The sequence below is a fragment of the Variovorax guangxiensis genome (genome assembly GCF_003952165.1).
Taxonomy (GTDB): Bacteria; Pseudomonadota; Gammaproteobacteria; order Burkholderiales; family Burkholderiaceae_C; genus Variovorax; species Variovorax guangxiensis.
Genome location: NZ_RXFT01000010.1, coordinates 56,241 through 112,042, shown reverse-complemented (window position 1 = coordinate 112,042; position 55,802 = coordinate 56,241). Strand labels below are relative to the sequence as shown.

The 55,802-nt window shown below is 67.3% G+C and carries 53 protein-coding genes and 1 tRNA gene (2 of these 54 cut by a window edge); 27 read left to right on the top strand and 27 right to left on the bottom strand.

Going from position 1 to position 55,802, the window contains the following annotated elements; all coding sequences use genetic code 11:
• The 3 genes from clpX to tig all read right to left on the bottom strand — a co-directional run.
• Positions 1-392, bottom strand: partial view of an ATP-dependent Clp protease ATP-binding subunit ClpX gene (gene clpX / locus EJP67_RS22400; RefSeq protein ID WP_126023916.1) — the 5' portion only. 874 nt of this gene lie to the left of the window's left edge; 392 of the gene's 1,266 nt are visible here — the first part of the coding sequence; it begins with the start codon at positions 390-392; its stop codon lies off the left edge, out of view.
• Positions 393-499: 107 nt separating this feature from the next.
• Complete coding sequence (gene clpP / locus EJP67_RS22395) at positions 500-1,108, bottom strand: ATP-dependent Clp endopeptidase proteolytic subunit ClpP (protein WP_126023915.1); 609 nt, start codon at positions 1,106-1,108, stop codon at positions 500-502.
• A 115-nt stretch (positions 1,109-1,223) separates the two neighbouring features.
• Positions 1,224-2,540 carry a trigger factor gene (gene tig, locus EJP67_RS22390; RefSeq protein WP_126023914.1) on the bottom strand — a complete coding sequence of 439 codons (1,317 nt, stop codon included), beginning with the start codon at positions 2,538-2,540 and terminating at the stop codon, positions 1,224-1,226.
• Between the two features lie 266 nt (positions 2,541-2,806).
• Between tig and EJP67_RS22385 the strand changes: the two genes are divergently transcribed.
• Positions 2,807-3,775 (top strand): tetratricopeptide repeat protein, encoded by a 969-nt coding sequence (locus EJP67_RS22385; RefSeq protein WP_126023913.1) that lies wholly within the window; start codon positions 2,807-2,809, stop codon positions 3,773-3,775.
• Between the two features lie 71 nt (positions 3,776-3,846).
• Here the strand turns inward: EJP67_RS22385 and EJP67_RS22380 are convergent.
• The 4 genes from EJP67_RS22380 to EJP67_RS22365 form a co-directional block, all read right to left on the bottom strand.
• Positions 3,847-3,933, bottom strand: a tRNA-Leu gene (locus EJP67_RS22380).
• 104 nt (positions 3,934-4,037) lie between these two features.
• Positions 4,038-7,196 (bottom strand): efflux RND transporter permease subunit, encoded by a 3,159-nt coding sequence (locus EJP67_RS22375; protein WP_126023912.1) that lies wholly within the window; start codon positions 7,194-7,196, stop codon positions 4,038-4,040.
• Entirely contained in the window at positions 7,193-8,392 is a 1,200-nt protein-coding gene (locus EJP67_RS22370) for an efflux RND transporter periplasmic adaptor subunit (RefSeq protein ID WP_126023911.1), read from the bottom strand. The genes EJP67_RS22375 and EJP67_RS22370 overlap by 4 nt, the downstream gene beginning before the upstream one ends.
• 116 nt (positions 8,393-8,508) lie before the next feature.
• Positions 8,509-10,353, bottom strand: coding sequence for a potassium transporter Kup (locus EJP67_RS22365; RefSeq protein WP_126024059.1), 1,845 nt, complete (start codon positions 10,351-10,353; stop codon positions 8,509-8,511).
• Between the two features lie 151 nt (positions 10,354-10,504).
• Here EJP67_RS22365 and hpnC point away from each other — a divergent pair, with 151 nt between their 5' ends.
• From hpnC to EJP67_RS22345, 4 genes are read left to right on the top strand one after another with little or no spacing between them, the layout of a single operon-like run.
• Positions 10,505-11,419 carry a squalene synthase HpnC gene (hpnC, locus tag EJP67_RS22360; protein ID WP_126023910.1) on the top strand — a complete coding sequence of 305 codons (915 nt, stop codon included), beginning with the start codon at positions 10,505-10,507 and terminating at the stop codon, positions 11,417-11,419.
• On the top strand, positions 11,416-12,255 hold the full coding sequence (hpnD, locus tag EJP67_RS22355; protein WP_126023909.1) for a presqualene diphosphate synthase HpnD: 840 nt from the start codon (positions 11,416-11,418) through the stop codon (positions 12,253-12,255). The genes hpnC and hpnD overlap by 4 nt, the downstream gene beginning before the upstream one ends.
• A 2-nt stretch (positions 12,256-12,257) precedes the next feature.
• Positions 12,258-13,520 (top strand): hydroxysqualene dehydroxylase HpnE, encoded by a 1,263-nt coding sequence (gene hpnE / locus EJP67_RS22350; protein WP_126023908.1) that lies wholly within the window; start codon positions 12,258-12,260, stop codon positions 13,518-13,520.
• A 9-nt stretch (positions 13,521-13,529) separates the two neighbouring features.
• A complete protein-coding gene (locus EJP67_RS22345) occupies positions 13,530-13,838 on the top strand; it encodes a hypothetical protein (RefSeq protein WP_126023907.1) in 309 nt (102 codons plus the stop codon).
• A gap of 12 nt (positions 13,839-13,850) precedes the next feature.
• Here EJP67_RS22345 and EJP67_RS22340 read toward each other — a convergent pair whose 3' ends face one another.
• Positions 13,851-14,492: a LysE family translocator gene (locus EJP67_RS22340; protein WP_126023906.1), complete on the bottom strand. Its 642-nt coding sequence runs from the start codon at positions 14,490-14,492 to the stop codon at positions 13,851-13,853.
• A 130-nt stretch (positions 14,493-14,622) separates the two neighbouring features.
• On the opposite strand from EJP67_RS22340, the gene EJP67_RS22335 reads away from it, so the two are divergent.
• Positions 14,623-14,928, top strand: a complete 306-nt coding sequence (locus EJP67_RS22335) for an NIPSNAP family protein (RefSeq protein WP_126023905.1) — start codon at positions 14,623-14,625, stop codon at positions 14,926-14,928.
• Between the two features lie 4 nt (positions 14,929-14,932).
• On the opposite strand, the gene EJP67_RS22330 is transcribed toward EJP67_RS22335, so the two are convergent.
• Positions 14,933-15,664, bottom strand: coding sequence for an HAD family hydrolase (locus tag EJP67_RS22330; RefSeq protein WP_126023904.1), 732 nt, complete (start codon positions 15,662-15,664; stop codon positions 14,933-14,935).
• Between the two features lie 15 nt (positions 15,665-15,679).
• Here EJP67_RS22330 and hemH point away from each other — a divergent pair, with 15 nt between their 5' ends.
• Positions 15,680-16,714: a ferrochelatase gene (gene hemH / locus EJP67_RS22325; RefSeq protein ID WP_126023903.1), complete on the top strand. Its 1,035-nt coding sequence runs from the start codon at positions 15,680-15,682 to the stop codon at positions 16,712-16,714.
• The gene (locus tag EJP67_RS22320; RefSeq protein WP_126023902.1) at positions 16,711-17,841 is read left to right on the top strand and encodes a hypothetical protein; all 1,131 of its coding nucleotides are present in this window, start codon (positions 16,711-16,713) and stop codon (positions 17,839-17,841) included. Before hemH ends, EJP67_RS22320 begins: the two co-directional genes overlap by 4 nt.
• A 7-nt stretch (positions 17,842-17,848) precedes the next feature.
• Here the strand turns inward: EJP67_RS22320 and EJP67_RS22315 are convergent, their stop codons facing one another.
• The 13 genes from EJP67_RS22315 to EJP67_RS22255 form a co-directional block, all read right to left on the bottom strand.
• Positions 17,849-18,412 (bottom strand): thioredoxin family protein, encoded by a 564-nt coding sequence (locus EJP67_RS22315; RefSeq protein ID WP_126024058.1) that lies wholly within the window; start codon positions 18,410-18,412, stop codon positions 17,849-17,851.
• 133 nt (positions 18,413-18,545) lie between these two features.
• A complete protein-coding gene (locus tag EJP67_RS22310; protein ID WP_126023901.1) occupies positions 18,546-19,052 on the bottom strand; it encodes a DUF1993 domain-containing protein in 507 nt (168 codons plus the stop codon).
• Between the two features lie 65 nt (positions 19,053-19,117).
• Positions 19,118-20,008 (bottom strand): alpha/beta fold hydrolase, encoded by an 891-nt coding sequence (locus tag EJP67_RS22305; protein WP_126023900.1) that lies wholly within the window; start codon positions 20,006-20,008, stop codon positions 19,118-19,120.
• Positions 20,005-21,072: a branched-chain amino acid ABC transporter permease gene (locus EJP67_RS22300; RefSeq protein ID WP_126023899.1), complete on the bottom strand. Its 1,068-nt coding sequence runs from the start codon at positions 21,070-21,072 to the stop codon at positions 20,005-20,007. Before EJP67_RS22300 ends, EJP67_RS22305 begins: the two co-directional genes overlap by 4 nt.
• A gap of 19 nt (positions 21,073-21,091) precedes the next feature.
• Positions 21,092-22,075, bottom strand: coding sequence for a branched-chain amino acid ABC transporter permease (locus EJP67_RS22295; protein WP_126023898.1), 984 nt, complete (start codon positions 22,073-22,075; stop codon positions 21,092-21,094).
• 154 nt (positions 22,076-22,229) lie between these two features.
• Positions 22,230-22,958, bottom strand: a complete 729-nt coding sequence (locus EJP67_RS22290; protein WP_126023897.1) for an ABC transporter ATP-binding protein — start codon at positions 22,956-22,958, stop codon at positions 22,230-22,232.
• The gene (locus EJP67_RS22285; protein WP_126023896.1) at positions 22,955-23,719 is read right to left on the bottom strand and encodes an ABC transporter ATP-binding protein; all 765 of its coding nucleotides are present in this window, start codon (positions 23,717-23,719) and stop codon (positions 22,955-22,957) included. Before EJP67_RS22285 ends, EJP67_RS22290 begins: the two co-directional genes overlap by 4 nt.
• 48 nt (positions 23,720-23,767) lie before the next feature.
• Complete coding sequence (locus EJP67_RS22280) at positions 23,768-25,219, bottom strand: extracellular catalytic domain type 2 short-chain-length polyhydroxyalkanoate depolymerase (RefSeq protein WP_126023895.1); 1,452 nt, start codon at positions 25,217-25,219, stop codon at positions 23,768-23,770.
• A gap of 194 nt (positions 25,220-25,413) precedes the next feature.
• Entirely contained in the window at positions 25,414-26,604 is a 1,191-nt protein-coding gene (locus EJP67_RS22275) for a substrate-binding domain-containing protein (RefSeq protein ID WP_126023894.1), read from the bottom strand.
• A 132-nt stretch (positions 26,605-26,736) separates the two neighbouring features.
• Positions 26,737-27,024, bottom strand: coding sequence for a hypothetical protein (locus EJP67_RS22270; RefSeq protein WP_126023893.1), 288 nt, complete (start codon positions 27,022-27,024; stop codon positions 26,737-26,739).
• Positions 27,021-27,356 (bottom strand): hypothetical protein, encoded by a 336-nt coding sequence (locus EJP67_RS22265; protein WP_126023892.1) that lies wholly within the window; start codon positions 27,354-27,356, stop codon positions 27,021-27,023. Before EJP67_RS22265 ends, EJP67_RS22270 begins: the two co-directional genes overlap by 4 nt.
• A 48-nt stretch (positions 27,357-27,404) precedes the next feature.
• Positions 27,405-27,920, bottom strand: coding sequence for a hypothetical protein (locus EJP67_RS33980; RefSeq protein ID WP_240650745.1), 516 nt, complete (start codon positions 27,918-27,920; stop codon positions 27,405-27,407).
• The gene (locus EJP67_RS22255; protein ID WP_126023891.1) at positions 27,917-29,455 is read right to left on the bottom strand and encodes a sigma-54 interaction domain-containing protein; all 1,539 of its coding nucleotides are present in this window, start codon (positions 29,453-29,455) and stop codon (positions 27,917-27,919) included. The genes EJP67_RS33980 and EJP67_RS22255 overlap by 4 nt, the downstream gene beginning before the upstream one ends.
• A 135-nt stretch (positions 29,456-29,590) precedes the next feature.
• Between EJP67_RS22255 and EJP67_RS22250 the strand changes: the two genes are divergently transcribed.
• Genes EJP67_RS22250 through EJP67_RS22235 form a run of 4 tightly spaced genes read left to right on the top strand, consistent with a single transcriptional unit; the run spans position 29,591 to position 36,148 of the window.
• Positions 29,591-30,289, top strand: a complete 699-nt coding sequence (locus tag EJP67_RS22250) for a TetR/AcrR family transcriptional regulator (RefSeq protein WP_240650744.1) — start codon at positions 29,591-29,593, stop codon at positions 30,287-30,289.
• Positions 30,286-31,806: an efflux transporter outer membrane subunit gene (locus EJP67_RS22245; RefSeq protein ID WP_126023889.1), complete on the top strand. Its 1,521-nt coding sequence runs from the start codon at positions 30,286-30,288 to the stop codon at positions 31,804-31,806. The genes EJP67_RS22250 and EJP67_RS22245 overlap by 4 nt, the downstream gene beginning before the upstream one ends.
• Entirely contained in the window at positions 31,803-33,011 is a 1,209-nt protein-coding gene (locus EJP67_RS22240; RefSeq protein ID WP_126023888.1) for an efflux RND transporter periplasmic adaptor subunit, read from the top strand. Before EJP67_RS22245 ends, EJP67_RS22240 begins: the two co-directional genes overlap by 4 nt.
• Before the next feature lie 20 nt (positions 33,012-33,031).
• Positions 33,032-36,148: an efflux RND transporter permease subunit gene (locus EJP67_RS22235; RefSeq protein WP_126023887.1), complete on the top strand. Its 3,117-nt coding sequence runs from the start codon at positions 33,032-33,034 to the stop codon at positions 36,146-36,148.
• 85 nt (positions 36,149-36,233) lie between these two features.
• On the opposite strand, the gene EJP67_RS22230 is transcribed toward EJP67_RS22235, so the two are convergent.
• The 3 genes from EJP67_RS22230 to EJP67_RS22220 form a co-directional block, all read right to left on the bottom strand.
• The gene (locus EJP67_RS22230; protein ID WP_126023886.1) at positions 36,234-37,757 is read right to left on the bottom strand and encodes a tripartite tricarboxylate transporter permease; all 1,524 of its coding nucleotides are present in this window, start codon (positions 37,755-37,757) and stop codon (positions 36,234-36,236) included.
• A 1-nt stretch (position 37,758) separates the two neighbouring features.
• Complete coding sequence (locus EJP67_RS22225) at positions 37,759-38,295, bottom strand: tripartite tricarboxylate transporter TctB family protein (RefSeq protein WP_126023885.1); 537 nt, start codon at positions 38,293-38,295, stop codon at positions 37,759-37,761.
• A 106-nt stretch (positions 38,296-38,401) separates the two neighbouring features.
• A complete protein-coding gene (locus EJP67_RS22220) occupies positions 38,402-39,361 on the bottom strand; it encodes a Bug family tripartite tricarboxylate transporter substrate binding protein (RefSeq protein WP_126023884.1) in 960 nt (319 codons plus the stop codon).
• Between the two features lie 136 nt (positions 39,362-39,497).
• Between EJP67_RS22220 and EJP67_RS22215 the strand changes: the two genes are divergently transcribed.
• Genes EJP67_RS22215 through EJP67_RS22200 form a run of 4 tightly spaced genes read left to right on the top strand, consistent with a single transcriptional unit; the run spans position 39,498 to position 42,936 of the window.
• Complete coding sequence (locus tag EJP67_RS22215; protein ID WP_126023883.1) at positions 39,498-40,181, top strand: response regulator transcription factor; 684 nt, start codon at positions 39,498-39,500, stop codon at positions 40,179-40,181.
• Complete coding sequence (locus EJP67_RS22210; protein ID WP_126023882.1) at positions 40,178-41,620, top strand: sensor histidine kinase; 1,443 nt, start codon at positions 40,178-40,180, stop codon at positions 41,618-41,620. The genes EJP67_RS22215 and EJP67_RS22210 overlap by 4 nt, the downstream gene beginning before the upstream one ends.
• A 19-nt stretch (positions 41,621-41,639) precedes the next feature.
• Positions 41,640-42,077 carry an RNA-binding S4 domain-containing protein gene (locus tag EJP67_RS22205; protein ID WP_126023881.1) on the top strand — a complete coding sequence of 146 codons (438 nt, stop codon included), beginning with the start codon at positions 41,640-41,642 and terminating at the stop codon, positions 42,075-42,077.
• Positions 42,078-42,129: 52 nt separating this feature from the next.
• The gene (locus tag EJP67_RS22200) at positions 42,130-42,936 is read left to right on the top strand and encodes a PPK2 family polyphosphate kinase (protein WP_126023880.1); all 807 of its coding nucleotides are present in this window, start codon (positions 42,130-42,132) and stop codon (positions 42,934-42,936) included.
• Between the two features lie 53 nt (positions 42,937-42,989).
• Here EJP67_RS22200 and EJP67_RS22195 read toward each other — a convergent pair whose 3' ends face one another.
• Entirely contained in the window at positions 42,990-43,658 is a 669-nt protein-coding gene (locus tag EJP67_RS22195) for a hypothetical protein (RefSeq protein WP_126023879.1), read from the bottom strand.
• A 141-nt stretch (positions 43,659-43,799) separates the two neighbouring features.
• On the opposite strand from EJP67_RS22195, the gene EJP67_RS22190 reads away from it, so the two are divergent.
• Together EJP67_RS22190 and EJP67_RS22185 are read left to right on the top strand one after the other, a co-directional pair.
• Positions 43,800-44,144: a c-type cytochrome gene (locus EJP67_RS22190; RefSeq protein WP_126023878.1), complete on the top strand. Its 345-nt coding sequence runs from the start codon at positions 43,800-43,802 to the stop codon at positions 44,142-44,144.
• Positions 44,145-44,246: 102 nt separating this feature from the next.
• Positions 44,247-46,190, top strand: a complete 1,944-nt coding sequence (locus EJP67_RS22185; protein ID WP_126023877.1) for a sensor histidine kinase — start codon at positions 44,247-44,249, stop codon at positions 46,188-46,190.
• Here EJP67_RS22185 and EJP67_RS22180 read toward each other — a convergent pair.
• A complete protein-coding gene (locus EJP67_RS22180; protein WP_240650743.1) occupies positions 46,178-47,902 on the bottom strand; it encodes an acyl-CoA dehydrogenase family protein in 1,725 nt (574 codons plus the stop codon). The genes EJP67_RS22185 and EJP67_RS22180 overlap by 13 nt on opposite strands.
• 282 nt (positions 47,903-48,184) lie before the next feature.
• Between EJP67_RS22180 and EJP67_RS22175 the strand changes: the two genes are divergently transcribed.
• The 9 genes from EJP67_RS22175 to argE all read left to right on the top strand — a co-directional run.
• The gene (locus EJP67_RS22175; protein ID WP_126023875.1) at positions 48,185-49,024 is read left to right on the top strand and encodes an AraC family transcriptional regulator; all 840 of its coding nucleotides are present in this window, start codon (positions 48,185-48,187) and stop codon (positions 49,022-49,024) included.
• A 271-nt stretch (positions 49,025-49,295) separates the two neighbouring features.
• A complete protein-coding gene (locus tag EJP67_RS22170; RefSeq protein ID WP_126023874.1) occupies positions 49,296-50,288 on the top strand; it encodes a class I SAM-dependent methyltransferase in 993 nt (330 codons plus the stop codon).
• Positions 50,289-50,355: 67 nt separating this feature from the next.
• Positions 50,356-51,171, top strand: coding sequence for a hypothetical protein (locus tag EJP67_RS22165; protein WP_126023873.1), 816 nt, complete (start codon positions 50,356-50,358; stop codon positions 51,169-51,171).
• A 35-nt stretch (positions 51,172-51,206) separates the two neighbouring features.
• Positions 51,207-51,512 carry a DUF1330 domain-containing protein gene (locus EJP67_RS22160; RefSeq protein ID WP_126023872.1) on the top strand — a complete coding sequence of 102 codons (306 nt, stop codon included), beginning with the start codon at positions 51,207-51,209 and terminating at the stop codon, positions 51,510-51,512.
• Positions 51,513-51,609: 97 nt separating this feature from the next.
• The gene (locus EJP67_RS22155; protein WP_126023871.1) at positions 51,610-52,530 is read left to right on the top strand and encodes a DMT family transporter; all 921 of its coding nucleotides are present in this window, start codon (positions 51,610-51,612) and stop codon (positions 52,528-52,530) included.
• 51 nt (positions 52,531-52,581) lie between these two features.
• Complete coding sequence (locus EJP67_RS22150) at positions 52,582-53,307, top strand: alanyl-tRNA editing protein (protein ID WP_126023870.1); 726 nt, start codon at positions 52,582-52,584, stop codon at positions 53,305-53,307.
• 30 nt (positions 53,308-53,337) lie between these two features.
• Entirely contained in the window at positions 53,338-53,955 is a 618-nt protein-coding gene (locus EJP67_RS22145) for a Rieske 2Fe-2S domain-containing protein (RefSeq protein ID WP_126023869.1), read from the top strand.
• A 277-nt stretch (positions 53,956-54,232) separates the two neighbouring features.
• Positions 54,233-55,339 carry a Leu/Phe/Val dehydrogenase gene (locus EJP67_RS22140; RefSeq protein ID WP_126023868.1) on the top strand — a complete coding sequence of 369 codons (1,107 nt, stop codon included), beginning with the start codon at positions 54,233-54,235 and terminating at the stop codon, positions 55,337-55,339.
• Positions 55,336-55,802, top strand: partial view of an acetylornithine deacetylase gene (gene argE / locus EJP67_RS22135; protein ID WP_126023867.1) — the 5' end (the start) only. The gene runs 676 nt beyond the window's last position; only the first 467 of its 1,143 coding nucleotides appear in the window; the start codon lies at positions 55,336-55,338; its stop codon lies beyond the right edge, outside the window. Before EJP67_RS22140 ends, argE begins: the two co-directional genes overlap by 4 nt.

Here is a 55,802-nt window from a genome sequence, read left to right as displayed (position 1 = left end):
AGCAGCGTCTTGCCCGAACCCGTGGGGCCGATCAGCAGGATGTTGCTCTTGCTGAGCTCCACGTCGTCGCCCTTGGCCTTTTCCTTGTGGCGCAGGCGCTTGTAGTGGTTGTAGACGGCCACCGACAGCATGCGCTTGGCCGGCTCCTGGCCGATCACGTAGTTGTCGAGGTTGGCCTTGATCTCCAGCGGCGTCGGCAGGTCGCTGCGCGCCTCGCGCGCTTCCTCACCCGCCGGGAGTTCGTCGCGGATGATCTCGTTGCAAAGGTCGATGCACTCGTCGCAGATGAAGACCGAAGGGCCCGCGATCAGCTTCTTGACCTCGTGCTGGCTCTTGCCGCAGAACGAGCAATAAAGCGTTTTTTCGCTGGAGGAGCCTTTTTTATCGGCCATGGACATTTGCCTCGTTACAGGGTAGGGACAATGATAACTAAACAAAAACGGCGTTTCCCGTGTGGAAAACGCCGTTTCTTGCCATTTGGCGCCCTCGGCGCCGGCGTTCAACCGCGCTTGGCGACGACCTGGTCCACCAGGCCGTAGTCCTTGGCCTCGTCGGCCGTCAGGAAATAGTCTCGTTCGGTGTCGGCCTTGACCTTTTCCAGCGGCTGGCCGGTGCGTTCGGCCAGGATGCGGTTCATCTGGTCCTTGGTGCGCAGGATGTCGCGCGCGTGGATCTCGATGTCGGTCGCCTGGCCGCGTGCGCCGCCGAGCACCTGGTGGATCATGATCTTCGAATTGGGCAGCGAGAAGCGCTTGCCCTTTTCACCCGCCGCCAGCAGGAAGGCGCCCATGCTGGCCGCGAAGCCCAGGCACATGGTCGACACGTCGGGCTTGATGAACTGCATGGTGTCGTAGATCGCCATGCCGGCGCTCACGCTGCCGCCCGGGGAGTTGATGTAGAAGGAAATGTCCTTGTCCGGGTTCTCGCTCTCGAGGAACAGCAGCTGGGCCACCACGAGGTTGGCGGTCTGGTCGTTGACCTCGCCCACCAGGAAAATGATGCGCTCCTTGAGAAGGCGCGAGTAGATGTCGTAAGACCGCTCGCCGCGGCCCGACTGCTCGATGACCATCGGGATCATGCCGAGGGCCTGGGTTTCCTGTGCGCTCATGAATTTGCTCTCCGAGAAATGGGATCGTTCGCTGTGTCTGAACTGTACGCCTGAGTGAAATGGGGCTCGTGCCGCAAAGCACAAGCCCCATCGGCGTAGCGGGCGGCTTGGGAGATCAGCCTTGCTGCTGAGCCATCAGTTCGTCGAACGAGACCGACTTTTCGTTGACCTTGGCCTTGCCCAGCACGAAATCGGTCACGTTGTTCTCGATGACCACGGCTTCGACCTCGGCCAGGCGGTTGTTGTCGCTGAAGTACCAGCGCACCACGTCAGCCGGCTTTTCGTAGCTGGCGGCCAGCTCGTCGATGTGGGCCTTGATCTGCTCGGGCTTGGCCTGCAGGTTGTTGGCACGCACCAGTTCGGCCACCACAAGGCCCAGGCGCACGCGGCGCTCGGCTTGCGGACGGAACACTTCGTCGGGGATCGGAGCCTTGTCGGCGTCCTTGATGCCGCGCTGCTTCAGCTCGGCGCGGGCGCCTTCGACCATGCGGCTGACTTCCGACTGCACGCTGGCGTTGGGCAGGTCGAGCTCGGCGTTGGCCACCAGGGCGTCCATCACGGCGTTCTTGTTGCGCGCCAGCAGGCGGAACTTCACTTCGCGCTCGAGGTTGCGCTTGATGTCGGCGCGCAGGCCTTCGACGGTGGCTTCGGCGATGCCGAGCGACTTGGCCAGTTGCTCGTTGACTTCGGGCAGGTGCGAGGCTTCGATCTTCTTCACGGTGACCAGGAAGTCGGCCTGCTTGCCGGCCACGTCCTTGCCGTGGTAGTCGGCCGGGAACGACAGCGGGAAGGTGCGGCTGTCGCCCGACTTCATGCCGCGCACGGCGTCTTCGAATTCCTTGAGCATCTGGCCTTCGCCGACGACGAACTGGAAGTCTTCGGCCTTGCCGCCCTGGAAGGGCTCGCCGTCGATCTTGCCTTCGAAGTCGACCGTCACGCGGTCACCGTCCTGGGCCACGGCGTCTTGCGCGCGCTGGGCGAAGGTACGGCGCTGCTTGCGCAGGATGTCCAGGGTCTTGTCGATGGCGTCTTCGCCGACTTCGGCCGACAGCTTCTCGACTTCGGCGCCCGACAGGTCGTTGATCTTGACGTCGGGGAACACTTCGAAGACGGCGTCGAAGGCCAGCTGGCCTTCGGGCGACTCTTCCTTTTCGGTGATGCGGGGCTGGCCGGCGACGCGCAGCTTGGCTTCGTTCGCGGCTTGCGAGAAGGCCTCGCCGACCTTGTCGTTCATGACTTCATAGTGCACCGAGTAGCCATAGCGCTGGGCCACGACGTTCATCGGCACCTTGCCGGGACGGAAACCGTCCATCTTGACGGTGCGCGCAAGCTTCTTGAGGCGCGAATCGACTTCGGACTGGATGGTGCCGACCGGCAGGGTCAGCGTGATCTTGCGTTCGAGCTTCTCGAGAGTTTCAACGGTCACGGTCATGATGTCTTCCTGGTAAGGGGGCTGGTGCGCGGGGCCTGCATCGTTCTTTGTCAATACAGATCAAGGACTTACACGCGCTCGCGGGATTTATGCGGAGGCACGTGCGTGCCGCCTGCAAAACTGGGCAACCCGCGATTCTAATCTGGCGGGAAAGCGGGTTTTCACGGGGTCGGAGTGCCGCGCGGCGGCGGTCAGGTTTGGCCAATATTCGGCTCGTAGAGTGACCATCGTCATCCTCCCCTACAGGAACGCACAGGAAAACTCTCATGCTCCAGCGAATGTTCGCCGCCCTCGCCTTTACCCTTGCCATGGCGCTCGGCCTGCCCTCGCTCGCGCAGGCCGGGACCGACGCGACCGCGCCCAAGGATCCCACCATCCAGCAGATCTACGAAGCGGCCAACGGCGGGCGCATGTCCGATGCCGACGCCATGATCGCGAAGGTGCTGAAGGATCATCCCGACAGCGCCAAGGCCCATTTCGTCCACGCCGAACTGCTTGCGGCCGAAGGCAGGCTCGACGGTGCAAGGAGCGAACTGGCGAAGGCGAAGGCGCTGTCACCCGGCCTCGACTTCGCCAAGCCGGAAGCCGTCGAACGACTCACGAACAAGCTCGACCGCCCCGCCCCACAGACGAGAAACACGTCTTCGCGCCTCGACGAGCCCGCCCCGGCGCCGCTGCGAACCGAAAGCAGGACGATTTCCGTGCCGTGGATGCCCATCGCTCTCCTGGGGTTGCTGGTCGTCGGCTATCTCGCTTTCCGCAAACGGGTCGCGCCGCCGGCTGCGCCGGCCCAGCCCTCGTACGGTCCCGCCCCGGGCCCGCAAGGCATGCCGGCGGGCTACGGAAGCTACGGCTCGGGCCCCGGCTGGACGCCCGCGCCGCCGCCCGCGGCTAGCCCCGGCATGGGTCTGGGCTCCGCCCTTGCCACCGGTGCCGCGGTGGGCGTCGGCGCGGTCGTGGCCCAGGAAGCGGTGCGTCACTGGATGCACGACCGCAGCGACAACAGCATGTTCGACAGGGACAGCGGCACGACGACACGCATGGCCGACAGCGGCAACACCGAGATGGGCCGCAGCCTCTGGCCCTCGTCGTCCACGCCCTCGACCTCGCAGGAGCGCGATCGCTTCGTCGATAACGATTTCGGCATCAAGGACACGAGCTCCTGGGACGACGCAAGCAGCAGCGGCGGCGGCAGCTTCGACAGCGATAGCGGCAGCAGCGACAACGACTGGTGAAAAGAAAAAGCCCCGTTCCTTTCGAAACGGGGCTTCATCACTGCTCGATAGATCAGGCTACATAGCAGGGCTGGTGCGCGGGGCCGGACTCGAACCGGCACGTTCTTGCGAACGTCAGGACCTAAACCTGGTGCGTCTACCAATTTCGCCACCCGCGCGATGCCAATCTTTTTTCAGGTGAATGCAAAAGCGGACGGGCTTTTCGCACCACGGATTCCCGTGGGCCAAAGACCATCCGCTTGAAATCGGTCAGCCAGCGATTTTAAACGCTAATCGGGGCCACTTCCGGCTCGCGCTTCACACGGAATGCGGCGGCATACATCGCCGGCAGCGCGAGCAGGGTCAATACCGTTGCCACGATCAGCCCGCCCATGATCGCGACGGCCATCGGCCCCCAGAACACGCTGCGCGACAGCGGGATCATCGCCAGCACCGCCGCGGCCGCGGTCAGCACGATGGGCCGCAGGCGGCGTACCGCCGACTCCACGATCGCGTCCCACGCCGGCACACCCGCCGCGCGGTCGAGCTCGATCTGGTCGATCAGGATCACCGCGTTGCGCTGGATCATGCCCATCAGCGCGATCACGCCCAGCAGCGCGACGAAGCCGAAGGGCCGGTTCAGCACCAGCAGCGCACCCGCCACGCCGGCGATGCCCATCGGGCCGGTAATGAAGACCAGCAGCGAGCGGCTGAAGCTGTGCAACTGCAGCATCAGCAGCGTGAACACCAGGAACAGCATGATCGGCACGCCCGCCACGATGGAGGCCGAGCCCTTGCTGCTTTCCTCCACCGCCCCGGCCACCTCGATGCGGTAGGCGCCCTGCCCGGCCGCGACCCATCCGGCTTCCAGCTCGCGCAGCTTCGGAAGCAGCTGATCGGTCACGGTCGCGCCCTGCAGGCCCTCGACCACGTCGCCCTGCACGGTGATGGCGTAGTCGCGGTTCTCGCGCCACATCACGCCCGGCTCCCAGGTGAACACCGGTTTGGCGATCTGGGTGAGCGGGATCGAGCGGCCCGAGGCCGTCGGGATGTAGGCGTTGCCGATGTCCGAGATGGCCTGGCGCTCGTCGGGCGCCTGGCGCAGCACGATGTCGATCAGCAGGTCGTTCTCGCGGTACTGGCCCACGGTGGTGCCGCTGAACATGGTCTTGGAAGCCTGCGCGATGGCCTGGCTGGTCACGCCGAGCGCGCGCGCCTTGGCCTGGTCGATCTCGAGGCGGATCACTTTCACCGATTCGTTCCAGTTGTCGTTCACGCCGCGCATGTTGGCGTTGTCGCGCAGCACGGCCTTCACCTCGTCCGCATGGCCGCGCAGCAGCGCCGGGTCGGGGCCGATCACGCGGAACTGCACCGGGTACGGCACCGGCGGCCCGTTGGGCAGCAGCTTGACGCGGCCGCGCACCTCGGGGAATTCCTGCGCCAGCACCTGCGGCAGCTTGATGCGCAGGGTCTCGCGCACCTTCAGGTCCTTGGCCAGCACGATCAGCTGCGAGACATTGGTCTGCGGAAACACCTGGTCCAGCGGCAGGTAGAAGCGCGGCACGCCGGAGCCGATCCAGGTGCTGACGGTGCTCACGCCGGCCTCCTGCATCACACGCTTCTCGACGCGCCTGGCCACTTCCTCGTTCGCGGCGAACGAGGTGCCCTCGGGGAACCAGAGGTCGACCAGGATTTCCGGCCGGCTCGAATCCGGGAAGAACTGCTGCTGCACCTTGCCCATGCCGACGATGCCCAGCGCGAAGATCAGCACCGTGGCGCCGATGGTCATCCAGCGGTGCTGCACGCACCAGTTCACCGAGCGGCGGAAGGCGTTGTAGAACGGCGTGTCGAAGAGCTCGTGCGGCGGCGCGTTCGCGTCGTGCGGCTTCACCTTGAGCAGCAGCGTGCCGAGATAGGGCACGAAGTACACCGAGACGATCCACGACAGCACCAGCGCGATCACCGTCACCGCGAAGATGGCGAAGGTGTACTCGCCCGTCACCGACTTGGCGATGCCGATCGGCAGGAAGCCCGCCGCGGTGATGAGCGTGCCCGTGAGCATCGGCTTGGCCGTCACGTCGTAGGCGAAGGTGGCGGCGCGGACCTTGTCGTAGCCCTCCTCCATCTTCCGCACCATCATCTCGACCGCGATGATGGCGTCGTCCACCAGCAGGCCCAGCGCGATGATGAGCGAGCCCAGCGATATCTTGTGCAGCCCGATGCCGAAGTAGTTCATCGCCAGGAAGGTCACGGCCAGCACCAGCGGAATGGTGATGGCCACCACCAGGCCCGGGCGCATGTCGATGTACCAGCCGAAGCGCCCGCCCTTGTGCAGTCCGAGCGAAATGATGCTCACGGCCAGCACGATGGCCACGGCCTCGATCAGCACGCCCACGAACTCGTTCACCGAGCTCGCCACCGCCACCGGCTGGTCCTGCACCTGCGCCAGCTTCACGCCGGCCGGCAGCCGCTGCCCGATGGTCACGGCGGTCGCCTTCAGCGCCTTGCCCAGCGCGATGATGTCGCCGCCCTTGGCCATCGACACGCCCAGGCCGATCACTTCCTTGCCCTGGTGATGCATCTTGACCGAGGGCGGATCAACATAGCCGCGGTGGATGTCGGCGATGTCGCCGAGCTTGAGCTGGTTGCCCGAGCTGCCGCGGATGGGCATCTCGCGCAGCTGGTCGACGCTGGTGAACTGGCCGGCCACGCGCACCTGCACCACGTCGAGCGGCGACTGGATCGTGCCCGCGCTCTCGATGGCGTTCTGCGAGCCGAGCTGCGAGAGCACCGCGTTGAAATCGAGCCCCAGCTGCGCCAGGCGCTTCTGCGATATCTCGATGTAGACCTTCTCGTCCTGCACGCCGAACTGGTCGACCTTGGCCACGTCCTTCACGCGCAGCAGCTGCTGGCGCACGTCGTCGGCCAGCGTCTTGAGCTCGGCATAGCTGAAGCCGTCGCTCTCCAGCGCGTAGATCACGCCGTAGACGTCGCCGAAGTCGTCATTGAAGAACGGCCCCTGCACGCCGGCGGGCAGCGTGGCACGCATGTCGCCGATCTTCTTGCGCACCGTGTACCAGACGTTGGCCACCTCGGTGGACTTCGACGAGTCCTTGATGTTGAAGATGATCTGAGACTCGCCGGGCTTCGAGTAGCTGCGGATCTTGTCGGCGTAGGGCGCCTCCTGCAGCGTGCGCTCGAGCTTGTCGGTGACCTGCTCGGCCACCTGCTGGGCGGTGGCGCCGGGCCAGTAGGTGCGCACCACCATCGCGCGGAAGGTGAAGGGCGGGTCCTCGTCCTGACCGAGCTGGAAGTACGCGAACGCGCCCAGCACCATCAGCACCACCATCAGGTAGCGCGTGAGGGGCGCGTGGTCCAGCGCCCATTTGGAGAGATTGAAGCCGGAGGGCTTGTCGTTGGGGTTCGCCGCGCCGCCGCTCATTTGGCGGCACCCGCTGCGATCTCCTTGTTCGTCGCCGCGACAGCCGTGACGGGCTGCGCTGACTCCTTGGCGCCTGCGTTGGCGGCGGCCGCGGCCGCCTCGCGAGACTGGTAGATGGTGACCTTCTGCCCCGGCGACAGCACATGCACGCCGGCGGCCACGACCATCATGCCGGGCGAGATGCCGCCGGCGATCACGGCTTCATTGCCGTCGGCGGTAGCCACCTGCACGGGCTGCGAGCGCACCGTCATCGTCGACTTGTCGAGCACCCACACCGACGTGCCCTTGCCTTCCTGGCGCAGCGCGCTGGTCGGCAGCTTCATCACCGTGGCGCCCGCGTGCGCCAGCGCCTGGGGACGCGCATAGACCGTGGCGCCCAGAGGGGGCGCGGTAGCGGCGTCGATGGAAACCTTGACCGAGTAGGTGCGCGTGACTGCATCGGCGCTGGCCGCCACCTCTCGCACCTGGCCCTGCAGTTCATTGCCGCCGGACCAGCCACGCACCGTGACGGGCGAGCCGGTCTTGATTAGCGTGGCGCGGTCTTCAGGCACCGCGAACACCACGTCGCGCGCGCCGTCCTGGGCGATGCGCACGACCGGTGTGCCGGCCTGCACGACCTGGCCGGGCTCGGCCTCGATGGCGGTGACGATGCCGGCCACGTCGGCCACCAGCGTCGTGTAGTTGGCCTGGTTGCCCTGCGAGGCCAGTTGCGCCTGCGCCTGCTCGAGCTGGGCCTGCGCGGCCTTCCAGGTGGTTTCGCGGCGCTCCAGCTCGGCGCCGCTGATGAAGTTCTGCGACCGCAGTTCGGTGTAGCGCTTGAGGTCTGCAGCCGCGAGGTCACGATTGGTCAGCGCCGCGGCCTGCTGGGCCCGTGCGGCTTCGGCGGCAAGGCGGTAGTCCTGCGGATCGAGTTGGGCCAGAACCTGCCCGGCCTGCACATGCTGGCCGAGCTCGGCCTGGCGCTTCGTGATCTTGCCCCCCACGCGGAAGCCCAGGCGCGATTCGACGCGAGCTCGCACCTCGGCCGAGAACTCGGGCTGGGCATCGAATTCGCTAGTCCCCACGGTCACGAATTTGACCGCCCGCACCGGGTCTTCGGCCGCGGGCTTTGGAGAGCAGCCGGCCAGCAGCACGGCGGGAAGCAGCAGCCAGGCGGCGCTGCGCACACGGAACGGAGAGACGGTGGAGGCGGTCATGAGACACCCTGGTAGGACGAACCGGGTCATTACTGACCCACTGGTTAGTAATCTAGGGTAAACGTGAACCAGTGTCAATGACCCGTTGGTCACTAGGGCGGCCGGCCGCCGAAAAACTAGGTGCGCTGGCCCATCTCCACGAGACGGTTGTCGGGCAGTTCAAAGTAGTCGGATGCCCGGCCTGCGTTGCGCTGCAGCCAGCCGAAGAGCGCCCGCCGGATCGGGTTCATGCCCGGCAGGTTCTCCTCGCCCACCGAGGCGCGCGAGACGAAGTACGAGGTCTTCATCGAATCGATCGCCAGCGTCTTCTGGTAGGCCAGGATGCGGATGAATTCCGGCACGTCGGGCCGCTCCATGAAGCCGTGGCGCGCCGTGACCATCCAGATGCCCTCCATCAGTTGCTCGGCCTCGATGCGGATGCGCGCGTCGACGCGCGGCGTGTCGCAGGCCAGCACGCGCAGCACGATCACCTGCTCGTGCAGCACCTGGTTGTGCTTGAGGTTGTGCAGCAGCGCATGCGGCACCGCCGTGGCATCGGGGTTCAGGAACACGGCCGTTCCGCTCACCCGGTGCGGCATGTGCTGCGCCAGCGACTCGACGAAGGGCCGCAGCGGCAGGCTCTCGGCCGCGGCAGCCTCCAGCCCCAGCCGGCGCCCCTTCGACCACGTGGTGAAGAGCACCATCACCACGGCCGCCACCGCCAGCGTGAGCCAGCCGCCCTCGGCCACCTTCAGGCTGTTGGCGATCACGAAGGTCAGGTCGACCACCGCGAAGGCCGTCACGCCGATCACCACCGCCACCTTGTTCCAGCGCCACAGGCCCCAGGCCACGATGCCGGCCAGAAGCGTCGTCGTCACCATCGTGATCGACACCGCGATGCCGTATGCCGCCGACAGCGCCCCCGAACTGCGAAAGCCCAGCACCAGCAGCAGCACGCCCACCATCAGCAGCCAGTTGACCGCCGGCACGTAGATCTGCCCGATGGCCGCGCCCGAAGTCTGGATCACCCGCATGCGCGGCAGATAACCCATGCGCATCGCGTGCGCCGTGAGCGAGAAAGCACCCGAAATCACCGCCTGCGAGGCGATCACCGTCGCCATCGCGGCCAGCACCACCATCGGCAGCACGCCCCACGAGGGAAAGAGCCGGAAGAACGGGTTGTCGATGGCCGCCGGGTTCGCCAGCACCAGCGCGCCCTGCCCGAAGTAGTTCAGCACCAGCCCCGGCAGCGCGATGAAGAGCCACGCCAGCCGGATCGGCTTCGCGCCGAAGTGCCCCATGTCGGCATACAGCGCCTCGCCGCCCGTGAAAGCCAGGAACACCGCGCCGAGCACCGCCAGCGACTGCGCCCGGTGCTCGATCAGGAAGCCGAAGGCGCGCCGCGGATCGAGCGCCGCCAGCACCTGCGGCTGCTGCAGCACCTGCCATGCGCCCGCCGCCGCCAGCACGATGAACCACAGCAGCATGACCGGCCCGAAGATCTTGCCCACCGTGCCGGTGCCCTTCTTCTGCACCATGAAAAGCGCGATCAGGATCGCCACCGTGATCGGCAGCACCGCTCGCTGGAGCACCGGCGCCTGCACCTCCAGCCCCTCGACCGCCGACAGCACCGAGATGGCCGGCGTGATCAGGCTGTCGCCGTAGAACATGGCAGCCCCCACCAGGCCCAGCAGCCCGATGACGTTCCACACCCACGGCTTAGTCTTCGGCCCCGCGACGGCGCTGCGCGCGAGCGCCTGCAGAGCGAGGATGCCGCCTTCGCCGTCGTGGTCTGCGCGCAGCACGAACACCACGTACTTCAGCGTGACCACGAACATCAGCCCCCAGAAGATCAGCGAGAGCAGCCCCAGCACCGAATCGGGCGTGAACGGCACGCCGTGCTCGGGGTTCATTGTTTCCTTGAAGGCGTACAGCGGCGAGGTGCCGATGTCGCCGAACACGACGCCCAGCGCCGCCACCATGAGCGCCGGGCCCGTCGGGTGCGCCGCCTCCCCGTACGCAGAAACCTGGGAACCGGAAGCCGGAGCGGATGCTTTCATGAAGCGAGGAGTTCGTAGTGGCGACGCTGCGAGCATAGTGCGGGGGCATTGCGCCGTCGCGGACAATCGTGGCGTGTCCGCCACTCCCCAACATGCCGCGCCGCCTGCGCACTACGAGAACTTCCCCGTAGCCTCGTGGCTGTGCCCGCCGCATCTGCGCCCGCCGATCGCGGCGATCTACCACTTCGCGCGCACCGCCGACGACATCGCCGACGAAGGCAGCGCCTCGCCCGCCGAGCGCCTGGTCGACCTGCGCGCCTATCGCGCAGAACTCGCCTCGGCCGCCCGCGGCGAAGTGCTGCCCGGATCGCGCTGGCCCCAGGTCTTCGGTCCGCTGGCCCACAGCGTCGCCCGCCACGGCCTGCCCGAAGACCTGCTCGCCGACCTGCTGAGCGCCTTCATGCAGGACATCGAGAAAACCCGCGACCGCGGCACCTACGCCGACCGCGCCGAACTGCTCGACTACTGCCGCCGCTCCGCCAACCCCGTCGGGCGCCTGCTGCTGCATCTCTACGGCGTGCACGACGCCGAGGCCCTGGCGCAGAGCGACGCGATCTGCAGCGCGCTGCAACTCATCAACTTCTGGCAGGACCCGAGTGTCGACCTTCCGCGCGGCCGCTTCTACTTTCCGCTGACCGACTGCGACCGGCGCGGCCTCTCGCCCGAGCACTTCAAGGTCTTCGCGCCGCTTTCGCACGCGGAGCCTCCGCAGGAAGCTATCAATCTGATAGCAGTCGTGTCTTATTGGGCGCGCGAACTCATGAACGAGGGCGCGCCGCTCGTGCACCGCCTGCCCGGCCGCGCCGGCTGGGAGCTGCGCCTCGTGGTGCAGGGCGGCCTGCGCATCCTCGACAAGATCCAGGACCTGGGCTTCGACACCTTCACGCAGCGCCCCGCCATCGGCAAGCTCGACGCGCCGGTGCTGCTCTGGAAGGCCGTGCGGATGCGGAGACAATCACGCCCCATGAAAGCAGCGCCTCCCCGATGACCCCCGAGCAATACGTGCAAGACAAGGCCGCCGCCTCGGGCAGCAGTTTCTATTACGCCTTCCTGTTCCTTCCCAAGCCGCGCCGCGCCGCGATCACCGCCTTCTATGCCTTCTGCCGGGAAGTCGACGACGTGGTCGACGAGGTCAGCGACCCCGGCGTGGCCGCCACCAAGCTCGCTTGGTGGCGCACCGAGGTCTCGCAGTCCTTCGCGGGCACGCCGCGCCATCCGGTGATGCAGGCTCTGATGCCGCATGCCGCGGCCTACGGCATCGAGGCACGCCAGCTCAACGAGGTGATCGACGGCTGCCAGATGGACCTCGAACAGACGCGCTACCTCGACTTCCAGGGCCTCTCGCGCTATTGCCACCTCGTGGCCGGCGTGGTCGGCGAGGTCGCTGCCCGCATCTTCGGCCAGACCGACGCCCAGACCACTGCCTACGCCCACAAGCTGGGCCTGGCGCTGCAGCTCACCAACATCCTGCGCGACGTGGGCGAGGACGCCCTGCGCGGCCGCATCTACCTGCCGGTCAACGAACTGCAGAAGTTCGACGTGAAGGCGCACGAGATCCTGAACCGCGTGCACTCCGAGCGTTTCGTCGAACTCATGAAGTTCCAGGCCGCCCGCGCCCACGCCGCCTACGACGAAGCGCTCGCCCTGCTCCCCCTGGCTGACCGCCGCTCGCAGAAGCCCGGCCTGATGATGGCCAGCATCTACCGCACCCTGCTGCGGGAGATCGAACGCGACAATTTCCAGGTGCTGAACCAGCGCGTGAGCCTGACGCCGGTGCGCAAGTTCTGGCTGGCGTGGAAGGTTCAGGCCCTCGGACGAATCTGAGCTTGACCAGGAAGAAGACCGCCGTCATCGGCGCCGGCTGGGCCGGCCTCGCCTGCGCGGTGGAGGCCACGCGGCTCGGCCATGCCGTCACGCTGTTCGAGGCGGCGCACATGCCGGGCGGCCGGGCGCGGCGGGTCGACAACATGCACGGGCTGGCGCTGGACAACGGCCAGCACATCCTGATCGGTGCGTACACCGCCACGCTGCAGCTGATGCGCGACGTCGGCGTCGATGTCGAAGGCGCGCTGCTGCGGCTGCCTCTTTCGCTGCGCTTTGCCGATGGCGGCGGGCTGAAGCTGCCTCGGCTGCCTGCGCCGCTCGACCTGCTGGCGGGCATCTTCATGGCGCGGGGCTGGACGTGGCGCGACAAGTCGTCGTTGCTGCGCACCGCCATCGGCTGGAGGCTTTCGGGCTTTCGCTGTGCCGGCGGCACGACGGTTGCCGATCTGTGCGCCGGGCTCACTCCGCGCGTGATGCAGGAGCTGATCGAACCGCTGTGCGTTTCGGCGCTCAACACGCCCGTTGCGCAGTCGAGCGGTGAAGTCTTCCTGCGCGTGCTGAAGGACGCGCTCTTCAGCGGAAGCGGCGGCGCCGACCTGTTGCTGCCGCGCGCCGACCTGGGCGCGCTGCTGCCCGATGCCGCGATCCGCTGGCTGACACGGCAAGGCGCCACGGTGCGCATCGGCACGCGCGTGCGTGCCATTGCATCCGAAGCCGGGCAGTGGCAGGTCGACGGAGAAGCCTTCGATCAGGTCGTGCTGGCCTGCGCGCCATGGGACGCCGCGCGGCTGGTCCGCGCCTCGGGCCTGCCTGCGGACCGCTGGTGTGAAACCACCGAGGCGCTGCGCTTCGAGGCCATCGCGACAGTCTACGTGCGTGGCGCCAGGCCGCTGGCCGAGCCGATGCTCGCGCTTCGCAGCGATCCGGCCACGGCACCGGCCCAGTTCGCCTTCGACAGGAGCCGGCTCGGCGGCATGCAGGGCGTGCTTGCGATGGTCGTGAGCGCGAACGAGGCGTCGCGCGAGGTGCTGGAAGAACAGGTCATCGCGCAGGCCGCCGCCCAGCTGGGCCAATCGGACCTGCAGCCGGTGCAGACCGTGGTCGAGAAACGCGCCACCTTCGCCTGCACGCCCGGCCTCGTGCGGCCGCACTCGGTCATCGCACCGGGCCTGCAAGCCTGCGGCGACTACATCGAAGGCCCCTACCCCGCCACGCTCGAAGGCGCGGTGCTCAGCGGGCTCGCCGCCGCCAGATCATTGAACTGAATCGACGCCATGACGACCGGACTGCGCTATCTCGACTTCGACTACAGCGAAGACACCGAAGGCCACGGCACCTTCGACGCCATGGCCTCGACCTCGCCCGACAAGACGCCCGAAGTACGGGCCGAAGTCGCCCGCGTACTGGCCTGGGCCGAGGCCGCCTTTCCGGATGCACGCGGCGCCCTCGACGAAGGCGGCCTGTGGGACTACGACCTGCAGGAATCGAGCGAGGACGACCCGCGCTACGACACTATTACCCTGTCGATCAGCGGCACCGCCGACTTCTGCACGGCGCTGCGCGAGCGCTTCGGGCTCGACTGAGAAAAGGCGAGATCAGGCCGCCTTGTTGCGCAGCCGAAGCAGGCTCAGCCCCAGCAGCACGAAGGCCCCGCCCGACACCTTGTTGAAGATGCGCGTGCGACGCGGATCGGAGAGCTGCCTGCGCAACAGGCGCGCCAGCAGCACATAGAACGAGTGGGCGACCACCGAGGCAGCGGCGAAGGTGCCGGTCAGCACCGCGAACTGCGTGAGGATGGGCGCGTCCTGCGTCAGGAACTGCGGGAACAGAGCCGAGAAGAAAAGGATGCCCTTGGGATTGGTCAGCGCGACCGTCATCCCGTGGCCGAAGAGGCGCCAGCTCGAACGCGGAGCGCCGGCGGACGGACCGCCCTGCACGTCGGCGAACACGCTGCCCTGGCTGCGCCATTGCTTGATGCCCAGGTAGATCAGGTAGGCCGCACCGGCCAGCTTCAGCACCATGAAGGCATGGGCCGAGGTGGAGAGCACCACGCCCAACCCCGCCATCGCGGCGGCCGACACCATGAAAAGCCCGGCGGCGTTGCCCAGCGAACTGATCATTGCCCGTCGCGGGCCGACGCTCATCGAGTTCGAGACCGCGAGCAGCACGGCCGGCCCGGGTGTGAAGACGACGAGCAGCGTGACGCCGCAAAACAGAAGCCAGTTGGAGAGATGCACTTCGGGGTTCCTGTTCGGCGCAAGGCCGCGGAGGTTTGGGACAACAGCCCGGAAACTATAGTCAGCCCCGCGCGCGGCTGCAGACGCCGCGCCAATACCCCTCTACCCCCATCCCGAAAGACGGACTCCCATGGTCACCTGCTACCTGCGCTACATCGTCGACGCCTACAAGCTCAAGGAATTCGAGCACTACGGCAAGCTCTGGATCCCGCTGGTCGAGAAGTTCGGCGGCAAGCACCACGGCTACTTCCTGCCCTCGGAGGGCACGAACAACGTGGCGCTCGCGATGTTCACCTTCCCGAGCCTGGCCGCCTATGAGAAGTACCGCGCCGACTCGATGCAGGACCCGGAATGCCAGGCCGCATTCAAGTACGCGGAGGAAACCCGCTGCATCGTGAGCTACGAGCGCAGCTTCTTCAGACCAGTCTTCGCCTGACGCCTCAGCCGCCCAGTGCCATGCACAACGCGTGCAGGTTGGGCACGATCAGCTGCGGCCGCGCACCGTGCACCCAGGGCCGCTCGTCGCGCACCAGCCAGGCGGCCTGCATGCCGGCGTTGAGCGCGCCGACCACGTCCAGCTCGGCATCGTCGCCCACGTGCAGCACGTCCCTGGGCAGCAGGCCGACCGACGCGGCCGCGGCGCGGAAGATCGGCGCGTGCGGCTTGCCGCTGCCGAAGGCGCGCGCGTTGAAGGCGGTGCGGAACCAGCGGCCCACGCCGGTCTTCTGGATGTCGGCGTTGCCGTTGGAGATGGCCACCAGCGGATAGCGCTCGCTGAGCCACTTCAGCGCCGGAAGCGCGTCGTCGTAGAGCGTCACGCGCTGGCGCTCGGCAAAGAAGGCGTCGAAGGCCGGGTCGGCCAGCGCCGGGTCTTCGCCCGCGCGGGTGAGCGCGGTGCGTATCGACTCGCGGCGCAGCGCGCTCAGGTCATGCGCGAGATCCGAACGCTCCTTGGCGGTGGCTTCGCGCAGCTCGCGCAGGATGCCCGGCGTCATCAGCAGGCTGGCCGTCTTGGGCGCCTCGCGCAGCAGCCACGCATGCAGCACGGCCTCGGCGCGTTCGATGGTCGGCCAGATCGGCCAGAGGGTGTCGTCGAGGTCCAGCGAGATCGCCGAAATACGCTTGAGATCGAGAGGCGCGGCGCCCGCGGGCGCCGGGGAAGCGGAAGTCATGCCCGAGAATATCGCATGCCTTCGACTCACGAGAACGCTCCCCCGAGTACCCCGCGCACCGCAGTGCTCTGGTGCAACCTCGGCTCACCTGATGCCCCCACAGCAGCAGCCGTGCGCCCCTACCTCGCCGATTTCCTGGGCGACCCCCGCGTGGTCGAGATCCCGAAGCTGCTCTGGGCGCCGATCCTGCACGGCATCATCCTTCGCACGCGCCCGGCCAAGTCGGCCGCCAAGTACGCGAGCATCTGGATGCGCGAAGGCTCGCCGCTGAAAGTGTGGACGCAGAAGCAGGCCACGCTGCTGGCCGGCTGGCTAGGCGAGCGCGGCCACCACGTGGGGGTGCGCGACGCGATGCGCTACGCCAGCCCCTCCATCGCCTCCCGGCTCGACGCGCTGCAGGCCGAAGGCGCCACCCGCGTGCTGGTGCTGCAGGCCTACCCCCAGTATTCGGGCACCACCACCGCGAGCGTGATCGACGCGGTGAACGCGTGGAGCCGCAAGCAGCGCCGCGTGCCCGAGTTCCGCTTCGTCAACGACTACCACGACGACCCGGCCTACATCGAGGCGCTCGCGCAGAGCATCGAGAAGCACTGGAAAACCGAAGGCCGCGGCGAGGTGCTGCTGATGAGCTTCCACGGCATTCCCGCGCGCAACATCGCGCTGGGCGATCCGTACCAGGCGCAGTGCACCGAAACCGCGCGCCTGCTCGCAACGCGGCTGGGCCTTTCGAGTGCCCAGTACCGCGTGACCTTCCAGTCGCGCTTCGGCAAGGCCAAATGGCTGGAACCCTACACCGAGCCCACGCTGCGCGAACTCGGCGCCTCCGGCGTGAAGCGCGTCGACGTGGTCTGCCCGGGCTTCCCGGCCGACTGCCTCGAGACGCTCGAAGAAATCGCCATGGAAGGCCGCGAAGCCTTCCTGCACGCGGGCGGCGAAGCCTTCAGCTACATCCCCTGCCTGAACGACAGCCCGGCATGGATCACCGCGCTCGCGGGCATCGCCGAGCGCAACCTGGCGGGCTGGCCTACGCAAGGAGCGCACGCCAAGTGAGAGGGCATCCGAACGGAACCGATCGGCTTCGCGCCCGGTGCCTGGCAGGCCCGCTTGCGCTGCTACCCCTGCTCACCTGCGCGGCAGCAAATATCGACGTACCCAAGGGCGTATGGGAAGGCACGCTCGGCACCAAGGCCATCGTGGCCTGCTTCAACGCCGAGTTCCCGAGCGGCAGCTACTTCTACAAGCAGTACAAGAAGGCGATCCCGCTGAGCCGCGTCGAGAAAGACAGCTTCTGGCATGAAGCCGGCGACACCGGCCTGTGGTCGCTCGACCCCGCCAAGGGCAACACGCTGAGCGGCACCTGGAAGAGCGTGAAGGGTGCGCCCGTGACGCTGCCGATCCGGCTCGACCTGTCCGACGCCACGGGTGGCGACAAGGCCTGCGGCAGCGACGGCTATGCGGGCCTGCTCGAAGCACCGCCGAAGATCGAGACCGGGAAGAAAGAAGAATTCGCGCCCGGCCGCAGCTTCCGCCGCCTGCGCTTCGCCGGCCAGGAAACCATCGAACTCTCCGGCCCCGAGCCCACGCTGGCAGCCATCAACCGCGAGCTGCGCCGCGACTTCGACACCAGCAAGGACACGATCAAGGAGTACTTCGACAAGCGCCGCGAGTTCCTCGGGCGGGTCGGCGTACCGGCGGAAGACGAGAACACCGCCGATCCGTCCTACTGGAGCTCGCAGTGGCTCAGCATCCGCAACTACACCTGGGCGGCCGGCATGGGCCGCAACGGGATCTCCTGGTTCCATCGCACCTGGGACCTGCAGACGGGCAGGCAGGTCGACCCATGGTCCTGGTTCGGCCTGCGCTCGCTGTCGAAGTCGCGTCCGGCCGAGGGACGGCTATCCGGCACCGGAGGCGGCTCGATGACGCCGAAGCTGCGCCGCTTCCTGTTCCGCTACGCGGGCATCGACGCGTCGAAGGCCGAGGACAACTGCCGGCCCAACTACGAAGAAGGCGCCTACTACGACCTGACGCTGGAAGCCAAGGGCATGCGCTTCGCCCAGCCCGCCTACGGCAACGGCTGCGAGATCGAGATCGAAGTGCCCTACGCCGAGCTCGGCCCGGTGCTCACGCCCGCGGGCAAGGCGGCGGTACGGCGCATCCTCGAATCGGCAAATTGATCCTGGCTCAGGCTGCCGGCCTGCGTGCCAGCAGCGCCTGGATCGCAGCCTCCATCTCGGCGTACTCCCCTTCGCCGAAATGCTGCCGCATCACCTGCCCGCTGCTGTCGGCCAGGTAGAACGCGGGCCAGTACTGGTTGCTGTAGGCCCGCCAGGTGGCGAATCCGTTGTCCTGCGCCACCGGGTAGCGGATGTTGAAGCGCTCGATCGCGTCCTGCACGTTGCGCGTGAGCTTCTCGTAGGCGAACTCGGGCGAATGCACGCCCACCACGGTGAAGCCCCGGTCCTTGTACGTCTCGTACCAGCGCACCACGTGCGGCAGCGTGCGAATGCAGTTGATGCAGGAATAAGTCCAGAAGTCGACCAGCACCACCTTGCCGGACAGCCCCTTCATGGTGAGCGGCTCGGAGTTGAGCCACTTGTCGATACCAGTGAATTCGGGGGCCTTGCCGTAGTCGCGCAGCCCCGGCGAGGCGGCCAGCGCGCTGTGTGCCGGCCAGGCGCCACCCGCGGCTGCCGCCAGGGCGGAGGCACCTGCGGCGAGCCCCGAGAACGCCCTTCTGGACATCATGTTCATGATCGCAAACCTCGCTCGTGTGTCAGACCGACAGCGGTCAGGCGCGATTGTTCGCGGCGCACGCGCTGCGTGCGCATGTGTCACGGCAATTTGAACTTTGTCCCGGCGGCGTGATGGGCCGCCCAGGTCAGAACTTGCCCAGGTAGTCCATCTTGCCGATGGGCATGCCCTTGTGGCGCAGCACGTCGTAGGCCGTGGTCACGTGGAAGAAGAAATTGGGCACTGCGAACTGCAACAGGTAGCGCTGCGCCGTGAAGGTCGCCTCGCCTTCGCGGGTCTTGATGGTCACCGGGCGGTCTTCGTGGCCGTCGATCAGCGCGCGGTCGACCGTTGCCAGGAAGTCCTGCGTCTTCGCGATGCGCGCGACCAGGTCGTCCCAGGTCTTTTCCTCGTCGGGGAAGCTAGGCGCGGTGACGCCGGCGATGCGGGCCGTGCCGAGCTTGGAGGCATCGCTGGCGCGCTGGATCTGGCCGACCAGCGTGAGCATGTCGGGCGCGAGGCGTGCATCGACCAGCTCGGCCGGGTCGATGCCGTTGGCCTTCGCATGCGCGAGGCTCTTGTCGAGGATATGGGTGAGCTGGCCGAGTCCGCGCGTGAAGACGGGCACGGACAGGTCGTACATCGAGAGCGCCATGGTGTTCGAGGCCTGTGGTCGGCCTTGTGGTTGAGGTGGGCGGCGATTGTCACGCCGCCGCTGCCTCAGCGGCCGGCGGCGCGGATAAACCCCTCGATGGGATCAAGTTGTTCCGGCACGTTCAGCGCGGGCGCGTGACCGCAGGCAGGAACTTCGATCACCCGCAGCCGGCCGGCCGCGCCGGGACCGCGCCGCTTCATCTCCTCGACCACGCCGGGCACCACCAGGTCGGACTCGGCTCCGCGCAGGCAAAGCACCGGCACTTCGATGGCGTCGTAGTGCGGCCAGATCAGGTAGTCGTTGTCGTGCGCGCTGAACTGCCGGACCATGGCCGGGTCGTAGTGCGGCGTCACACGGCCGTCGGGCAGCCGGCGCGTGGAGGTCTCGGTCAGCCGGCGCCATTGCGCGTCGCTGAGCCAGCCGTAGGGCTTGTAGACGGTGCGGAAGAAGGCTTCGAGTTCGGCCACCGTGTCGAAGGCCGGTGGCTCGCCCGCATAGGCGCGGATGCGCTCGATGGCCGGCTGCGCCAGTTCGGGTGCGTTGTCGTTGAGCACCAGGCTCGCGATGCGCGCCTTCATGCGCGGCTCGAACAGGCCCGAGGCGCAGACGGTGCCGATGGCCCCGCCCATCGAAGTGCCGACCCAGTGCACGCGCCCCAGCCGCAGTTCGTCGCACAGCGCATTGGCGATGCGCGCGTAGAACGAGAGCTTGTATTCCTCGTCCGGCAGCGGGCTCCACTGGCTCAGGCCGCGGCCGATGGTGTCGGGGCAGATCACGCGGAAGCCGCGCAAGGCGAAGTGCTGCGCCAGTTCGTCCATGTCGCGCCCTGTGCGCGCAAGGCCATGCCAGGCGATGACCACGGGCGCCTCGGGCGAGCCCCATTCGAGCCAATGGATCTCGCGGCCGGCGAGCTGCGCGTAGCGGGAAAGCGGAATCAGATTGTTGTTGTCGCTCATCGCGCAGCCCTTGCACGCAGTTTTCCGACGATGCCAGTCGGGAAGTAATAGACGGACAGCACGAACAGCACGCCCAGCCACAGCAGCCAGCGGTCGGGCGACAGCAGCGCGGCCAGCCATGGCAGGCCGCTGGCGGCCTCGTTGCCGATGCGCAGCAGGTCCTGCAGATAACTCTGCGCCACCACGAACAGCACCGCGCCGATGGCCGCGCCGTAGATGGTGCCCATGCCGCCGATCACCACGATCAGCAGCACGTCGATCATGATCTCGAAGCTCAGCGAGGTATCCGGCCCGTTGTAGCGCAGCCAGATCGCCAGCATCGCGCCAGCCAGCGTGGCGAAGAGCGCCGACAGCACGGCGGCCGTGGTGCGGTAGACCACCACGCGGTAGCCGATGGCTTCGGCGCGGAACTCGTTCTCGCGGATGGCCTGCAGCACGCGGCCGAAGGGCGAGTTCACGATGCGCAGCAGCGCCAGCACCAGCACCACCGCCGCCACGAACAGCAGGTAGTAGCAAAGCAGCCTGCCGTCGAGCGAAACGCCGAGGAAAGGCTCTTCCGCGAACTCGAAGCTCGGCGAGATCAGCTCGGGCAGCTTGAAGGTCAGGCCATCCTCGCCGCCGGTGAAGTCGGAAAGCTGCGAAGCCAGCGTCTGGAAGGCCGAAGCCACGGCCAGCGTGATCATCGCGAAGAAGATCGCGCGCACCCGCAGCGAGAAAAGGCCGATGGCGAACGACAGCACCAGCGAGATCGCCAGCGACGCGCCCAGCCCGACCAGCACCGCGCCCCAGTTCGGCCCGAGCCGCGAGGCCGAGATGGCGATGCCGTAGGCCCCGATGCCGAAGAACATGGTGTGCGCGAAGCTCACGATGCCGGTGTAGCCCAGCAGCAGATCGAAGCTGGCCACCAGCACCACGAACACCAGGATCTTGGCCGCGACACTCAGCGCCTTCACGCCGGGGAAGATGAATGGCGCGAAGGCCAGCGCGATGAACACCGCCAGCAGCAGCACGGCGAGCAGCCGGCTGCGGGGCATGTCGTTGGAGAGGAGTCGTTTCAGGAACATTTTTTCTTCCTCCTCTTCTTCAGCGGTTCGCCACCGGATACACGCCCTGCGGGCGCCACAGCAGCACGGCCACCATCAGGAAGATGCTCGCGAACTGCGTGAGCGTGGGCAGCAGGAAGCCCACGTAGTTGGTCATCAGCCCCACCAGCAGCGCGCCGATGAGCGCCCCACCCGTCGAGCCCAGCCCGCCGATGATGATGACGATGAAGATCAGCACATTGACCTGCGCGCCCATCTGCGGCACCAGGTTCTGCTGGAAGAGGCCCCACATCACGCCGCCCAGGCCGGCCAGCGCGCTGCCGACCACGAACACGCCGACGAAGAGCCGCCCGATGCGGTAGCCCAGCGACTCGACCATTTCACGGTCCTGCACGCCCGCGCGGATGAGCAGGCCGATCTTGGTGCGCCCCAGTGTCCATGCGAGCACGCCGAACACGACAACGCCCACGGCCACCGCGAGCAGGCGGTACTTGCTGATGGCCGCGTCGCCCACCAGCAGCGAGCCGCGCAGCGCCTCGGGCAGCGGCAGCGGAATCTGCGCCGGGCCCCAGATCACCTTGATGAGTTCCTCGCCGATGATCATGCCGCCCATCGTGATGAGGATCTGCTTCAGGTGCTGGCCGTACACCGGCCGCACGATGAAGCGCTCGAAGGCCAGCCCCACGGCGCCGGCCACGGCCATCGCGACCAGCATCGCCGGGAACACCGCGACGAGGTTGCGCCACAGCTCGCCCGAGCCGGTCCAGTCGCCCATGAGGCCGAGCACGCTGCTGGCCACGAAGGCGCCCAGCGCGATGAACACGCCATGGCCGAAGTTCAGCACGTCCATGAGGCCGAACACCAGCGTGAGGCCCGAGGCGATGATGAAGATGATCATGCCCATCGCCAGCCCCGCCACGGTGAGCGTGAGCCAGGTCGAGAAGGAGCCGGTGAGCGGCAACGCGGCGAGCGCCAGCACCGGGGCCAGGAGCAGCGGGCGCCAGTCGAAGTCGAGGGCTTTCATTGCTGCGCCTCCTCTTGCCCCCTCTCCCGATTGCGGGAGAGGGTTGGGGTGAGGGCCGACGGCGACGAGACGAGGTCATGGCCGTTGCACAGGCCGCCTGCCCTCACCCTAGCCCTCTCCCGCACGCGGGAGAGGGAACAAGACACGGAAATCGTCATAGCGCGAGGCCCAAGAGAGATTGCTGAAGTTGCGCGTCGGCGGAGAACTCCGCCATGGAGCCGGCGTGCACCACCCGGCCGTTGTCCATCACCGCGACGGTGTCGCCCAGCCGCTGGGCGAAGTTGATGTTCTGCTCCACCAGCAGGATCGTCACGCCGCTGCGCTTGAGCTCGGCGAAGGCGTCGATCATGTTGTTGATCATCACGGGCGCGAGGCCCTTGCTGGGCTCGTCGATGATGAGAAGCTCGCGCGGCTCCACGATGGCGCGCGAGACGGCCAGCATCTGCTTCTGCCCGCCCGAGAGCTTGCCCGCCGGGTGGTTCCAGAACTTCTCGACCGCGGGAAAGAGCTTGAAGATCCACTTCAGCCGCGCGTCGTCGATCTGCTGCGCGTTCTTGGCGCCGCGCGCGGCCAGCAGCATGTTCTCCTTCACCGTGAGGTCGGAGAAGATGCCCATGTTCTCGGGCACGTAGGCGATGCCCAGGCCGGCGATCTGCGGCGTGTGCTGCGTGGTGATTTCTTTCTCGCCGAAGCGCACCCTGCCCTGCGACGCATGCCACAGGCCCATGATGGTGCGCAGCGTGGTCGTCTTGCCAGCGCCGTTGCGGCCCAGCAGCATGGTGAGCTGGCCGCGCGGCACGGCGAGGTCGACGCCGTGCAGGATGTGATACGCCCCGATGTGCGTGTGCACGCCCTCGAGGGTCAGCAGATTGTTGGTGCTCATGCGGCCTCCTTCGCGACGCCCAGGTAGGCCTCCTGCACCACCGGCGAGGCGATCACCTCGGCGGGTTCGCCATCGGCCACCAGCGTGCCGTTGTGCAGCACGATGATGCGGTCCGCGAGCTCGCGCACCACGTCCATCTTGTGCTCGACCAGCAGGATGGTCTTGCTCTTGTCCTTCTTGAGCTTGCGGATCAGGTCGAGGATGACGGGCGCCTCGGCCGCGTTCATGCCGGCCGTGGGCTCGTCGAACATGAAGACCTTGGGCTCCAGCGCCATCAGCAGCGCCACCTCCAGCTTTCGCTGGTCGCCGTGCGGCAGGCTCGCCACCGTGGCGTGCTCGCGCGACTTGAGCGCGACGTCGGCCAGGATCTGGTCGGCGCGCTCGGTCAGCGCCTTGTGGTCGCTCCAGATGCTCCACAGGTTGAGACCGCGCCGGTGCGCGCCCTCGCGCGTGGCCTGCACCGAGAGGCGCACGTTCTCCAGCACCGTGAGGTTGGGAAACAGGTTGGTGAGCTGAAAGGCCCGCCCCAGCCCCGCGTGCGTGCGCGCGGAGGGGGACAGGCCCGACAACGAATGCCCGTCGAGCGACACGGTGCCCGCGCTCGCCTTGAGCTGGCCCGAGATCAGGTTGAAGTAGGTGGTCTTGCCCGCGCCGTTGGGGCCGACGATGGCCGTCAGCGTGCCCGGCGCGAAGGCGCAGCTCACGCTGTTGACGGCCACGTGCCCGCCGAAGCGGATGGTCAGATCTCGGGTCTCAAGCATCGTCGTTGGTCATTGCGAATCGAAAGAGGGAAGAAAAGCCGAGCGGCCTCAACAGGTGCCGACTACGTAGTAGTTGGGACCGGTCTGCTTCAGCGTGGTCGTCACGTAGATGTTCCACAGGCCCATGGACTGGTTGGAGCCATAGGCATAAGTGAAGCCGTACAGGGCATAGGCGCGCCCGGCAATGGTGTGCGTGTAGTTGCTGGCGGTATAGCAGGTGCCGCCGCTGCCGCCGCCGGTGGTGGTGCCGGTCGCGGCCGACGACATGGCGCCCTCCACATTGCTCGCGTTCAGCGCGGCCACGGTCCAGCTGTAGGAGGTCGAGGCGGCCAGGCCGGTGTCGGTGTAGCTGGTGGCGGCCACCGGCGAGGCGTTGACCTTGCTGCCGCCGCGGTACACGTTGTAGCCGCTGGCGCCGCTCACGGCGTTCCAGGCGATCACCATGCTGCTGGCGGTGGCGCCCGATGTGCCCACGCCGGTGGGCGCCGGCAGGCCGCTGCCGCCCGAGGAACCGGTGACGCGGTCGATCATGGCCTTCATCGCGGCCATCTGCGGGCCCGACTTCTTCGCGTAGTTGGCGTTGTCGTAGCCCCACCAGTCCCAGCAGCTGTTGGTGGCGGCGGTGCTGGTCTGCGGATAGATCAGCACGATGTTGTTGGTGTCGGCCCAGCGGTTGTAGCCGGTCTTGCGCACGTACTGGTCGCTCACGTCGGTGTAGTTCTGCTTGCAGCCGTGCAGCACCAGGTGCACGCGGCACGAGGCGGTGGTGCAGGCCTGCGGCACGTAGATCCAGCCGGTGGCCGCCATGCCGTGGCCGCTGATGAACTCCGACTGGTTGAACTCGGTGAAGGTGCCGCCCAGCGTGCCGTTGTTGCGCGGGTTCAGCGGGCCGTACAGCTGCGTGAGGATCTCGCCCGCGAGGTCGAAGCCGCAGTTGTTGATGTAGGGGGCTGCGGTGGTGCTGCAGGCGCTGCCGTAGTCGTCGGTGACCATCGCGTGGCCCGCGCCGATGTTGTTCTTGTAGACCACGTTGGCCGAGGGCACGAAGCTCTGGTAGTAGGTCTTGAGGTCGTCCATCACCGCCTGCTTGACGGTGTTGTCCGAGGTGCCCGAGAACATGTAGACCTTGGAATTGCTCATGTTCGACACCGGGTCGATCGCACCGCTGGAAGCCCAGCTGTTGGTGGTGCTCACCAGCGACGCCACCGGGATGCTGGTGCTGTGCGTCATGCAGCGCCCCGTGGCGTTGAGCACCGAACCCTCGGCGCAGTAGTACGGACCGCCCGCCACCACGCCCGCGCCACGCTTGAAGGTGGCCGAGTACGCCACGTGGAGTTGCACCGCCATGAAGCCGCCGGCCGACAGGCCCGACACGCTCACCTCCGCCGGGTTGGCGCCGAGCGCCGGAAGCGGCACCGCCGCCTGAGCGGCATGCGCCGCCACCGTCATCGCCGCGGCCGCGGCGAGTCCCTTCCAGTTCTTCCATTTCATCGCTGGCATCGCTGTCTCCTTCTGTTGTGGGTATCGAACGCTTGCTTTGCTGACTGACGAATCGAATCGGCCGTGGGAACTTCACGCCGCCGCGAAGAAAAAGGCGCAGGCTGGCGCTTCGCCCGGCGGCCATCCGGGGCGAAAACGGGGCGGCGCTCCTCGGGCGCCGCGCGGGTCAGGGGCAGTTGTCTACGCTGTCGTCTTCAGCGCTTGTTCTTGATGGGGATGTCCATCTCTTCAGGCTTGATCTCGTGGACCAGCTCCGGCACGCCCCAGGCGAACGCCGGGTCGACCTTGATCTTGAAGTGGTACATCGACTGCATCGCCTGGTGGTCTTCCTTGCGGAAGGTCATCTTGCCCTTGGGCGTGTCGAAGCTCATGCCTTCCATGGTGCTGATGAGCTTGTTGGTGCTGGTGTCGCCGTTGGTCTTCTTTAGCGCCGTCACCACGGCCATCGCGGCGGAGAAGCCGCCGGCAGTGAAGAAGTCCGGCGGCGTCTTGAATTCCTTGTAGTGGGCCGACACCATCGCCTCGTTCACCGGGTTCTTCGGAATGCCGAAGTAGTAATAGGCCGCGCCTTCCATGCCCGGCAGCGCCTTGTAGGCGGCCATGGCCGGCAGAATGTTGCCGCCCGTGGCGATCTCGATGCCGTAGCGCTTGAGGTCGAGGTCGACGATCTTGAACGGGTTGCCCGCGCCGGCCCAGACGATCCAGATGATCTTGCGGCCCGGCTGGTCCTTCAGCTTGTCGATCAGGCGCTGCGCGCCGGCGGTGAAGTCGGTGGTGGCGGGCGGCAGGTATTCCTCGTGGACCAGCTTGGCCTTCTTGAGCGCCGAGCCGAAGGCCTTCACGCCGTCGCGGCCGAAGGCGTTGTCCTGCGCCAGCGTGGCCACGGTCACTCCGGGCTTGTCGACGGCCACGGCGTTGGAGATCGCGTCCTGGCTCGAATTGCGGCCGGTACGGAAGATGTACTTGTTCCACTTGTCGCCGGTGATCGAGTCGGCAACGGCGGGCTCGACCAGCAGGATCTTCTTGTATTCCTCGGCCACCGGCAGCATGGCCAGCGCCACGCCCGATGCCGTCGGGCCGATGGCCAGCGCTGCCTTGTCGTCCGAGTAGGCGGCCGCCAGCAGCGACTTGCCCAGGTCCGGCTTGCCCTGGTCGTCCTTCTCGATGACCACCAGCTTCTTGCCGTTGACCATCATCGTGCCGCCGGTGGCGTAGTTCAGGCCCATCATCAGGCCGGTCTGCGTCTGCTTGCCGTAGGCTTCCAGCGCGCCGGTCTTGCTGTAGATATGGGCGATGCGGATTTCATTGGACTGCGCCCAGGCGGGAGCGGCGGCCGAGGCGCAGGCGGCGAGCGCGGCCAGGGCGACGAGGTGGCGACGGTTCATTCTTTGTCTCCTGAAAAAGGTGACTGAATATTGCACAGTTCGTGCCACCCGCTAAGCCATTGATAACAAACGTTTCTTCACTCGGGAGGAACGCCTTCCGGCTGAATTCAGAACACTTGCGATGTCTGAATTTCAGTCGGCTGTCTGGTTTTCAGTCAGGGTTTTCGCGGAGGCCTTGCGCTCGGCGATCCACTGTTCGAACTGGCGCTCGGCCTGCTGCCGGAACTCGTTGCGCGCATGGTTGCAGGCCGCATGCGCGAGCCGCCGGTGCTTCGACGAGCGCACGCCGCCGAAGGTCGAGTCCACCAGATGCTCGATGGTGGCCGACTCCGGCCGGCCCGCGGGCTCGCCGAAGTCCATGGGCAGCCCGCACCAATGGCAGTTCGGCCCGAAGGTGGAACGCAGCGCCTTGACGCTCACAGGTTCGCGTACTCCAGGATCTCCTGGCCCATCAGCGTGCAGTCGTTGCCCGACACGAAATAGATGAGCCGCATCCGGTACTCGCCCTTGTAGACACTGCCCCAGACCTCGAGCACCTTGAACTGCTGCTTCTTGTTGGCCGGGTTGCGGATCGGCGGCAGTTCCTTCACGTCGGGTCTGATGCGGATGCGGTCGTCCTCGCCGAAATGGAAGGTCAGCAGCTTCTTGGCGCGGGAGACGGCTTCGCCGGAGCATTGGGGTGCGGCGTTGGCCAAGCCGGCCGCGGCGCAGAGGGCAAGACAGGCGGCTGTGCGGGCAAGAGCCTTCTTCATCGGTTTTGGCGTCAAGGTTGTGTGCTGGGGCGGGAGTATCGCTCGTGCTCAATGTTCCGGCCCTGCAGGCTCGACCCAATAGAGCTGCTTGTGCCCACGTGCCTCGTAGACCCGCTGGTAGTAATCGGCAATCCGACGACTCTCGTATTCGCGCATCAGGATGCGATTGCCGTTGTCGTCCAGCCGGAAAAGCCGGAAAGCCTGAAGAGGCTTCGTGAAAGCCGGAGACTTCGCCCTCAGCAGTTCCACCATATGCGTATCGACGTGCGTCTCGAAGGCTCTCAACTCCAGAAAATCCAGCACGGCTTCGATCTCAAGCGATTCCAGATAGATGTTGAACCAGTCGACGGTCATATGGCGCTCGAGGGTGATCTTGTGCCCCCACGGTAGCTCGAAGAACCATAGCTCCACCGGTCCCGGCGCATCCCAGTCGGCGGGATGGTCCGAATGCCTTTCGCCAAATCGCCCGATGAATTCCGCATGCGGCATCTCGACAGATATCAGGCGCTCACAAATCTCTATGTCCGCGCGGCTTATCTTGCGCATGGCAGACAGCGGATTCACGTCGACTGCTCCTGGCTCGTCATCCGCTCATACAAGGTCGCCCGCGAAATACCGAGCAACCGCGCCGTCGCCAGCTTGTTGCCACCGGTCGACGCCAGCGCCGCCGCAATCGCCTTGCGCTCCAGTTCGGCCACCTGCTGGGACAGCGGGCGCAGCAGCGCGGCCTGCTCGTCGGCGTCGTGGCTGCTCTGCAGGGTGGCGGGCAGTTCGATCTGTTCCAGGCCGGCTTCGCGCAGGATGCGTTCGAGCTGCACGGCATCGATGCGCTGCGAATCGCTTCGCATCGTCACCTGCTCCAGCACGTTGCGCAGCTCGCGGATGTTGCCGCGCCAGTGCTGGCCGGCGAGCAGCGCGAGCGCGTCGGGCGTGAGCTCGGGCGGCGCTTCGCCGCTGCGCAGCGCCATGTCTTCTCCCAGCGCTTCGACGAGCGCGGGAATGTCGGCACGCCGCTCGCGCAGCGGGGGCACGCGCAGCGGGAGCACGTTGAGGCGGTAGTACAGGTCTTCGCGGAACTGGCCGCGCCGCACGAGTTCGGGCAGGTCGCGCGAGGTGGCGGCGATCACGCGGGCGTCGAAGGGCACGAGCTTGTTGGAGCCCAGCGGCTCGATCTCGCCCTCCTGCAGCGCGCGCAGCAGCTTGGCCTGCAGGCCCAGCGGCATGTCGCCGATTTCGTCGAGGAACAGGCTGCCGCCGTCGGCCAGCTTGAACTTGCCTTCGCGGCCCTTGCGGTCGGCGCCGGTGAAGGCGCCGGGGGCGAAGCCGAAGAATTCGGCTTCGAGCAGCGTGTCGGGCACCGCCGCGATGTTCACGCTGACGAACTGGCCCTTGGCCCGCGCGGACGAGGCATGAATGGCATGCGCCAGCAGCTCCTTGCCGGTGCCGGTCTCGCCCAGCAGCAGCACCGGGCTCGTCGACTGCGCCGCGCGCCGCGCATGGCGCTTCACCTCCACCGCCGCCGGGCTGCTGCCGATGAAGCTCGCGAAGGTGTACTTGGAGCGCCGCTGTCCGTCGACCGAGTGCTGGTAGAGCGGGTTGTTGCGCTGGCTCGCGAGCTCGCGGCGGGCATCGTCGAGGTCGCGCTGCAGCAGCGCGAACTTGCTGATGAGCGGCTGCAGCGTGGTCTCGGGCTGGTCGAACAGCACGATGCCGATCGCACCGATGACCTTGCCCATGCCGCCCTCCGCGCCCTCGCGCTCTTCGCGCAGCGGAATGCGGCTGACGACGAAGGTGCCGGCCTTGTTGGTCAGCAGGTCGACCAGGATGGGCTCGCCGGTTTCGAGCACGCGCCGCATCTGGGTATTGGGAATCACGTCCTCCACCATGTGGCCCATGAACTCGTCGATGGACGAGAAGCCCAGCGCGGGCAGGAAGCGCCGGTAGCCCTCGTTCACCCACACGATGCGCCCGGTGCTGTCGACCAGGAACATGCCCTGGCTGATGCTCGAAAACAAATGAAACATCGAGCGCGCGGCGAGCGCGAGAATGCCCTCGGCATCGAGAGGCAGCGAGGGTGTTGCGGTGGAGGCTGCTGGCATGGCGGGATCGTAGCGCGGGCCGGATCCGCACCTTAAGTCTTAAGGATTCGCTTCGGTCAGAACGAGCCGGCAAAGACCTTCAGGAAGCCTTAAGTTAATCAATCGTTTGATTTCGTGCATGGTGTAATGCCGGTCATGAACGCGAGAGATCCGATCACCCAGGCACCTCGCCGCGCACCGCGCGCAGACGGTGCCGAGGCACGCCACCGGCTGCTCCACACTGCCCTGCGGCTGTTCGCGCAGAAGGGCTTCGCCAAGACTTCCACGCGCGAGATCGCCCGCGAGGCCGAGGTCAACATCTCGGCCATCAGCTACTACTTCGGCGACAAGGAAGGGCTCTACGCGGCCACCTTCAGCGAGCCGATGGGCGGCGACTCCAGCGACCTCGTCGCCGCCTGCAACGTCCCCGGCCAACCGCTCGAAGCCACGCTGCGCATGTGCATGGTGTCGATGATCGATCCGCTCAAGCAGGGCGAGATCGTGCGGCAGTGCATCCAGCTGCACATGCGCGAGATGCTGGAGCCCACGAGCCGCTGGGCCGAGGAGCTGGAGCGCGACATCAAGGGCCCGCACCGTGCCATCGCCGAGCTGCTGTGCCGCCACCTGAAGGTGGATCGGCCCGACGACGACATCCACCGCCTGACATTCGCGATCACCGGGCTGTCGATGCAGCTCTACGTGAGCCAGGATTTCATCGAGGCCATCCGCCCTTCGCTGCTGCGCACGCCGCGCGCCATCGACGCCTGGGCCGACCGCCTCACGGGCTATGCGCTGGCGCTGGTCGAGGCCGAGGCAGCGCGCCGCCGTGCCGAGAGAAAGCAGAAGAAACAATGAGAAAACTCCGATTCAAACTGACGGCCGCCGTGTGCCTCGGCATCGGCCTCTCCGGTTGCTCGCTCACGCGCCCGCCCGCGCAGGTCGAGGCGCCCGTGCCCACGCAATGGCACGCCCCCCTGCCCCATGGCGGCTCGCTGGCCTCGTTGGCGAACTGGTGGAGCCAGCTCGACGATCCGTTGCTGGTCGAACTCATCGCCGCCGCCGAGGCCGCGAGCCCGAACGTCGCGAGCGCCGCCGCGCGCGTGGCCGAGGCGCGCTTCACGCGCGTGCAGGCCGGCGCGGCGCTGCTGCCCAGCCTGGACGGCACCGCGTCGGCAAGCCGCGGGCCGGTGGGGCTTTCGAGCGGCGGCTCGGGCACGAGCAACGGTGGCGGTAGCAGCAGCAGCAGTCTTTCGTCCAGCACGCCGATCACCACGCTGCAGGCCGGCCTGCAATCGAAATGGGAGATCGACCTGTTCGGCCGCCTGCGCGCCGACCGCGACGCCGCCGAGGCCAAGCAGAGCAGCGCCAACGCCAAGTGGCACGACGCCCGCGTGGCGGTGGCGGCCGAGACGGCCAACGCCTATTTCGCCGAGCGCGCATGCCAGCAGCAGCTGCGCGTGTCCGAATCGGATGCACGCTCGCGCGCCGAGACCTCGCGGCTCACCGACTTGTCCGCCAAGGCCGGCTTCACCGCGCCCGCCGATGCGGCGCTCGCCCGCGCCAGCGCTTCCGACGCCTCGGGCCGGCTCACGCAGCAGCGCGCCCAGTGCGCGGTGCAGCGCAAGGGGCTGGTCTCGCTCAGCGGCATCGACGAAACCACGCTCGAGCAGAAGCTCGCGGCCGCGCCGGCACAGCGCCCGCTGCCCGCCGTGGGCAGCATCGCCAGCGTGCCGGCCGAGGCGATCTCGCAGCGCCCCGACGTGTACGCGGCCGAGCTGGGCGTGGCATCGGCCAGCGCCGACGTGGGCTCGGCCGAGGCGGAGCGCTATCCCAAGCTCACGGTGTCGGGCTCGATCGGCCGCTCGCAGTACCGCGTGAGCGGCGTGCACCAGTCGCTCGAAACCTGGACGGTGGGGCCGATCTCGCTGACCGTGCCGCTGCTCGACGGCGGCTCTCGCAAGGCCAACGCCGATGCAGCCAAGGCGCGCTATGCCGAGGCCGTGTCGCTCTACCGCGCCAATGTGCGGCAGGCGGTGCGCGAGGTCGAGGAGGCGCTGGTCAACCTCGACGCCACCAACGCCCGCACCACCGACGCGGACGCCGCGGTGAAGAACTACCAGGCCTCCTTCGATGCCACGCAGGCACGCTACAGCAGCGGCCTCGCGAGCCTGTTCGAGCTGGAGGATTCGCGCCGCACGCTGTTCGCGGCGCAGACCGCGCGCGTGTCGCTGCAGCGCGAGCGCACCGAGGCATGGGTGGCGCTGTACCGCTCGATGGGCGGCGGCTGGAATCGACAGACAGCCCCGAGCCCCTCTTCCGAATCGTCCTCAATGACCGCATCCCCGGCCGCCAAGGTCGCGACGTCGCCATGAAAACAATGAAGCGTTCCACTCTCGCCATTGCGCTGATCGCGCTGGTCGTCGCCATCGCGGCGATCTTCTTCATGATGGGCGGAAAGCCCTCGGACAAGGCCGGCGATCACGCCGCGGCTGCCAAGGGCAAGGACGGCGCCGCGTCGCCCAGGCCCGCGCTGACCGTCACCGTGGCCAGGCCCGAAGCCACCGAGCTGATGCTCACGCTCGCGGCCAACGGCAACGTGGCCGCGTGGCAGGAGGCCGTGGTCGGCTCCGAGTCCAACGGCCTGAAGCTGGCCGAGGTGCGCGTGAACGTGGGCGATACGGTGAAGAAGGGCCAGGTGCTCGCGGTGTTCTCGCCCGAGACGGTGCAGGCCGACATCGCGCAGGCGCGCGCCTCGCTGGCCGAGGCCCGCGCCACCGCAGCCGCCGCCGCCGGCAACGCCGCGCGCGCGCGCACGCTGCAGGCCACGGGCGCGCTGAGCCAGCAGCAGATCAACCAGTACCAGACCACCGAGCAGACCGCCAGGGCGCGCGTGGAGGCGGCCGAGGCCGTGCTGGCCGCGCAGCAGGTACGCGGGCGCAACACGCAGGTGCTGGCGCCCGACGACGGCGTGATCTCGGCGCGCACGGCCACCGTGGGCAGCGTGGTCGCGGCAGGCACCGAGCTGTTCCGGCTGATCCGCCAGGGCCGCCTCGAATGGCGCGCCGAGGTGACCTCGGCCGAGCTCAGCCGCGTCTCGGTCGGCACCACCGCCTTCGTGGTCAGCGCCAGCGGCGCGCAGGTGCGCGGCAAGGTGCGCAGCATCGCGCCCACGGTCGATCCGCAGACGCGCGCGGCGCTGGTGTATGTCGACCTGCCCAACGTGCAGCAGAACACCGGCGTCAAGGCCGGCATGTTCGCGCGCGGCGACTTCGAACTCGGCCGCAGCACGGCACCGACGGTGCCGCAGGCCGCCGTGGTGCCGCGCGACGGCTTCAACAACGTGTTCATCCTGAAGCCCGACAACAAGGTGGCGCAGATGAAGGTGCAGATCGGCCGGCGGCTGAACGACCGCATCGAGATCACCAGCGCGCTGCCCGAGGGCGCCCAGGTGGTGGTGCAGGGCGCGGGCTTCCTCAACGACGGCGACCTGGTGCGCGTGGTCGATGCGCCCTCGCCTCCTTCATCCGCCGCGGCCCAGCCCGCCAGGCCGGCGGCATCCGACGCTGCGGCGAAGTAAGCAATGCAAAGGACACGCCCATGAACGTTTCCGCCTGGTCCATACGCAACCCGATTCCGGCGGTGATGCTGTTCGTGCTGCTCACCTTCGGTGGGCTGCTGTCGTTCAACGCGATGAAGGTGCAGAACTTTCCGGACATCGACCTGCCGACCGTGACGGTCTCGGCCTCGCTGCCCGGCGCCGCGCCTTCGCAGCTGGAGACCGACGTCGCGCGCAAGCTCGAGAACTCCATCGCCACGGTGCAGGGCCTCAAGCACATCACGACCAAGGTGCAGGACGGCGCCGCCACGCTGATCGTCGAGTTCCGTCTCGAGAAGCCGGTGCAGGAGGCCGTGGACGACGTGCGCTCCGCGGTGCAGCGCGTGCGCGCCGACCTGCCGGCCGACGTGCGCGACCCTGTGGTCACCAAGCTCGACTTCGCGGCGCAGCCGGTGCTGGCCTTCACCATCGCCTCTTCGGCCATGGACGCCGAGGCGCTGAGCTGGTACGTCGACAACGACGTCACCAAGAAGCTGCTCGCGCTGCCCGGCGTGGGCGCGGTGAACCGCGTGGGTGGCGTCACGCGCCAGGTGCACATCGATCTCGACCCGTCCAGGCTGCAGGCGCTGGGCGCCTCGGCGGCCGACATCTCTCGCCAGCTGCGCCAGGTGCAGACCGAGAGCGCGGGCGGCCGCTTCGACCTGGGCGGCAGCGAGCAGCCGGTGCGCACCATGGCCACGGTGAAGTCGGCCGACCAGCTCGCCGACATGCAGATCGTGCTGAGCGACGGCCGCCGCATCCGCCTGGACCAGGTGGCGCGCGTGAGCGACACCATCGCCGAGCCGCGCGCAGCGGCCCTGCTCAACGGCAAGCCGGTGGTCGGCTTCGAAGTGGCCCGCAGCCGCGGCGCCAGCGAAGTCGAGGTGGGCCACGCGGTGATGAAGGCGCTGGCCGACATGCGCGCCGCGCGCCCCGACATCGAGCTGACCGAAGCCTTCAACTTCGTCGATCCGGTGGAAGAGGAATACAACGGCTCGCTGCACCTGCTGTACGAGGGCGCCATCCTCGCGGTGGTGGTGGTGTGGCTCTTCCTGCGCGACTGGCGCGCCACCTTCGTCTCGGCCATCGCGCTGCCGATGTCGGTGATTCCGGCCTTCATCGGCATGCACCTGCTGGGCTTCTCGGTGAACGTGATCTCGCTGCTGGCGCTGTCGCTGGTGGTCGGCATATTGGTGGACGACGCCATCGTGGAGGTCGAGAACATCGTGCGCCACCTGCGCATGGGCAAGACGCCCTACCAGGCGGCGATGGAGGCGGCCGACGAGATCGGGCTGGCGGTGATCGCCACCACCTTCACGCTGATCGCGGTGTTCCTGCCCACCGCCTTCATGAGCGGCGTGGCCGGCAAGTTCTTCAAGCAGTTCGGCTGGACGGCATCGCTGGCGGTGTTCGCCTCGCTGGTGGTCGCGCGGGTGCTCACGCCGATGATGGCGGCCTACATGCTCAAGCCGGTGATCGGCGCCGAGAAGGAGCCGGGCTGGCTGCGCTGGTACATGCGCGCGGTGGAGTGGAGCACGCACAACCGCTTCAAGACGATGGTGCTCGCCACCCTCTTCTTCTTCGGCTCGCTGGCGATGATCCCGCTGCTCAAGACGGGCTTCATTCCGCCCGACGACAACTCGCAGACGCAGATCTACCTGTCGCTGCCGCCTGGCTCCACGCTGGCGCAGACAACGGCCGCGGCGGAAGAAACGCGCAACCGCGTGATGAAGATCCGGCACGTGAAGAGCGTCTACACCACGGTGGCCGGCGGCAGCGCGGGCGGCGACCCGTTCGCGAACTTCGGCACGCCCGAGACGCGCAAGGCCACGCTCACCATCAAGCTCGACCCGCGCGGCGACCGGCCGCGCAAGCAGGTGATCGAGAACGAGATCCGAGCGGCGCTCGAAACCCTGCCCGGCGTGCGCAGCACTGTGGGCCTGGGCGGCTCGGGCGAGAAGTACATCCTGGCGCTCACGGGCGAGGACCCGGTGGCGCTGTCGAGCGCGGCCAGCGCGGTCGAGAAGGACCTGCGCACCATCCCCGGCCTGGGCAACATCACCTCCACCGCGAGCCTGATCCGCCCCGAGATCGCCGTACGACCCGACTTCGCGCGCGCCGCCGACCTGGGCGTGACCAGCGCCGCCATCGCCGAGACGCTGCGCGTGGCCACGCTGGGCGACTACGACCAGTCGCTGGCCAAGCTCAACCTCGCGCAGCGGCAGGTGCCCATCGTGGTGAAGCTGGAAGACTCGGCCCGCAAGGACATCGACCTGCTCGGGCGCCTGTCGGTGCCGGGCACGCGTGGGCCGGTCATGCTGAACCAGGTGGCCTCGCTGAGCATGGAAGGTGGCCCGGCCGTCATCGACCGCTACGACCGCTCGCGCAACGTGAACTTCGAGATCGAGCTCTCCGGCGTCGGCCTGGGCGACGCGAAGGACGCGGTGCAGAAGCTGCCCTCGATCCAGAAACTGCCGCCGGGAGTGCGCATCGCCGAAGTGGGCGACGCCGAAGTCATGACCGAACTCTTCGCGAGCTTCGGCCTGGCCATGCTCACCGGCGTGCTGTGCATCTACATCGTGCTGGTGCTGCTGTTCAAGGACTTCCTGCACCCGGTGACCATCCTGTGCGCGCTGCCGCTCGCGCTGGGCGGCGCCTTCGTGGGCCTGCTGATCGGGCAGAAGGCGCTGTCGATGCCCTCGCTGATCGGCCTGATCATGCTGATGGGCATCGCGACGAAGAACTCCATTCTTCTGGTGGAATACGCCATCGTGGCGCGCCGCGACCACGGCATGAACCGCTGGGACGCCCTGCGCGACGCCTGCCACAAGCGCGCCCGCCCCATCATCATGACGACGCTGGCCATGGGCGCGGGCATGCTGCCCATCGCGGTCGGCTTCGGCGCGGCCGACTCCAGCTTCCGCTCGCCGATGGCGATGGCGGTGATCGGCGGCCTCATCACCTCCACCGTGCTGAGCCTGCTGGTGGTGCCGGCAGTCTTCACCTACATCGACGACATCGAGCACTGGATCAAGCGCACCGTGCGCAAGTTGCGCGGTCAGCCGGCGGACCCGCACATCGACGACGATCTGGTCGAAACGCCCGCGCCTGGGCGGTAAGCAAAACCTTCCGGCACAAACAAAAAAGCTGCGGCAAATGCCGCAGCTTTTTTTTGGCCCGACCCCGGACGGGGCCCGGGAAGGATCAGGCGTCCATCTGCGCCAGCTTCGCCAGCTTGCGTTCGCTCATGCGCTTTGCCAGGCGCGGGAGGATGAGCACGGCCACCACGATGACGATCAGCACGATCGACATCGGGCGCTGGAAGAACACCGCCGCGCTGCCCTCGCCGATCGACATGGCGTTGCGCAGCTGCGCTTCGGCCAGCGGGCCGAGGATCATGCCGACAACCACCGGAGCGGTCGGGAAGTCGAAGCGGCGCATCACCACGCCCAGGATGCCGATGGCGTACAGCAGGAACAGGTCGAAAGCGCTCTGGCGCATGCCGTAGGCACCCACCGTCGCGAAGATCAGGATGCCGGCGTAGAGCTGGGGCTTCGGAATCTTCAGCAGCTTGACCCACAGGCCCACCATCGGCAGGTTCAGCACCAGCAGCATCACGTTGCCGATGTAGAGCGACGCGATCAGCGCCCACACCAGCGCGGCCGAGGTGGTGAAGAGCTGCGGCCCCGGCTGGATGCCGTAGTTCTGGAACGCGCCCAGCAGGATGGCGGTGGTGTTCGAGGTGGGAATGCCCAGCGTGAGCAGCGGGATCAGCGCGGCCGTCACCGTGGCGTTGTTGGCGGCCTCGGGGCCGGCCACGCCTTCGATGGCGCCGGAGGTGCCGAATTCGGCCTTGGCTTCCGCGTCCTTGGCCAGCTTCTTCTCGGTGGCGTAGCTCAGGAAGGTCGGGATCTCCGTGCCGCCGGCCGGAATGCAGCCGAAGGGCGTGCCGATGGCGGTGCCGCGCAGCCAGGCAGGAATGGAGCGCTTCCAGTCGCGCTTGGTCATGTGCACGCGGCTGAGCTTGTTCTGGCCCTCGACCACGCGGCCTTCGTACAGCACGGCGTACAGCACCTCGGCCACGGCGAACAGGCCCACGGCCACCAGCACGATCTCGATGCCGTCGAGCAACTCGGGGATGCCGCCGGTGTAGCGGCCCTGGCCCGAGATCTGGTCGAGGCCGATGCAGCCTGCCGCGAGGCCGACGAACAGCGCCGTCATGCCGCGCAGCGTGCTCTTGCCGAGCACCGCGCTCACGGTGGTGAAGGCCAGCAGCATCAGCAGGAAGTATTCCGGCGGGCCGAGCTTGACGGCGAAGTCGGCCACGAAGGGCGCGAACAGCGTGACGACGACGGTGGCGATGGTGCCGGCCACGAAGGAGCCGATGGCCGCCGTGGCGAGCGCCGCGCCTGCCCGGCCGCTCTTGGCCATCTTGTTGCCCTCCATCGCCGTCACCATGCTTGCGGTTTCGCCGGGTGTGTTCAGCAGGATGGAGGTGGTCGAGCCGCCGTACATGGCGCCGTAGTAGATGCCCGAGAAGAAGATCATCGAGGCCGTGATGTCGACCTTGCCGGTGATCGGCAGCAGCATGGCCACCGCCACGGCCGGGCCGATGCCGGGCAGCACGCCGACGGCCGTACCCAGGGCGCAGCCGACCAGGCACCAGAGGAGATTGACGGGGGTGATGGCGGCTGCGAAGCCGGCCATGAGGGCGTTGAAGATTTCCATGTCAAATCCACCCGGTGTTGGTGAGGCCAGGCAGGTTGATGGCCAGGAATTGCGTGAACATCCAGAACACGGGAGCGGAGATCACGGCGCCGGTGACCAGGTCGATGAGCCAGGTCCGCGGCGAATTGACACCGGCCTGCCCGCTCGCGCGGCGCAGCCCCTGCACGGCCAGCAGGTAGCACAGCGTGCAGCTCAGGATGAAGCCCAGCGTGGTGATGAGCGCCGCATTGAGCAGCAGCCCCGCCGACACCCAGATGAAGCCGGGCCAGTAGGCATGCTCGGCGCCCGAGGGTGCATCGAGCTCGCGGAAGCCGCCGGTGCGCGCCTCCCAGAGGATCCAGGCGCCGCACAGCGTGAGCACCACGGACACCAGCCAGGGCAGGAAATTGGGGCCGACGCCGCCGTAGCCGGCGTCGGAAGAAATGCCGATGGCGCCGAAGGCCAGCGCCACGCCGGTCAGCAGCACGCCGGCGCCGACCAGGGTTTGCGGCCACGTGGCCGCGGGTTGCGGCGGGGCCGAGGAGTCTGGAGTTGTCATTTTTTCTCCCGGGAATGTGGAGCTGGATTTGAAAACGGCACGCTGTCGTCTCTTGCGAGGACAGCGCGCCGTGGGGCGGGCCAGTAGCAGTGCAAGCGCCGCGGGGTCAGACCATGCCGGACTTCGTCATGATGGCCCGCAGGCTCGCGAAGTCGTCGTCGACGAACTTGGCGAAGGCATCGCCCGAGAGCACGGCCGGGGTCCAGTCGTTCTTCTTGAGCGATTCGGCCCACGAGGAGCTCTTCATGGCGGCCAGCACCATGTCGGTCAGTGCCTTGCGCTGCTCGGCCGAGATGCCGGGGGCGCCGTAGACGCCGCGCCAGTTGCCGATTTCCACGTCGATGCCCTGCTCCTTCAGCGTGGGCACGTTCACGCCCGGCAGGCGCTGGGCCGAGGTGACGGCGATGGGCTTCATCTTGCCGGCGGCGATGTATTCGGCGAACTCGCTGTAGCCGCTGCCGCCGACGGTGACGTTGCCGCCCAGGATGGCGGCGGTGGCCTCACCGCCCCCGCGGAAGGCGACGTAGTTGATCTTGGATGGGTCGGCGCCGACCTTCTGCGCGATCATGGCCGCGGCGATGTGCTCGGTGGAGCCGCGCGAACCGCCGCCCCACTTGACGCTGCCCGGGTCCTTCTTGAGCTGCTCGACCACGTCCTTCATGGTCTTGAACGGCGAGTTGGCCGGCAGCACGAACACGTTGTATTCGGTGGTCAGGCGCGCGATGGGCGTGGCCTGCGACAGGTTGACCGGCGGCTTGCCGGTGATGATGCCGCCCAGCATGACCGAGCCCATGACCATCAGCGCGTTGGCGTCGCCCTTGGAGCCGTTGACGAACTGGGCCAGGCCCAGCGCGCCGGCGGCGCCGCCCTTGTTGTCGTAGGTGACGGTGTCGGCCACCTTGGCGTCGGTCAGCGCCTTGCCCAGGGCACGGCCGGTGGTGTCCCAGCCGCCGCCCGGGTTGGCCGGGATCATCATCTTGACGTTGGCGGCCGCGCGAGCCGACAGTGGCAGGGCTCCGACGGCGGCCATGGCGGCCAGTGACTTCAGAAAGGTGTCGCGACGCATGCTGGGGTCTCCTGATTGGAAGGAACTTGAAAGGAAGCTGACTTTTAGCTGAGCGCTATCATGCGCCGCCCCGCTGTCAGTTGGCTGTCCGCCAGACTGGGGAAAACACCAAAGTACGCCCTCCCGACGCCAACGTATGAAGCTGCTGCTGGTCGAAGACGACCCCACGATGCAAATCACCCTGCAGCGCACCCTGGGACGCCGCCGCATCGACGTGCGCGTGTGCGGCGACGGCGCCGAGGCCGTCACGCAGTGGCGCGCCATCGAGCCCGACGTGGTCGCCCTCGACCTGAGCCTGCCCAACCTCGACGGCCTGCAGGTGCTGGCCCAGGCCCGCGCCGAGGGCCTGCGCACGCCGGTGCTGCTGCTGACGGCGCGCGGCACGGTGGGCGACCGCATCGTCGGCCTGAACGCCGGCGCCGACGACTACCTGCCCAAGCCCTTCGACCTCGACGAGTTGGAAGCCCGCATCCGCGCGCTGCGCCGGCGCAGCCACGGCGTTGCCGGACAGGACGCGGGGCTGAACCCGCAGGAGATCGGTGGGCTGCGTTTCGAGCCCGACAACGGCGCCATCTACAACCGCGCCGAGCTGCTCGAGCTCACCCCGCGCGAACTGGCCCTGCTGAAGGCGCTGATGATGAAGCCCGGCCACGCCGTGACCAAGGAGCGCCTCTTCGAGCTGGTGTTTCCGGGCGAGACCGACGTGCAGTACGAGGCCATCGAGGTGGTGGTGTACCGGCTGCGCAAGAAGCTGGTGGGCACCGGCGCCGTGCTGATGACGATGCGCGGCCTGGGCTACCTGCTGCGACCCGAGGCATGACCCGCATCTCCTCGCTTCGCGCGCGGCTGCTGCTCGGCATCCTCGCGCCGGTGGCGGTGTTCATCGTGATCAACAGCGTGAGCCTGTACCGTCAGAGCCTGGCGGCCGCCACCACGGCCTACGACCGCACGCTGCTGGCGTCGGCCAAGACCATCGGCGAGCAGCTCGACGTGGAGGGCTACGACGACATGGCGCGGCTGCGCGCCATCGTGCCGTACTCCGCGCTGGAGGCCTTCGAGGCCGACAACCGCAGCCGGCTCTTCTACCGGGTCTCGGCGCTCGACGGCGAGATGATCTCGGGCTTTGCCGAGCTGCCCTTCTGGCACGGCCGCATTCCGGACCGGGGCGCGTATTCGGCGCTGGTCGACTTCTACGACGCGCAGTTCCGCAACCAGCCGGTGCGCGTGGCGGTGCTGCTGCAGCCGGTGGCCAGCGCCACCGGCCGCGGCATGGCCGTGGTGCAGGTGGCCGAGACGCTGGAGCTGCGCGAAACGCTGGTGCGCAAGCTGCTCATCGACACGCTGTGGCGCCAGCTGCTGCTGATGGGTGTGATCGCGCTGGTCACGGTGTTCGTGGTGCAGCGCGCCACGCGGCCGGTTCGCGAGCTGGGCGAAGCCATCGAGCGGCGCCAGGCCGACGACCTCTCGCCCATCGACGCGCCCGACGCGCCGCGCGAATTGCGCCCGCTGATCGATGCCACCACCCAGGTCATGGGCCGGCTGCAGCGGCTGCTGGACCACCAGAAGCGCTTCGTGCGCGACAGCGCCCACCAGCTGCGAACGCCGCTGGCGGTGCTCAAGGCGCAGGTGCAGTCCGCCCAGCGCGGCGATGTGGCGCCCGGGCAGGCGCTGGACGAGATCAGCGGCACCGTCGACCGCGCGACCATGCTGGCCAACCAGATGCTGTCGCTCGCCAAGGTGGAACAACTGCGGCAGCAGCCGGAATCGGTGACGCTGGACTTCGGCGAGGTGGCGCGCAACATCGCGCTCGACCTCTCGCCGCTGGTGGCCGACAAGGCGCTCGACTTCGAGCTCGCCATCGACGAGCCCGTGCCGGTGCGCGCCCACCAGTGGATGCTGCAGGAGCTCACGCGCAACCTGCTGCACAACGCGATCAAGCAGAGCCCGCCGGGCGCCGCGCTGTCGGTGGCGGTGCGCCCCGAAGGCGCCGACGCGGTGCTGGTGGTGCGAGACGGCGGCCCCGGCATCTCGCCCGAGCTGCGCCAGCGCCTCTTCGCGCCCTTCGCGGCGGGCAGCACCTCCAGCGGATCGGGGCTGGGGCTGGCGATCTGCCGCGAGATCGTGCTGGCGCTGGGCGGGCGCATCAGCCTGGACAACCGCACCGACCCCGACGGCAGCGGACGGGTCGTCGGGCTGGACGCCGTCGTGCACCTTCCGCTCGCGTCGCCGCAGAAGGCGCTGTCGCGGCAAAATGCCTGACCTCCACTCCTCGACTTTCATGGACCGTCTGCGCATCGACAAATGGCTCTGGGCCGCCCGCTTCTTCAAGACGCGCTCGCTGGCCGCGGAGGAAATCGGCAAGAACCGCGTGCAGGTGAACGGAGACATCGCCAAGGCCTCGCGCGAAGTGAAGGCGGGCGACACCGTCGCCATGCGAATGGGCCCGCTGACACGGACGGTGACGGTGCGCGGCCTCAGCGGCCAGCGCGGGCCGGCGCCGGTGGCGCAGCAGCTCTATGAAGAAACAGCCGAGAGCCTGGCGGCGCAGGCCGCCTTTCGCGAGATGCGCCGCGCGGGCATCGAGCCGGCCCTGGCCATCGAACAGGGCCGCCCCACCAAGCGCGACCGGCGCGAGCTCGACGGCGCGGTGCGCCAGCATGCCGAATGGGACAACCGCTGGAGCGCATCGCTGCCCGCGGACGACGAGGAGTCCTGACCGATCGCTTACGCTGTGGGCTTCGTTGTTCTTCACCACGGAGTCCCGCTACATGGCCAGCTTCAAGAAATACCGCGTAGGCGGCAAGTTCAAGCTCTCCCACATCGACCCCGACGACACGCCCTTCTGCGAGGGCGACGAGAACGCGCAGCGCACCGAGCTCGATGCCCTCGCCGTGGAACTCGACGAACTGCAGGACCTGCTGAACGCCGAGGGCAAGCGCAAGCTGCTGCTGGTGCTGCAGGGTATGGACACCAGCGGCAAGGACGGCACCGTGCGCTGGGTGTTCTCGCGCACCTCGCCGCTGGGCGTGCGCGTGACGGCCTTCAAGGCGCCCACCGTGGACGAACGAGCGCGCGACTACCTCTGGCGCTGCCACGCGGTGGTGCCGCGCACCGGCGAAATCATGGTGTGGAACCGCAGCCACTACGAAGACGTGCTGGTGCCCGTGGTCGAGGGATGGATCGACAAGGCCGAGGCGAAGCGCCGCTACGCGCAGATCAACGACTTCGAACGCCTGCTCACCGAAACCGGCACGGTGGTGGTCAAGTGCATGCTGCACATCGACAAGGACGAGCAGCGCGAGCGCCTGCAGGCGCGCATCGACACGCCCGGCAAGCAATGGAAGTTCAGCATGGACGACCTGGAGGTTCGCACCAAGTGGAGCGCCTACCAGCAGGCCTACCAGAACGCGCTGGTCGCCACCTCGACCGATCACGCGCCGTGGCACGTGGTGCCCGCCAACAGCAAGCGTCACCGCAACGTGATGATCGCGCAGCTGCTGGTGAAGACGATGCGGCAGATGAAGCTCAAGCCGCCGCCGCCGGATCCTGCCCTTAAGGGAATGATCGTCAAGTAGGAAGAAAAACGGGCCCGCATCGCGGGCCCGTTTCTTCATCAAGCCGCAGGATTTCAGGACCGGCGCATTGCCGCCTGCGCCAGCACGCGGCACTTGCCGAACTCGCAGCGCACCGCCCAGGTTCCGCCGTTGTCGCAAGGCACGTTGTAGGTTTCGTAGCCGGGACCCTTGGCCGTGAGCTCGGCGCGCGGCTGCAGGTTGCAGCGGCCGGCCTTGGCCAGCGTTTCGACGTTGTAGGTGTCGACGCCGGTGCGGCGCGGCTTGACGATCACGCCCGGGTCGAAGGTGTTGCCGTAGAAGGTGTCGCGCACGTTCGGGTCGAGGTTGCGGTAGCCGCGCTTGGCCATGCAATGCACGATGGCGATCTGCTGGTGCTCGGCGATCAGCTCCGAACTGGGGCGGCCGTTCCAGTCGATGATGGCCGCGGTGATGCCGGTGTACGACGCCGCGGCGACGATGCCCTGCCCGTGCACGGTGATCAGGCCCAGGCCCAGCGCGCCCCACATGGCGTCGCCGGTTTCGCTGCGTGCGGTGATGCGGTTGGCGGCGGTGCGGCACTCGGCCACGTCGTTGTCGTAGCGCACCTTGTCCACGCCTTCCATGGCCACCATCGGCACATAGGAGGTGCCCCTGCCCGTTCCGGGTTCGGTGGGGGTGGTCGGAGCGCTGGCGCAACCGGCCAGGGCCACGGCGGCAAACGCAATGCTCAGCAACAGCTTCATGCAATCCCTCGTCTTCTTCGCGATAGTTGCGCGGATTTAACCATACATATAGTTACTCTTGAATCTTCTTGTCGTGAATGCACGACGGCCGACCCCATGGAAGCGGCATGCGACGATGCTTGGCACAGGCACCTCCCACAAATGACGATCCAGACTCCCGGCAAGCTCCTTCTCCCTTTCCTCACCGGCTGCGTGATGGCCATTCACTCCCTTTGTGCCGCGGCGCAGACGCCTGCCGACCTGGCCCGCAGGAACGCCTGCATGGCCTGCCACGGCCTGGTGCACAAGCAGGTCGGCCCGGGTTTCGCGCAGATCGCCGAGCGCTATCGAGGCGACGCCGAGGCGGCCGCCCGGCTGGCCGGAAAGATCCGCGACGGCAGCGTGGGCACCTGGGGCCGCGTGATCATGCCCAGGCAGCCCCAGGTCTCGCAGGCCGATGCGCAGTTGCTGTCGCAGTGGATCCTGTCGCAGCCCACACCGCGCTGAGGCCCATCGGGGGGTGCGGCCTCGCCCGATCGGTAACAAAGTGAGAAAATAGGTTACATAAACCTCCACGCCGGCTTCGGCCGCGGCACTTTCCAGCATCCCTTGAACTACCGCCCCGCACCCTTCTTCGCCAACGTGGTGCTCGTTCTCTCGATCGCACTGCTGGGCATCATCGGCGCCTACCTGGTCGGGGCAACCGGCGTGCGGCAGACCGACGCGCTGCTGCACATGACGCACGCCGACTGGCAGGTCGAGGACGCGTCGGGCTACACCGCGCCGCCCCTCAGGCAGGACGGCAGTGCCCTGCCGCACGACTGGAAGAAGGTCGAGCTGCCGCTGGCCCTGCCCATCGCGCTTTTGAGCCAGGCCGAAAACACTTCCACCAGCACCACCCGCACCACCTGGATCAGGCTCGGCACCCGCGGCCTGCCGGCCAGTTCCGGCCCGCTGGCGCTGTACGGCGCGCGCATCAAGACCGACGGCACCATCGCCGTCTATGCCGACGGCCACCTCGTCCACCGCGCGCAGCAGTCGGGCCCGCTGTGGAACAGCACCCGCACGCCGCTGTGGGTGCCGCTCGACGACCACGGCGCCGCCGGCAACGCCCCGCCCGCCGAGATCCTCCTGCGCCTGGAGCACACGCGCAGCGCCCAGGTGGCGCTATCCTCGCTGTGGATCGGCCCGGTCGACGCGCTCAGGGGCCGCCACGGCATGCGCCAGTGGCTGCAGCAGGAACTGCCCGCGATGCTGGGCGCGGCCTTCATGGCGGTGGGCGTGTTCGCCCTCTTCGTCTGGTTCAGGCGCCGCGACGAGACCGGCTACCTGCTCTTCTTCAATCTCTCGGCCACTTCCTTCATGCGGGGGCTGCACTTCTACGTGAGCCTGCCGGTGCTCAACGACTGGTTCGCGTGGCTGACCGTCAACTCGCTCTTCTGGCTGGTGATGGTCGTGCACTTCTTCCTGCGCCAGCTGCATGGGCGGCAGCTCGTGTGGCTCACCCGCGGCGTGGTCGCGACGACGGCGGCCATCGGCATCGTCACGATCCCCGGCCTCGCCATCGTGCAGAACACGCCGCAGGTCACGCCGCTGATCTACGCGGTGGCCGCGATGATGGGCACCGCCGTGTGCCTCGTGGGCGGCGTCAGCGCATGGCGCCGCTCCAACGAGGGCCGGCTGGTGGCGGTCGGCATCGGCATCTGCGTGCTGCTCGGCGTGACCGACTGGCTGCTGCAGAACAACTTCATCAGCCCCGAAGGCTGGTATCTCGGCGCTTACACCAACGCCGTCACCTTCAGCGTGTTCGGCGTGCTGATGTACCGCCGCTACGTGCACGCCATCGGCGAAGTAGAGGAGCTCAACGCGAGCCTCGCGCACCGCCTGCAGGCGCGCGAGGCCGAGCTCGAACTCAGCCACCGCCGCCTGCGCGAAGTCGAGCGCCTGCAGACCATCAGCGACGAGCGCCAGCGGCTGATGCAGGACATGCACGACGGGCTGGGCTCCTCTCTGATCAGCGCCATCCGCTCGGTCGAGGGCGGCGGCATGAGCGACGACAGGGTCTCGCAGATCCTCAAGAGCTGCCTGGACGACCTGAAGCTCACGCTCGATTCGCTGGAGCCCATCGAGGCCGACCTGCTCCTGCTGCTGGCCACCCTGCGCTACCGGCTCGAACCACGCCTCGAAGGCACCGGGGTCTCGCTGCGCTGGGAAGTGCAGGAACTGCCCGCGCTGGAGTGGCTGGACCCGTCGAGCGCGCTGCACATCCTGCGCATCGTGCAGGAGAGCATCTCGAACATCCTTCGCCACACGCGCGCGACAGAGATCCGCGTCGGAACCTCGCTCGACGGCGCGGGCGTGCGCGTGACCATCGAGGACAACGGACAGGGCTTCGACGTCGACAAGGCCATGGCCTCGTCATCGGGCCGGGGCCTGCAGAACCAGCGCCGGCGCGCTCGCTCGATCCACGGCACCGTGAGCTGGGAAGCGCTCTCGACGGGAACGCGCTTCGTGCTGTGGCTGCCGCTGCGGCGGCAGGCTCAGGCGGCCTGACGGACGGCAGCGACTTCCGCGCGCGAGACGATCCCGCGCAGATCCGCTCCGGCGGCCAGAGTGCCCATCACTCCAGCGTGCCGACCACCAAGGCGCGATTCGATGAAGCGCTGCACGGTCGCGCCATCGCTGTGCTTGCACATCTCGCTCGCCTGCAGCGCGAGCGCCATGCGCGTCACGAGCGCGCGGGCGTTGCCTTCGTCGATCGCACCCGCAGCAAGGTCGTCACGCAGGCTCGCGATGAACTTCGCGTGCGCCGCATTGCCCGCCGCTTCCGGCACCGAGACCTCGTCGAGGAAGACTTCGAGCGAGCCCTTCTCGCGTCCGAGCGCACGCACCACGTCCATGCACATCATGTTCGTCGTGCCTTCCCAGATCGAGTTGAGCGGCGCTTCGCGATAGAGGCGCGCGATGGGGTTCTCCATGATGAAGCCGTTGCCGCCATGGACCTGCAGCGCCTCGTAGACGAAGTACGTTGCGCGTTGGCAGTTCCAGTACTTCACCACCGGCGTCGCCACGCGCGCCAGAAGCCGCTCGCGCTCATTCGTCGCCATGCCGTCGGTGGCGCGCGCCACGCGCATCGCCGAGAGCATCGCGGCTTCGCTTTCGAGCGCGAGGTCCGCCAGCACATTGGTCTGCATGGGCAGGTCGGCCATGCGGCGGCCGAAGCCGTCGCGCGTCGATGCGTGGCCGATCGCCAGCGTCAGCGCCTGCCGCATCAGGCCGGCCGAGCCGACCGCGAAGTCCAGCCGCGTCAGGTGCGCGTGCGAGAGGATCTCGCGGATGCCGCGGCCCTCCTCGCCCACCAGCATCGCCCAGGTCCTGTTGAACTCGACCTCGCTCGATGCGTTGGAGCGGTTGCCGCACTTGTCCTTCAGGCGCTGCACCGCGACGCGGTTGGCGCTGCCGTCGGGCAAGAAGCGCGGCACGAAGAGGCAGCTCACGCCCGACTTCGTCTGGGCGAGCGTGTAGAAGCCGTCGGAGGTGGGCACCGAGAAGAACCACTTGTGGCCGGTGACGCTGTAGACCTGCACGCCGTTCTTCTCGGTTCCGACGAAGGTGGCGGTGGTCTGCGTCTGGCGCAGGTCGGAGCCGCCCTGCTTCTCGGTCATGGCGTAGCCGATCACCGCGCCCGTTTTCTGAGAAAGCGGAACGCGGCGCGGGTCGTACTTGCCGGAGAGCGTCTTCTCTCTCCACTGCGCGAACTCCGGCCTGCCTTCGAAGCCGGCGCACGCGGCGTACGCCATGCCGGTGGGGCAGCCGGTGCCGTTCTCGACCTGGTTCCACAGGTAGCTGAGCACGGCCCGCGCGAAGTGGCCCGAGCCTTCGCTGGTGGTCCACGCAAGGCCGGGCACGCCATGCGCGAAGGCCAGGCTCATGAGCTGGTGCCATGCGGGATGGAACTCGACCCAGTCGAGGCGGTTGCCGAAGCGGTCGTGCGTGCGCAACTGCGGGTTGTGCTCGTTGGCCAGTCGCGCGAGGTCCTGCACCTGCTCGTCGCCTGCGAGTGCACCGACGGCCGTCGCATGCGGAATGCTCCACGGTGCATGACGCTCGACGAGCTCCCGTAGCGCCACGTCGCCGGTGAATGCGTTGTGGCCGATGCATGGCTCGGCCTGGTTGAATACCTTGTGCGTTTCGACGCCCGTTTCGACGCCATTGGCGAGCGAAAACTGGAACGCCAGTTCGGTGCTCTCGAGAGGCATGTTCATGAAGGTCTCCAATGAGTGGCGGCAAGGTGGCTGCGCCGCGGAGCATGGTGAATCATTCCTCGCCGTTCGTGAACCTGATCTTTCCCGGGGCCCTTTCGTGAGCCGCCGAATGGCACAGCCTTTGCTTGACCGGGACGCCGAGGCCGGAGGCTTCCCGCTTCCACCAAGATCGCGCTGTAATCACCGGAACAAGGCGGCCTTGCTCACCATTCAGGTGCCATCGATCGGCTGGACGACGCTGGATGGATGCGTGGCAATCGCCGATGCAAACGGAGGTTTTCGTTGGCCAAGCTGGACCCTCTGAACACGTCGCGCTACTGGCATGCGCCCGGCCTGCCGGGCATGGACATGCTGCACGCGGACTTCACCACGCACGAGTACGCGCCTCACGTGCACCACTCCTTCGTGATCGCCGTCACCGAAGTCGGCGGCGCGGAGTTCAAGAGCCGCGGCCGCACCGGCGCGGCACACCAGCAGGCGCTGCTGGTCTTCAACCCGGCCGAGCCGCACTCGGGGCGCATGGGCGGCAGCCCGCGCTGGCGCTACCGCTCCTTCTACCTGGCCGACCCGGGCATCCGGCACCTGATGACGACGCTGGGCATGGACCAGGCCCGCTACTTCGACTCGAACGTCTATTGCGACGAGGAACTGATCGGCTGCTTCCTCGAACTGCATCGCGCCTTCGATGAGGACGGCGGCCAGTGCGATCCGCTGCGGCAGCAGGAGCTCTTCGTGCACACCTTCGGCACGCTCTTCCAGCGGCATGCGCAGCAGGGGCACCGCGTGCTGCCGGTGCCCGCCGACACCAGCGTGCTCGCGCCTGTGCTGGAGTTGCTGCGCGACGCCTTCGCCGAACGGCTGACGCTGGAAGCAATGGCCGAGGCCGCGGACCTCACGCCCTTCCAGCTGATCGGTGCGTTCAACCGCGCGATCGGCCTGACGCCGCACATGTACCTCACGCAGCTGCGGCTCAGGGCGGCGATCAGCCATCTCACCGCGGGCAGGCCGCTCATCGAGGCCGCCGTGGCGAGCGGCTTCTACGACCAGAGCGCCCTCACCCGGCATTTCAAGCGCACCTTCGGGATGACGCCGCTCCAGTACGTCCGCGCACGGATCAACTGACGCGCCGGCGCTCTTTCCGGGCGCTTCTTTCCGCATCTTTTTTTCTCGCCGGCTCTCGCGGAATGCACCGCGCAGGGCCGGCTTTGCCGCGTGCGCGCCGCAATAGAAACCTTCTTCTGAATTCGGCCGAATCTCTTTTTGCCGCAATCACCCGGCGCCGCAATTTTTACCAATACGGCCTTCTGCACGCTGTCTATCGTGCAACCAAATGGCCTCGGCTATTGCGAAGTAATCAGTTGGTTTTCAATGGCGTTTAACAAACAGGTGCCCCATGCAAAACGTTGATCGCGGTATTACTGGCTCTTCCCTCGCAGGCTCCGCAATCCTGCTCGAAATCGGTGCGGAGTACGGAGTCATCGAATTTCTCCAGAATTCGGAGGTCGTGGACGCCGCGGCGGCGTCGCGATCCTGCGGAATAAAGGAGTCGGTGATCTCCGCCTATCTCGACTCCCTGAGCAAGGCGGGAATCATCGAAGTGCTGAGCCCCACGGCTCCTGCCACCTACAAGGTCGGCAGCAACTTCGAGGAGCTGATCAACGAGGTCGGCTACCTCTCGTGGGCACTGCGCGCCTGCGCGCCCCTGATCAACAACGCGAAGGAGTTCTCGGAGCACAACGAGGAGGCGCAGGCCAAGTACCCGCGCAGCGGCGGGCTGGTGGCGCGCACCTCGAAGTGGATGGGCGAGAAGTCCTTCTATCCGCAGCCCGAGAACGCCATCGTCGCGATGGCACCAAGGAAAATCGTGGATCTTGGATCGGGCTCCGGCGGCTTCCTGATCCGCATGCTGCGCAAGATCCCGGGCTCCACCGGCGTGGGCATCGACCTGAGCGCGTCGGCCACCGAGCAGGCCGTGAACGCGGCCTCCGACGCCGGCATGAGCGACCGGCTCCAGTTCGTGACGGCCCCCATCCAGGTGCTGGTGGAAGACGCGTCGCTGATCAAGGACGCCGACATCATCCACGCGGGCTTCGTGATGCACGACCTTCTTCCGGCGGAAGAGGAAACGCTCGACGCATTGCTGCGCGCCTGCTGCACCCACGCGATCAAGGGCACGCTGATCATCGTCGACGCAATTCCGGTGGCCCAGTCGAATTGGGAAAAGCCGTTCGCCGCGGCATTCAACCACCTGCACAACCATTTCATGTCCAGAAGGCTCCTGAGCGAGGAGGAATGGACTGAAAAGCTTTTCCGCGCGGGATTCTCGAACGTGCGGATCGAGGTACTCGACCACCCTGGAGGGCGCATGTTGATGGCAAGCAAGTAAGCACACCACCGTTAATCGAATTCTCCCCTTGGCATTTTTTTCAACCCACTGTGATTAGGAGCAAGAAATGAGCGTAACCATTTCCGATCTGGTTGATAGAGTCAAAAGTCACCGGTGCTATTCACACCCGATTTTCAAGAATTGGGCAAGGGTGGAACCGGAACCACCCGTCGTCGGTGCCCTGTTCCACCAGATCCAGAGCTTCTGCGCCTCGACGCGTCCGGGCTGGAGCTTTCCCGACGCGCTGAAGAAGCACGGCCTGCACAAGCAGAGCGAGCTGCTCGAGGAGATCGTCGAGAGCGAATCGGGCCACGGCCCCGAACTCGCGACGATGGCGGGCTTCATCGTCAACCAGTCGGCCGAGGCGCCGGTGTTCGCCGACCTCTACAACCAGGAGAAGGTCGAGGCGAAGCTCAAGGCCTTCTCCGACCAGCTGCTCGGCTCCCTGCCCGGCTACGACATGGAGACCGGCCTGACCACGCAGGTGCGCAAGGCCATCGGCGTTTTCGATCACCGCAAGCTGACGGACATCGAGAACACCTACCGCAACCTGGGCACCACGCTGGCGCTCGAGATGATCTCCAACCAGCAGCTGATTCCGGGCGAGAAGTACTGCCTGGTCGACAGCGGCATCTACAACGCCGACCTGGAGAAGCCCGAGATGCACTACCTGCTGGAACACTGGGGCGAAGTCGGCGCCGAACAGCATCACGAGCAGAACGCGCGCACCGCGGTCGAGCTGGCGCTGAAGACGGAATACGCCCACCTCGTCATCGAAGGCGCGGACGACTTCCTCGACTCGCTGACCGGCCTGTGGGACGTGCTGGACGCGGCGCTGCTGCAATCCGGCGTCGCGACGCAGAAGAAGGTCGCCTACGTCTGACGGCACGAGCGGCCGAGCCTCCACGGGAACGCCAGATGGTCGCCTATCTGATCGGCCGGATGTCCATCGTGAATCCGGACCAGTACAACCAATACAAGCAACTCACGCCCGGCATCGTCGAGAAGTTCGGCGGCAGGTTCCTGACGCGGGGAGGCGAGCGCATGCACCTGGAAGGCGCTCACGACGACAGGCGAGTGGTTCTCGTGGAGTTCAAGACCGCGGACGCGGCGAGGAAGTTCTACGAGTCGCCCGAATACACCCACGCAAGAGGGTTGCGAAAGGACGCCGCGGTCGACATGCAGCTCATGGTGATCGAGGGGTTCGAGGAGCCGCCGGCCTAGCCGGGCAGATCTTCGGCACCACGTCCTCTTCCTGAAGATTCATTCACAACAAATCGCCCGATACGACCGATGGAGACTCGGTCGTGTCATACCGAACATGACGACAACCATTGCCCTGCCGGCTGCTTCGAAGAGCAGCTTCTTCTCATTCGTCGCGCTACTACTGGGCGCGGCGGCGTTGGCGCTGGGCGGCGTTTTCCTGCGCCACAGCGAGCTACCGCCGACCGCGAGCGCCGTCTACCGGGTTGCGCTGGCAATCCCGATCTTCTTCCTGCTCGACATGCTCGCGGCGAGGTCCGAGCCGGTACCCGCGGGGGCACAGCAAGCCGGCCAGCAACCCACGCCGCGCATTCCCTTCAAGCTCATCCTCGTTGGCTTCATCTTCTCGGGCAACCTCGCGCTGTATCACTGGTCGATGACGCTGACCACGCTGGCCAACTCCAACCTGCTCGCGAATCTCGCTCCCATCTTCGTGGTGCTCGGCTCCAACATCTTTCTCGGAAAGAGGTTCAAGCGGGGCTTCCTGTTCGGCATGCTGTTCGCGCTGACCGGCGCGTTCATCCTCATAGGCCACCGGCTCGACTTCGGCTCGAACTACATGGCCGGCAACCTGCTCGGCCTGCTGACCGCCGTGTTCTACGGCTCCTACCTGCTGGCGGTGAGCCTCGTGCGCTCGAACTACCGGACCATGACCGTCATGGCCTGGAGCAGCGTGGGCACGTTCATCATCCTTTTGCCGATCACGCTGCTGCGCGGCGAGTCGCTGGTGCCGCACACGATGCATGGCGTGCTGATGCTGGTGGCGCTGGCGGTGGTGTCGCACGTGGGCGGCCAGGGCCTCATCGCCTATGCGCTGGCCAAGCTGCCGGCGGCCATGTCGTCGATCACCCTGCTGATACAGCCCGTCATCGCGACCGTGTTCGGCGCGTACCTGTTCCACGAGTACCTGAGCGCCACCGAATTCGTCGGGGCCGTGGTCATCCTGGCCGGCATCGTGACGGCCAGGCGTTTCTCCTGAGCAAGAAGCAACCCGCAAGAAATCAAGCATCCCGCACAACCCGAGGAATTCATGTCTCCGTATCTCTGCCACATCGAACCCGAGCGCTTCGAATTCGAGGCCGACGTCATCGCGCGCCGGCCGAATGCCGTGCTTCTCGACAAGTCCTACTTCTATCCGGGCGGCGGCGGGCAGCTGGCGGATCGCGGCACGCTGCATTGGAACGGCAGCCAGCTCAGGATCGACCGCATCGAGATGGAGGGCAGGAACGCCTGGCACTACTTCGACGAGGCGGACATCGGCAAGGTGCCGGGCGACAAGGTCATCGCCAGCGTCGACCAGGATTTCCGCTCGATGATGTGCCAGCTGCACACCGGCCTGCACATCCTGAACGCCCTCGTCTACCAGCGCTTCGAAGGCTCCCTGGTCACCGGCGTGCAGATGGCGGCCGACGGCACGGCCCGCATCGACTTCGACCTGCCCACGGTCGACAACAACGAGCTGCGCAGGCTCGAGCCCGAGCTCAACAGCCTGATCTCCGAGGGGCTGCAGGTGAACGCTGTGTATCTCGATTCGGCCGCGCTCGCGCGCGAGCCCGGCGTGCTGCGCAGCCGCTCGGTCGCGCCGCCGGCCCAGGACGACGGCACCACGCGCATCATCGAGATCGTGGGCCTCGACCGGCAGGCCTGCGGCGGCACCCATCTTTCGAAGACTTCGCAGTCGGCGCCGCTGCGCATCATGAAGATCGAGAACAAGGGGCAGCACAACCGGAGGATCCGGATCGGACTGGTCAAGTAGACCGATCCAGCACACCGAGGAAGGCAAGACATGACGGTCGAAGCGGCTCTTCCACGTCCCTTGCCCGAGGGCTTCCTGCCTTCCGGCTGCAGCTACGCGCAGCAGGACTGGCCCGTGCTCGCGCGGCAGTGGTTTCCGCTCGTGCGCGCCGACGATCCGCTTGCGAAGCCGAGACAGGTCGTGCTGCTGAACCTGCGGCTCGCCGTCTACCGCATGCCCGACGGCATGCGCATCGGCCGCGACATGTGCCCGCACCGCGGGCTGCCGCTGAGCAGCGGGCGCATCGAGGGAGAAGAGCTGGTCTGCGCCTACCACGGCCTGCGCTTCGGCTCCGATGGGCAATGCCGGCTGGTGCCGGAGAAGCTCGCGCCCAAGACGGCGGATTGCTTCAGGATCACGGCGTTTCCGGCGGTCGAGCGGCATGGTCTTATCTGGACCTGCCTGATTCCCGAGGACGAGACCTGGATGCCTTCCATTCCCTCTTCGGAGGGGACATCACCGCTGGATGGCGCGGTATCGATCTTCAAACTTTCAATCGAACCTCTGAGCGATTCACAGAAGGAGCTCGCGCTTAACGAGCTGCACAGACTTCTCAAGGAGATGGCCTTCGGCGGAATGCCGAACAGCCTTCTCTCCTCTGGGACCTGAATTTTCTCCGCCAGAAATTTTCGCCAATATCACGGCGACTCTCCCTGTCATGCTTGACCTCAAAGCGAGGCCAACACATGACGCAATCATTCCGCCAGGCAAGCACTGAAGTCCTGCCGCTATGCGGCTCGCAGCCCGATGTCCGTCCGGTGGAGCTGCTTCTATACCTGCGCCGCCTGCTGCTGTACCTAGCGTCCTCTTGCAGGCATTGACAAGGCGGCCTTCCACAGTTCGAAGCAGCTCCGCACTCGTTCACCCGAACTCGAAAAAAAACCAGATGACAGTCTTCTCCACCGAGTCTTTCGCGGACCACGAACAGGTCGTTTTCATATCCGATGACCGGGTCGGGCTCCGGGCCATCATCGCCGTCCACAGCACCAAGCTCGGCCCCGCGCTGGGCGGCTGCCGGATGTATCCGTACGCCGACGAGGCTTCCGCCCTGCGCGACGTGCTCCGGCTCTCGCGCGGCATGACCTTCAAGGCCGCTGCCGCGGGGCTGGGCCTGGGCGGCGGCAAGTCGGTGATCCTCGGCGATCCGCGCAAGAGCAAGACGCCCGACCTGCTGCGGGCGATGGGCGTGGCGGTCAACCGCCTGGGCGGGCGCTACATCACGGCCGAAGATGTCGGCACCACGGTCGACGACTTCGCCTGGGTACGGCAGAGCACTCGGCATGTGGTCGGCCTGCCGGAGGCACTGGGCGGCACGGGCGACCCGTCGCCGACCACGGCGCTGGGGGTCTACCACGGCATTGTGGCCGGCGTCGCGCACCGGCTGGGCCGCGACCTGTGCGGGCTGACGGTGGCCGTGCAGGGCCTGGGCAACGTCGGCTGGAGCCTGTGCCGGCTGCTCGCCGAGGCAGGAGCGCACCTGGTGGTGTGCGACATCGATCCGGTACTCGCGGGGAAGGCCGCAGCCGAGTTCGGCGCCAAGATCGTCGAGCCCGACGCGATCTACGCCGTGCAGGCCGATGTGTTCGCTCCCTGCGCGATGGGCGCCGTCGTCAACGACAAGACACTGCCGCAGATGCGCTTTCGCGTGATCGCGGGCGGCGCGAACAACCAGCTCGCGCGCGACGAGCACGGCCGGCAGTTGCGCGAGAGGGAGATCCTCTACGCGCCGGATTTCGTCATCAACGCGGGCGGCCTGATCCGCGTGGCGTCGGAGCACGAAGGCTTCAACCGCGCGAAGGTCGATTCGCAGGTGGAAGGCATCGGTGCCACGCTGCGCCGCATCTTCGAGCTGGCCGACCGCGAGGGTACGCCGACCCAGTCGGCCGCGATGCGGCTCGTGCAGGAGCGGCTGGGCGGCAGCGGCAAGCCGGGCGGCACCGCCACAAGCACCGGCAACACCAACGAGCGGCCCCTTGCCGAGCGCGTCGCATGAACACCATCGACATCCTGCGCGCCCTGGTGGCATTCGACACGACTTCGCATCGTTCAAACCTCGAGCTGATCCACTGGATCGCCGACTACCTCGCGGGGCACGGCGTGAAGGTGCAGCTCGTGCACAGCGAAGACAGGCGCAAGGCCAACCTGCTGGCCAGCATCGGCCCCGACACCGCCGGCGGCATGGTGCTCTCGGGGCACAGCGACGTGGTGCCCGTGACCGGCCAGAACTGGAGCGCCAGCCCCTTCACGCTGGTCGAGCGCAACGGGCGCCTGCACGGGCGCGGCGCGGCGGACATGAAGGGCTTCATCGCCGCGTGCCTGTCGGCCGTGCCCTCGTGGCGGCGGCAGCCGCTGCGCCGGCCGATCCACCTGGCCTTTTCCTATGACGAGGAGATCGGCTGCCTGGGCGTTCCGCAGTTGGTGGAGCGACTGAAGGCACAGGTGGAAGAACCCGCGCT

Coding starts and splice junctions, on each gene's coding strand:
- clpP (WP_126023915.1), bottom strand. CDS start 1,108: ATGAGCGCACAGGAAACCCAGGCCCTCGGCATGATCCCGATGGTCATC.
- tig (WP_126023914.1), bottom strand. CDS start 2,540: ATGACCGTGACCGTTGAAACTCTCGAGAAGCTCGAACGCAAGATCACG.
- EJP67_RS22385 (WP_126023913.1), top strand. CDS start 2,807: ATGCTCCAGCGAATGTTCGCCGCCCTCGCCTTTACCCTTGCCATGGCG.
- EJP67_RS22375 (WP_126023912.1), bottom strand. CDS start 7,196: ATGAGCGGCGGCGCGGCGAACCCCAACGACAAGCCCTCCGGCTTCAAT.
- EJP67_RS22370 (WP_126023911.1), bottom strand. CDS start 8,392: ATGACCGCCTCCACCGTCTCTCCGTTCCGTGTGCGCAGCGCCGCCTGG.
- EJP67_RS22365 (WP_126024059.1), bottom strand. CDS start 10,353: ATGGTGGCGGCGCTGGGCGTCGTGTTCGGCGACATCGGCACCTCGCCG.
- hpnD (WP_126023909.1), top strand. CDS start 11,416: ATGACCCCCGAGCAATACGTGCAAGACAAGGCCGCCGCCTCGGGCAGC.
- EJP67_RS22345 (WP_126023907.1), top strand. CDS start 13,530: ATGACGACCGGACTGCGCTATCTCGACTTCGACTACAGCGAAGACACC.
- EJP67_RS22335 (WP_126023905.1), top strand. CDS start 14,623: ATGGTCACCTGCTACCTGCGCTACATCGTCGACGCCTACAAGCTCAAG.
- EJP67_RS22330 (WP_126023904.1), bottom strand. CDS start 15,664: ATGACTTCCGCTTCCCCGGCGCCCGCGGGCGCCGCGCCTCTCGATCTC.
- hemH (WP_126023903.1), top strand. CDS start 15,680: ATGCCTTCGACTCACGAGAACGCTCCCCCGAGTACCCCGCGCACCGCA.
- EJP67_RS22315 (WP_126024058.1), bottom strand. CDS start 18,412: ATGATGTCCAGAAGGGCGTTCTCGGGGCTCGCCGCAGGTGCCTCCGCC.
- EJP67_RS22310 (WP_126023901.1), bottom strand. CDS start 19,052: ATGGCGCTCTCGATGTACGACCTGTCCGTGCCCGTCTTCACGCGCGGA.
- EJP67_RS22305 (WP_126023900.1), bottom strand. CDS start 20,008: ATGAGCGACAACAACAATCTGATTCCGCTTTCCCGCTACGCGCAGCTC.
- EJP67_RS22300 (WP_126023899.1), bottom strand. CDS start 21,072: ATGTTCCTGAAACGACTCCTCTCCAACGACATGCCCCGCAGCCGGCTG.
- EJP67_RS22295 (WP_126023898.1), bottom strand. CDS start 22,075: ATGAAAGCCCTCGACTTCGACTGGCGCCCGCTGCTCCTGGCCCCGGTG.
- EJP67_RS22290 (WP_126023897.1), bottom strand. CDS start 22,958: ATGAGCACCAACAATCTGCTGACCCTCGAGGGCGTGCACACGCACATC.
- EJP67_RS22285 (WP_126023896.1), bottom strand. CDS start 23,719: ATGCTTGAGACCCGAGATCTGACCATCCGCTTCGGCGGGCACGTGGCC.
- EJP67_RS22280 (WP_126023895.1), bottom strand. CDS start 25,219: ATGCCAGCGATGAAATGGAAGAACTGGAAGGGACTCGCCGCGGCCGCG.
- EJP67_RS22275 (WP_126023894.1), bottom strand. CDS start 26,604: ATGAACCGTCGCCACCTCGTCGCCCTGGCCGCGCTCGCCGCCTGCGCC.
- EJP67_RS22265 (WP_126023892.1), bottom strand. CDS start 27,356: ATGAAGAAGGCTCTTGCCCGCACAGCCGCCTGTCTTGCCCTCTGCGCC.
- EJP67_RS22255 (WP_126023891.1), bottom strand. CDS start 29,455: ATGCCAGCAGCCTCCACCGCAACACCCTCGCTGCCTCTCGATGCCGAG.
- EJP67_RS22250 (WP_240650744.1), top strand. CDS start 29,591: ATGAACGCGAGAGATCCGATCACCCAGGCACCTCGCCGCGCACCGCGC.
- EJP67_RS22245 (WP_126023889.1), top strand. CDS start 30,286: ATGAGAAAACTCCGATTCAAACTGACGGCCGCCGTGTGCCTCGGCATC.
- EJP67_RS22240 (WP_126023888.1), top strand. CDS start 31,803: ATGAAAACAATGAAGCGTTCCACTCTCGCCATTGCGCTGATCGCGCTG.
- EJP67_RS22235 (WP_126023887.1), top strand. CDS start 33,032: ATGAACGTTTCCGCCTGGTCCATACGCAACCCGATTCCGGCGGTGATG.
- EJP67_RS22230 (WP_126023886.1), bottom strand. CDS start 37,757: ATGGAAATCTTCAACGCCCTCATGGCCGGCTTCGCAGCCGCCATCACC.
- EJP67_RS22225 (WP_126023885.1), bottom strand. CDS start 38,295: ATGACAACTCCAGACTCCTCGGCCCCGCCGCAACCCGCGGCCACGTGG.
- EJP67_RS22220 (WP_126023884.1), bottom strand. CDS start 39,361: ATGCGTCGCGACACCTTTCTGAAGTCACTGGCCGCCATGGCCGCCGTC.
- EJP67_RS22215 (WP_126023883.1), top strand. CDS start 39,498: ATGAAGCTGCTGCTGGTCGAAGACGACCCCACGATGCAAATCACCCTG.
- EJP67_RS22210 (WP_126023882.1), top strand. CDS start 40,178: ATGACCCGCATCTCCTCGCTTCGCGCGCGGCTGCTGCTCGGCATCCTC.
- EJP67_RS22205 (WP_126023881.1), top strand. CDS start 41,640: ATGGACCGTCTGCGCATCGACAAATGGCTCTGGGCCGCCCGCTTCTTC.
- EJP67_RS22200 (WP_126023880.1), top strand. CDS start 42,130: ATGGCCAGCTTCAAGAAATACCGCGTAGGCGGCAAGTTCAAGCTCTCC.
- EJP67_RS22195 (WP_126023879.1), bottom strand. CDS start 43,658: ATGAAGCTGTTGCTGAGCATTGCGTTTGCCGCCGTGGCCCTGGCCGGT.
- EJP67_RS22190 (WP_126023878.1), top strand. CDS start 43,800: ATGACGATCCAGACTCCCGGCAAGCTCCTTCTCCCTTTCCTCACCGGC.
- EJP67_RS22180 (WP_240650743.1), bottom strand. CDS start 47,902: ATGAACATGCCTCTCGAGAGCACCGAACTGGCGTTCCAGTTTTCGCTC.
- EJP67_RS22170 (WP_126023874.1), top strand. CDS start 49,296: ATGCAAAACGTTGATCGCGGTATTACTGGCTCTTCCCTCGCAGGCTCC.
- EJP67_RS22165 (WP_126023873.1), top strand. CDS start 50,356: ATGAGCGTAACCATTTCCGATCTGGTTGATAGAGTCAAAAGTCACCGG.
- EJP67_RS22160 (WP_126023872.1), top strand. CDS start 51,207: ATGGTCGCCTATCTGATCGGCCGGATGTCCATCGTGAATCCGGACCAG.
- EJP67_RS22155 (WP_126023871.1), top strand. CDS start 51,610: ATGACGACAACCATTGCCCTGCCGGCTGCTTCGAAGAGCAGCTTCTTC.
- EJP67_RS22150 (WP_126023870.1), top strand. CDS start 52,582: ATGTCTCCGTATCTCTGCCACATCGAACCCGAGCGCTTCGAATTCGAG.
- EJP67_RS22145 (WP_126023869.1), top strand. CDS start 53,338: ATGACGGTCGAAGCGGCTCTTCCACGTCCCTTGCCCGAGGGCTTCCTG.
- EJP67_RS22140 (WP_126023868.1), top strand. CDS start 54,233: ATGACAGTCTTCTCCACCGAGTCTTTCGCGGACCACGAACAGGTCGTT.